The 56,717-nt window shown below is 72.5% G+C and carries 50 protein-coding genes and 1 riboswitch (2 of these 51 cut by a window edge); of the genes, 17 read left to right on the forward strand and 33 right to left on the reverse strand.

What is annotated here, in order from left to right:
• Window positions 1-574: the start of a glycoside hydrolase family 15 protein gene (locus tag AB0D99_RS03330; RefSeq protein ID WP_362356346.1), read on the reverse strand. Its footprint begins 1,250 nt before the window's first position; 574 of the gene's 1,824 nt are visible here — the first part of the coding sequence; the start codon lies at window positions 572-574; its stop codon lies off the left edge, out of view.
• A 199-nt stretch (window positions 575-773) separates the two neighbouring features.
• Here AB0D99_RS03330 and AB0D99_RS03335 point away from each other — a divergent pair, with 199 nt between their 5' ends.
• Entirely contained in the window at window positions 774-2,000 is a 1,227-nt protein-coding gene (locus AB0D99_RS03335; protein ID WP_362356348.1) for a serine hydrolase domain-containing protein, read from the forward strand.
• A gap of 650 nt (window positions 2,001-2,650) precedes the next feature.
• Window positions 2,651-3,568 carry a S1 family peptidase gene (locus AB0D99_RS03340; protein ID WP_362356350.1) on the forward strand — a complete coding sequence of 306 codons (918 nt, stop codon included), beginning with the start codon at window positions 2,651-2,653 and terminating at the stop codon, window positions 3,566-3,568.
• A gap of 215 nt (window positions 3,569-3,783) precedes the next feature.
• On the opposite strand, the gene AB0D99_RS03345 is transcribed toward AB0D99_RS03340, so the two are convergent.
• The 3 genes from AB0D99_RS03345 to AB0D99_RS03355 form a co-directional block, all read right to left on the reverse strand.
• Window positions 3,784-4,950: an NAD(P)/FAD-dependent oxidoreductase gene (locus AB0D99_RS03345; RefSeq protein ID WP_362356352.1), complete on the reverse strand. Its 1,167-nt coding sequence runs from the start codon at window positions 4,948-4,950 to the stop codon at window positions 3,784-3,786.
• Between the two features lie 33 nt (window positions 4,951-4,983).
• Window positions 4,984-5,829: an SDR family NAD(P)-dependent oxidoreductase gene (locus AB0D99_RS03350; protein WP_362356354.1), complete on the reverse strand. Its 846-nt coding sequence runs from the start codon at window positions 5,827-5,829 to the stop codon at window positions 4,984-4,986.
• A 183-nt stretch (window positions 5,830-6,012) separates the two neighbouring features.
• A complete protein-coding gene (locus AB0D99_RS03355; RefSeq protein WP_362356356.1) occupies window positions 6,013-6,687 on the reverse strand; it encodes a beta-glucanase in 675 nt (224 codons plus the stop codon).
• Between the two features lie 166 nt (window positions 6,688-6,853).
• On the opposite strand from AB0D99_RS03355, the gene thpR reads away from it, so the two are divergent.
• Both thpR and AB0D99_RS03365 read left to right on the forward strand, forming a co-directional pair.
• Entirely contained in the window at window positions 6,854-7,438 is a 585-nt protein-coding gene (gene thpR, locus AB0D99_RS03360) for an RNA 2',3'-cyclic phosphodiesterase (RefSeq protein ID WP_362356358.1), read from the forward strand.
• Between the two features lie 84 nt (window positions 7,439-7,522).
• Complete coding sequence (locus AB0D99_RS03365) at window positions 7,523-8,041, forward strand: hypothetical protein (RefSeq protein ID WP_362356360.1); 519 nt, start codon at window positions 7,523-7,525, stop codon at window positions 8,039-8,041.
• A 101-nt stretch (window positions 8,042-8,142) separates the two neighbouring features.
• Here AB0D99_RS03365 and AB0D99_RS03370 read toward each other — a convergent pair whose 3' ends face one another.
• From AB0D99_RS03370 to AB0D99_RS03385, 4 genes are all read right to left on the reverse strand, one after another.
• A complete protein-coding gene (locus AB0D99_RS03370; protein ID WP_362356362.1) occupies window positions 8,143-8,727 on the reverse strand; it encodes a hypothetical protein in 585 nt (194 codons plus the stop codon).
• Between the two features lie 124 nt (window positions 8,728-8,851).
• The gene (locus AB0D99_RS03375) at window positions 8,852-9,268 is read right to left on the reverse strand and encodes a hypothetical protein (RefSeq protein WP_362356364.1); all 417 of its coding nucleotides are present in this window, start codon (window positions 9,266-9,268) and stop codon (window positions 8,852-8,854) included.
• A gap of 175 nt (window positions 9,269-9,443) precedes the next feature.
• Window positions 9,444-10,760: an MFS transporter gene (locus AB0D99_RS03380; RefSeq protein WP_362356366.1), complete on the reverse strand. Its 1,317-nt coding sequence runs from the start codon at window positions 10,758-10,760 to the stop codon at window positions 9,444-9,446.
• Between the two features lie 63 nt (window positions 10,761-10,823).
• Window positions 10,824-12,302 carry a glutamate--cysteine ligase gene (locus AB0D99_RS03385; protein ID WP_362356368.1) on the reverse strand — a complete coding sequence of 493 codons (1,479 nt, stop codon included), beginning with the start codon at window positions 12,300-12,302 and terminating at the stop codon, window positions 10,824-10,826.
• A 254-nt stretch (window positions 12,303-12,556) separates the two neighbouring features.
• Between AB0D99_RS03385 and AB0D99_RS03390 the strand changes: the two genes are divergently transcribed.
• The 5 genes from AB0D99_RS03390 (at window position 12,557) to AB0D99_RS03410 (ending at window position 22,561) form a co-directional block, all read left to right on the forward strand.
• Window positions 12,557-14,680, forward strand: a complete 2,124-nt coding sequence (locus AB0D99_RS03390; protein WP_362356370.1) for a DUF4139 domain-containing protein — start codon at window positions 12,557-12,559, stop codon at window positions 14,678-14,680.
• Between the two features lie 8 nt (window positions 14,681-14,688).
• Entirely contained in the window at window positions 14,689-16,275 is a 1,587-nt protein-coding gene (locus tag AB0D99_RS03395) for a mucoidy inhibitor MuiA family protein (protein ID WP_362356372.1), read from the forward strand.
• Between the two features lie 388 nt (window positions 16,276-16,663).
• A complete protein-coding gene (gene katG / locus AB0D99_RS03400; protein ID WP_362356374.1) occupies window positions 16,664-18,853 on the forward strand; it encodes a catalase/peroxidase HPI in 2,190 nt (729 codons plus the stop codon).
• A 181-nt stretch (window positions 18,854-19,034) separates the two neighbouring features.
• Entirely contained in the window at window positions 19,035-21,023 is a 1,989-nt protein-coding gene (locus tag AB0D99_RS03405; RefSeq protein WP_362356376.1) for a hypothetical protein, read from the forward strand.
• Window positions 21,020-22,561: a hypothetical protein gene (locus tag AB0D99_RS03410; protein WP_362356377.1), complete on the forward strand. Its 1,542-nt coding sequence runs from the start codon at window positions 21,020-21,022 to the stop codon at window positions 22,559-22,561. Before AB0D99_RS03405 ends, AB0D99_RS03410 begins: the two co-directional genes overlap by 4 nt.
• Window positions 22,562-22,683: 122 nt before the next feature.
• Here the strand turns inward: AB0D99_RS03410 and AB0D99_RS03415 are convergent, their stop codons facing one another.
• The 20 genes from AB0D99_RS03415 to AB0D99_RS03510 form a co-directional block, all read right to left on the reverse strand.
• Complete coding sequence (locus AB0D99_RS03415) at window positions 22,684-23,466, reverse strand: enoyl-CoA hydratase (RefSeq protein ID WP_362356379.1); 783 nt, start codon at window positions 23,464-23,466, stop codon at window positions 22,684-22,686.
• A complete protein-coding gene (gene mmsB, locus AB0D99_RS03420; RefSeq protein WP_362356381.1) occupies window positions 23,463-24,380 on the reverse strand; it encodes a 3-hydroxyisobutyrate dehydrogenase in 918 nt (305 codons plus the stop codon). Before mmsB ends, AB0D99_RS03415 begins: the two co-directional genes overlap by 4 nt.
• Window positions 24,377-25,453, reverse strand: coding sequence for an enoyl-CoA hydratase/isomerase family protein (locus AB0D99_RS03425; protein WP_362356383.1), 1,077 nt, complete (start codon window positions 25,451-25,453; stop codon window positions 24,377-24,379). Before AB0D99_RS03425 ends, mmsB begins: the two co-directional genes overlap by 4 nt.
• Window positions 25,450-26,601: an acyl-CoA dehydrogenase family protein gene (locus AB0D99_RS03430; protein WP_362356385.1), complete on the reverse strand. Its 1,152-nt coding sequence runs from the start codon at window positions 26,599-26,601 to the stop codon at window positions 25,450-25,452. Before AB0D99_RS03430 ends, AB0D99_RS03425 begins: the two co-directional genes overlap by 4 nt.
• Window positions 26,598-28,097 carry a CoA-acylating methylmalonate-semialdehyde dehydrogenase gene (locus AB0D99_RS03435; RefSeq protein WP_362356387.1) on the reverse strand — a complete coding sequence of 500 codons (1,500 nt, stop codon included), beginning with the start codon at window positions 28,095-28,097 and terminating at the stop codon, window positions 26,598-26,600. Before AB0D99_RS03435 ends, AB0D99_RS03430 begins: the two co-directional genes overlap by 4 nt.
• 230 nt (window positions 28,098-28,327) lie before the next feature.
• A riboswitch (cobalamin riboswitch) is annotated at window positions 28,328-28,507 on the reverse strand.
• Between the two features lie 78 nt (window positions 28,508-28,585).
• The gene (locus AB0D99_RS03440) at window positions 28,586-29,065 is read right to left on the reverse strand and encodes a MarR family winged helix-turn-helix transcriptional regulator (protein WP_362356389.1); all 480 of its coding nucleotides are present in this window, start codon (window positions 29,063-29,065) and stop codon (window positions 28,586-28,588) included.
• A gap of 134 nt (window positions 29,066-29,199) precedes the next feature.
• On the reverse strand, window positions 29,200-30,345 hold the full coding sequence (locus tag AB0D99_RS03445) for an XdhC/CoxI family protein (protein WP_362356391.1): 1,146 nt from the start codon (window positions 30,343-30,345) through the stop codon (window positions 29,200-29,202).
• 43 nt (window positions 30,346-30,388) lie between these two features.
• The gene (locus AB0D99_RS03450; protein ID WP_362356393.1) at window positions 30,389-31,156 is read right to left on the reverse strand and encodes an aspartate/glutamate racemase family protein; all 768 of its coding nucleotides are present in this window, start codon (window positions 31,154-31,156) and stop codon (window positions 30,389-30,391) included.
• Window positions 31,153-31,656 (reverse strand): MarR family winged helix-turn-helix transcriptional regulator, encoded by a 504-nt coding sequence (locus tag AB0D99_RS03455; RefSeq protein ID WP_362356395.1) that lies wholly within the window; start codon window positions 31,654-31,656, stop codon window positions 31,153-31,155. The genes AB0D99_RS03450 and AB0D99_RS03455 overlap by 4 nt, the downstream gene beginning before the upstream one ends.
• A 2-nt stretch (window positions 31,657-31,658) precedes the next feature.
• Window positions 31,659-32,579 carry an alpha/beta hydrolase gene (locus tag AB0D99_RS03460; RefSeq protein WP_362356397.1) on the reverse strand — a complete coding sequence of 307 codons (921 nt, stop codon included), beginning with the start codon at window positions 32,577-32,579 and terminating at the stop codon, window positions 31,659-31,661.
• Window positions 32,576-33,253 (reverse strand): isochorismatase family protein, encoded by a 678-nt coding sequence (locus AB0D99_RS03465; RefSeq protein WP_362356399.1) that lies wholly within the window; start codon window positions 33,251-33,253, stop codon window positions 32,576-32,578. Before AB0D99_RS03465 ends, AB0D99_RS03460 begins: the two co-directional genes overlap by 4 nt.
• Complete coding sequence (locus tag AB0D99_RS03470) at window positions 33,250-33,885, reverse strand: SRPBCC family protein (RefSeq protein WP_362356401.1); 636 nt, start codon at window positions 33,883-33,885, stop codon at window positions 33,250-33,252. Before AB0D99_RS03470 ends, AB0D99_RS03465 begins: the two co-directional genes overlap by 4 nt.
• Window positions 33,876-34,535: a (2Fe-2S)-binding protein gene (locus AB0D99_RS03475; protein ID WP_362356403.1), complete on the reverse strand. Its 660-nt coding sequence runs from the start codon at window positions 34,533-34,535 to the stop codon at window positions 33,876-33,878. Before AB0D99_RS03475 ends, AB0D99_RS03470 begins: the two co-directional genes overlap by 10 nt.
• Window positions 34,532-36,919 (reverse strand): xanthine dehydrogenase family protein molybdopterin-binding subunit, encoded by a 2,388-nt coding sequence (locus tag AB0D99_RS03480; protein ID WP_362356405.1) that lies wholly within the window; start codon window positions 36,917-36,919, stop codon window positions 34,532-34,534. Before AB0D99_RS03480 ends, AB0D99_RS03475 begins: the two co-directional genes overlap by 4 nt.
• Window positions 36,916-37,761 carry a xanthine dehydrogenase family protein subunit M gene (locus AB0D99_RS03485; protein ID WP_362356407.1) on the reverse strand — a complete coding sequence of 282 codons (846 nt, stop codon included), beginning with the start codon at window positions 37,759-37,761 and terminating at the stop codon, window positions 36,916-36,918. Before AB0D99_RS03485 ends, AB0D99_RS03480 begins: the two co-directional genes overlap by 4 nt.
• A 101-nt stretch (window positions 37,762-37,862) precedes the next feature.
• Window positions 37,863-39,296, reverse strand: coding sequence for an MFS transporter (locus AB0D99_RS03490; RefSeq protein WP_362356409.1), 1,434 nt, complete (start codon window positions 39,294-39,296; stop codon window positions 37,863-37,865).
• Window positions 39,297-39,449: 153 nt separating this feature from the next.
• A complete protein-coding gene (locus AB0D99_RS03495; RefSeq protein WP_362356411.1) occupies window positions 39,450-40,721 on the reverse strand; it encodes an FAD-dependent oxidoreductase in 1,272 nt (423 codons plus the stop codon).
• Window positions 40,722-40,753: 32 nt separating this feature from the next.
• Window positions 40,754-41,785, reverse strand: a complete 1,032-nt coding sequence (locus AB0D99_RS03500; RefSeq protein ID WP_362356413.1) for a hypothetical protein — start codon at window positions 41,783-41,785, stop codon at window positions 40,754-40,756.
• Window positions 41,786-42,405: 620 nt separating this feature from the next.
• Window positions 42,406-42,948, reverse strand: coding sequence for a GNAT family protein (locus tag AB0D99_RS03505; RefSeq protein ID WP_362356415.1), 543 nt, complete (start codon window positions 42,946-42,948; stop codon window positions 42,406-42,408).
• Between the two features lie 225 nt (window positions 42,949-43,173).
• Window positions 43,174-43,914, reverse strand: coding sequence for a methyltransferase domain-containing protein (locus AB0D99_RS03510; RefSeq protein ID WP_362356417.1), 741 nt, complete (start codon window positions 43,912-43,914; stop codon window positions 43,174-43,176).
• A 168-nt stretch (window positions 43,915-44,082) separates the two neighbouring features.
• On the opposite strand from AB0D99_RS03510, the gene AB0D99_RS03515 reads away from it, so the two are divergent.
• Both AB0D99_RS03515 and AB0D99_RS03520 read left to right on the forward strand, forming a co-directional pair.
• Entirely contained in the window at window positions 44,083-44,382 is a 300-nt protein-coding gene (locus AB0D99_RS03515; RefSeq protein ID WP_362356419.1) for a DUF6506 family protein, read from the forward strand.
• A 291-nt stretch (window positions 44,383-44,673) separates the two neighbouring features.
• Window positions 44,674-44,937, forward strand: a complete 264-nt coding sequence (locus AB0D99_RS03520) for a hypothetical protein (RefSeq protein WP_362356421.1) — start codon at window positions 44,674-44,676, stop codon at window positions 44,935-44,937.
• Window positions 44,938-44,985: 48 nt separating this feature from the next.
• Here AB0D99_RS03520 and AB0D99_RS03525 read toward each other — a convergent pair whose 3' ends face one another.
• Window positions 44,986-45,726 (reverse strand): VOC family protein, encoded by a 741-nt coding sequence (locus AB0D99_RS03525; RefSeq protein WP_362356423.1) that lies wholly within the window; start codon window positions 45,724-45,726, stop codon window positions 44,986-44,988.
• A gap of 96 nt (window positions 45,727-45,822) precedes the next feature.
• On the opposite strand from AB0D99_RS03525, the gene AB0D99_RS03530 reads away from it, so the two are divergent.
• From AB0D99_RS03530 to AB0D99_RS03540, 3 genes are all read left to right on the forward strand, one after another.
• Entirely contained in the window at window positions 45,823-46,335 is a 513-nt protein-coding gene (locus AB0D99_RS03530; protein ID WP_362356425.1) for a hypothetical protein, read from the forward strand.
• Window positions 46,336-46,435: 100 nt separating this feature from the next.
• The gene (locus AB0D99_RS03535; protein WP_362356427.1) at window positions 46,436-46,978 is read left to right on the forward strand and encodes a DapH/DapD/GlmU-related protein; all 543 of its coding nucleotides are present in this window, start codon (window positions 46,436-46,438) and stop codon (window positions 46,976-46,978) included.
• A 135-nt stretch (window positions 46,979-47,113) separates the two neighbouring features.
• Window positions 47,114-47,674, forward strand: coding sequence for a hypothetical protein (locus AB0D99_RS03540; RefSeq protein ID WP_362356429.1), 561 nt, complete (start codon window positions 47,114-47,116; stop codon window positions 47,672-47,674).
• Here AB0D99_RS03540 and AB0D99_RS03545 read toward each other — a convergent pair.
• Window positions 47,671-48,894 carry an erythromycin esterase family protein gene (locus AB0D99_RS03545; protein ID WP_362356431.1) on the reverse strand — a complete coding sequence of 408 codons (1,224 nt, stop codon included), beginning with the start codon at window positions 48,892-48,894 and terminating at the stop codon, window positions 47,671-47,673. The two genes, AB0D99_RS03540 and AB0D99_RS03545, sit on opposite strands and share 4 nt — an antisense overlap.
• A 58-nt stretch (window positions 48,895-48,952) precedes the next feature.
• Here AB0D99_RS03545 and AB0D99_RS03550 point away from each other — a divergent pair, with 58 nt between their 5' ends.
• Window positions 48,953-49,678: a TioE family transcriptional regulator gene (locus tag AB0D99_RS03550; RefSeq protein WP_362356433.1), complete on the forward strand. Its 726-nt coding sequence runs from the start codon at window positions 48,953-48,955 to the stop codon at window positions 49,676-49,678.
• Window positions 49,679-49,792: 114 nt separating this feature from the next.
• Here AB0D99_RS03550 and AB0D99_RS03555 read toward each other — a convergent pair whose 3' ends face one another.
• Both AB0D99_RS03555 and AB0D99_RS03560 read right to left on the reverse strand, forming a co-directional pair.
• The gene (locus AB0D99_RS03555) at window positions 49,793-51,181 is read right to left on the reverse strand and encodes an FAD-binding protein (protein ID WP_362356435.1); all 1,389 of its coding nucleotides are present in this window, start codon (window positions 51,179-51,181) and stop codon (window positions 49,793-49,795) included.
• 321 nt (window positions 51,182-51,502) lie between these two features.
• Window positions 51,503-52,528, reverse strand: coding sequence for a helix-turn-helix domain-containing protein (locus tag AB0D99_RS03560; protein ID WP_362356437.1), 1,026 nt, complete (start codon window positions 52,526-52,528; stop codon window positions 51,503-51,505).
• A 72-nt stretch (window positions 52,529-52,600) separates the two neighbouring features.
• Here AB0D99_RS03560 and AB0D99_RS03565 point away from each other — a divergent pair, with 72 nt between their 5' ends.
• Window positions 52,601-53,974 carry an MFS transporter gene (locus tag AB0D99_RS03565; RefSeq protein WP_362356439.1) on the forward strand — a complete coding sequence of 458 codons (1,374 nt, stop codon included), beginning with the start codon at window positions 52,601-52,603 and terminating at the stop codon, window positions 53,972-53,974.
• Between the two features lie 101 nt (window positions 53,975-54,075).
• Here AB0D99_RS03565 and AB0D99_RS03570 read toward each other — a convergent pair whose 3' ends face one another.
• Window positions 54,076-54,744: a methyltransferase domain-containing protein gene (locus tag AB0D99_RS03570; RefSeq protein WP_362356441.1), complete on the reverse strand. Its 669-nt coding sequence runs from the start codon at window positions 54,742-54,744 to the stop codon at window positions 54,076-54,078.
• Between the two features lie 462 nt (window positions 54,745-55,206).
• Here AB0D99_RS03570 and AB0D99_RS03575 point away from each other — a divergent pair, with 462 nt between their 5' ends.
• A protein-coding gene (locus AB0D99_RS03575) for a S8 family serine peptidase (RefSeq protein ID WP_362356663.1) crosses the window boundary here: on the forward strand, window positions 55,207-56,717 show its 5' end (the start). Its footprint extends 1,792 nt past the window's final position; 1,511 of the gene's 3,303 nt are visible here — the first part of the coding sequence; its start codon is at window positions 55,207-55,209; its stop codon lies beyond the right edge, outside the window.

Here is a 56,717-nt window from a genome sequence, read left to right on the forward strand (position 1 = left end):
CTCCCGGGGCGGAGGTCTCCAGGAGGATCCCGGCCATCTGCCCCTGCCGGAGGGTGACCGTGGCGTGGACGTCCTGGCCGTCGGCCTCCAGGGGGACGGTGCTCCGCAGATGTACGTCGATGTCGGAGCCGTGGAAGGTGGCGACGTCGCCGTCGAGGGTGAGGGTGTGCCGGGCGCGTCCGTAGTCGAAGCGGGGCCGGCACTGTACGTCGAAGGTGAGGCTTCCGCGCACCACTCGCATCGCCCGCACGATGCGGTGCTGATGGGTGGGGACGTCGGGCCGGTCGTTCACCGGCATGAAGTCGACCACCTCGCCCACGCCCTCGGGGGTGAGGAACCGGGTGATGAGGATGGCCGTGTCGGGCAGGTAGAGCTGGCGGACGGTCACGTCGTCGGAGGTGGGGGCGATCGTGAAGTGGCCGCCGCGCTCCTGGTCGAGCAGGGAGGCGAAGATGCTCGGCGAGTCGAAGCGGGGCGCGCAGAACCAGTCGACCGCACCCTCGGCGGAGACCAGGGCCGCGCTCTGCAGGTCACCGATCAGTCCGTGTTCCGCGATCGGAGGGTAACCGGGCAAGAGGTCCTCGATTCTCCCGCGGCTCCGGGCCTTCGGCGTCACTGCTCGTGTCCACGGAACCCGCCGGTCGCCGCCCCGGCAATCGCGGAGGGCCGACCGGGCGAACGACACGGCCGCGGCTGTGGACGCGCACCGCCTTCCCGCCGATCCGACCAGTCGGTATGTTGCTCGCGACCGCCGAGCACCCCTGGAGGACGCCATGACCGATCCCGAGCCGGCCCGTTCGCCCGATCCCACCCCCGCACCCGCGCCCCAGGTCTCGGCCTCGGCCTCCGTCCTGGTCGAAGGGCACTGCGACCCGCGGTTCACCGCCGTACGGGACGCCTTCGAGGCCAACTTCCGCACGAGGGAGGAGCTCGGGGCCGCCGTGGCCGTCCAGGTGCGCGGCGAGACCGTGGTCGACCTGTGGGGCGGCTGGGCCGACGGAGCCCGTACGCGCCGCTGGGAGCACGACACCGTGGTCAACGTCTGGTCCACGACCAAGGGCGTCACCGCGCTCTGCGCGCACCTCCTGGCGGACCGCGGACTCCTCGACCTGGACGCGCCGGTCGCCTCCTACTGGCCCGAGTTCGCGGCGGCGGGCAAGGAGCGGATCCCCGTGCGCCATCTCCTCTCGCACCGCGCGGGGCTGTCCGGTCCGCGCGAGCCTCTCACGCTCGACGAGTTCTACGACTGGGAGACGACGACGGCCCGGCTCGCGGCGACGGAGCCGTGGTGGGAGCCCGGCACCCGCTCCGGCTACCACGCCATGACGTACGGCTTTCTGGTCGGCGAGGTGATCCGGCGCATCACGGGACGGCTGACCGGCGACTTCCTCCGCGAGGAGATCACCGGACCGCTCGGTGTCGACTTCACCATCGGCCTCCCCGAGAAGGAGGCGGCCCGGGCGGCCGAGCTCGTGCACCCGCGGACCTCCTCCGCGAGCGAACAGGCGGCGATCTTCGCCCAGTTGGAGCCCGCCGCGCAGGCCGCCCTGGCCAACCCGCTCGTCGGCGCCGCCCAGGCCAACAGCCCCGAGTGGCGTGCGGCCGAGCTGCCCGCGGCCAACGGCCACGGAACGGCCCGAGCCGTCGCCGAGCTGTACGGCGTCTTCGCCGGGCGCGGCCGGTCCGGCAAGCACCGGATCCTGTCCGCAGCGGCCGCCGAACGCGCCCGCGAGGGGCAGGGCTCCTGCCGGGACCTGGTTCTCGGCGCGGGATTCGCCCACGACACGGAGTGCGGTCTCGGGCTCTGGCTCAGCGGCGCCAACGGCTCCTACGGACCCAACCCCCGGGCCTTCGGCCACGACGGCTTCGGCGGCTCCTGCGGCCTCGCGGACCCGGAGGCGGGGGTCTCCCTGGGATACGTCATGAACCGTATGGGACCGAACATCGCCGACGACCCCCGCAAGATGGCGCTGGTCGAGGCGGTGTACGCGTCGCTCTAGGGTCGATACCGCCCCCTCGGGCCCTCGCCACGACGGGAACCGGACACCCGGCCGGCCCGGACGGAGGGGAACGATTACGGCATTGAGGGGCGTCCGCACCTGTACCACAGGCCCGCGGCCGCCCTCCCCTCCGCTTCGGCCGGGAACGCTCACCCTCGCGGACCGCCTGGCGGTCGCGGCCGGATCTGTGCGTCCGCTACCGCCGCGGCGAAGGGCGGGGGCAGGCCGGCGGCCGCGCCGACGGCACCGGCGCCCGCCGCCCGGGATCCAGGGCGCCGCCCTGGTTGAACTGGAGAAACGGTATCCCTCCCTCCGCTTTCCCCACGTCGCAGCTCACCAGCAACTCCACCCCCAATGAGCTCTCCTGAAAAGACGTCAGCAAATCGCCGCAAGCGTTTGCGCACCCCTCCCCCACCCACCCGCCGCGGCGATCCGTCGAGGCCCACGCGGCACCGGCGGGCCTTTGGACCACCTGAACGCGCGTAGATCGGCCGAAAGGCGTTCTTGCCGCCGAGGCCGTCCGGATTCGAGGATTCCCCCTGTCGAGATTGACAGGTCCATGCCGGAGAGATCCTCCGGTCCGGACCCGCCGCTCGGCGAAAGGGATCGCCCACCCAGCGACTCCCCCCACTCCCCCACCGGAGGATCCTGTGAACCTCAAGCGCCTGTCCCCCCTCGGCGGCGTCGCCAAGGGCGCACGGCTCGTCGCCGTGGCCTCCGCGCTGCTCGCCGCCTCAGCGCTTGCCGTCCCCACCTCGTCCGCGGCCACCACCGACACCGGCCGCGCGACCGCCGCCCAACTCGCCGTCGCCGACCAGGCCGTACGCGGAGCCGACGTGCCGGGCACCGCCTGGTACACCGACCAGGCGACCGGGAAGATCGTCGTCACGGCCGACTCCACCGTCTCCGCCGCCGAGATCGCCACGATCAAGCAGGCGGCCGGTGACCGCGCCGGCGCCCTGGAGATCAAGCGGACTCCCGGTACGTTCAGCAAGCTCATCGCCGGCGGCCAGGCCATCTACGCCGGCGGAGGACGCTGCTCGCTCGGCTTCAACGTGCGCAGCGGCTCGACCTACTACGCGCTGACCGCCGGCCACTGCACCAACATCGGCAGCACCTGGTACACCAACTCGGCCAACACCACGGTGCTCGGCACCCGCGCGGGCTCCAGCTTCCCGACCAACGACTACGGCATCATCCGCCACTCCAACGCCTCGGCGGCCGACGGCCGGGTCTACCTCTACAACGGCAGCTACCGCGACATCACCGGCGCGGGCAACGCCTCCGTGGGCCAGTCGGTGCAGCGCAGCGGCAGCACCACCGGTCTGCACGGTGGCACGGTCACCGGTCTCAACGCGACCGTCAACTACGGCGGTGGCGACATCGTCTACGGCCTGATCCAGACCAACGTCTGCGCCGAGCCGGGTGACAGCGGCGGCGCGCTCTTCTCCGGCACCACCGCGCTGGGTCTCACCTCCGGCGGCAGCGGCAACTGCTCCAGCGGCGGAACCACGTTCTTCCAGCCGGTGACGGAGGCGCTGAGCGCGTACGGCGTGAGCGTCTTCTAGCCGGCCGCCGGGGGTCCGCGAACGCGGCGGCCTCCGTGGATCCCTCGCTCGGCACCCTGGCCGGCGGTCCCCTCCGGGGCCGCCGGTCTCGCCGTGCGCCGGGCATCACCCCTGCGGCGGAGGGCGGTTCGGGCGCGGGACCGTGACGGAGGCCGGTTCAGGCGCGGGACCGTGACGGAGGGCGGTTCGGGCGACGGACCGTGACGGAGGCCGGTTCAGGCGCGGGATCGTGGCGGTCGCGGGCCCGCGACGGCCTCGGCGAGCAGCCGGCGGCCCGCCGGGGCGGCGAGGATGCCGCGCAGGGCCGTGTCGCGGACAGCTCGGGCGGGGGCCGCGCGCAGGGTCCACGCGCGCGTGGCGAGATCGGTGCGGGCCAGCACGCTCAAGGCGTCGGCACGGCGGGCGCGGTGCCAGGCCGTGAGCGCGTCGGGGCCGCCCCCACGGGCGGTGGCGCCCGGCAGGACGGCCGCGAGAGAGACGGCGTCCCGCAGACCGAGGTTGAGTCCCTGCCCGCCGATCGGGCTGCACACGTGGGCGGCGTCACCGATCAGCACCACCCGCCGGTCGGTGTGGTGCGCGGCGAGGCGCCGCTGGGTCCGGAACGTGCTCGTCCAGCGGCATTCGCGGACGGTCGCCCTCCAGCCCCTGGCCGCCGCCTCGGCGGCCAGGCCCGCGGGGCCGTCCGCACCTCCCCGGGCGGGGCCGTGCGGCAGGTGCAGCACCACGCGGGCCCAGCCGTCGAGATGCATCGGGAGCACCACGAGCAGGCCGCGCGGTCCGCCGACCATGTGGACGCGCGTCGGGTCCAGAGAGGGGTCCTCGACCCGCAGGTCCGCGAGCTGCCACAGGCCCGCGTAGGTCCGGCCGCGAAACGCCGTGCCGGCCAGGGCGCGCAGCGTGCTCGACGCGCCGTCGGCCGCCACCACCCAGCGGGCCCGTAGCGGGTCCAGGGCGTCCGCCCGTACGGTCACGCCGTCGGCGTCCTCGTCGATCGAGCGGACGGGCACCGAGCGGTGGACACGGACACCCGCGCGCTCGGCCTCAGCGGCGAGCAGCCCCTCGGTCGCGCACTGCGGGACCGTCAGGATGTACGGGTACGGGGACGGCAGCCCCGACAGGTCGAAGCCCCCGAGCCTGCGCCCCCGCGCCCACATGTCCACCGTGTCCACGCGCCGGCCGAGCGGCTGGAGCGCGTCGGCCAGACCGCTGGGGGCCAGGGCCTCCAGCGTCCGTGCGTGCAGGTCCGTCGCGCGGGACTCGGTGACGGGGCCGGGACGGCGTTCCAGCACCACGACCCCGAGCCCCGCCCGCGCGAGCAGCAGGGCAGCGCTCAGGCCGACCGGCCCCGCCCCCACGACCGCCACATCCGTGTCGACCCCCATGTCCGGAACTGTAGCCGGGACCGGCGCGTCGCATCACTCCGTATTCGGGCCCGTGGAGCCGCCCACGAGCGCGTCCGTCAGGGCGACGAGGCGGCCGCGGGCGGCCGTGTCGTACGCCTGCTCGTGGGCGCGGGCGTCCGTGAAGCGGTCGAAGTAGCGGCCGGTGGTGTGTGCCAGCTCGGGGTCGACGACGAGCCGTACCGTCGGGCGCACCCCTTCCTCGATGCCGGTCACGGGCGTGAGGCCGTACTCGCGCACTCCACGGGTGTCCATGAGATGGGCGGGGTGGAGGGTGTTGACGGTGACTCCGGTGCCGTCGAGCTCGGCCGCCAGCTCGAAGGTCGCCATGATCATCGCCAGCTTGCTGCGGCAGTAGGCCCGCAGTCCTTCGTACCCCTCCTCGAACATGACGTCGTCGAAGTCGATGGGCTCCTGCCCGATGGAGGCGACGTTGACGACGCGGGCCGGTGCCGAGGCAGTGAGCAGGGGCAGGAGCGCCCGGGTGAGGGCATGGGGCGCCAAGTGGTTGACCGCGAAGCGCAGTTCGTGTCCCTGCGCGCTGACCTCCCGCCGGAGCGGCTCGGCGCCGCCACCGGCGACCGCGTTGTTCACGAGCGCGTCGAGCCGCGGCTCGGCTGCCAGTATCCGGTCGGTCATCGTCCGGACCTGGTCCAGGTCCGCGAGGTCGGCGAGGTAGGTCCGGACGGTGGCGCGCGGGACGGCGGACCGGACCTCCCCGGCCACCGCCGCGAGCCGGGCGGGGTCCCTGCCGTGGAGCAGGACGGCATGTCCCTTGGCGGCGAGATCCAGCGCGATCCCTCGGCCCAGGCCCTGGGTCGCGCCGGTGATCAGAACAGTGGGTGCGGTACGTGGGTTCATGGCGACCACCCTGGACGCGCCCGGGGCACCCTGGGGAGCGGGAGCTGATCCTGGTGTTGTCACCACCAGCCGCGACACGTGACCGTGCCGCGGCCGGTCGGGAGGGGCGCTCCTCACCCACTCGGCGGTCCCGCCGCCTTCCTCGGCGGACGCCGGGCCGCCGTCCGCCGGCCGGCGCTCCCCTCAGGACCCCGGCCGGAAGACTCGCAAGTCCCGCACCTCGTAGGAGAGTTCCGTCGCGTCGGCGTCGGGCGCGGGATGGTAGCGGCCGGCGCAGACCGAGAGGTTGACGATCAGATAGGCGTGCCACGACCGGCCGACGCCCCGTCCGTCGGAGAAGACCTGGACGCCGTCGACCCACCACACCACCGACCGGGCGCCGAACTGGGTGCGCAGCCGCACCCAGCCGCCGGGCCGGATGCCGGGGTCCTGGTAGTAGAGGTGTCCGCCTCGGACCCGGTTCGACAATTCCAGGAGATCCGGGTTGTCGGGGTGGTACTCGAAGACGTCGATCTCCTGGCCGCCGTCCCGCCAGGTCCAGATCGCCGGCCAGGCGCCGTTGCCCTCGGGGAGCCGGACGCGCGCCTCCAGGATGTCACCGGCGCGGACCTCGAAGCCCTCGGGGCTGCCCTCCGTCGTCAGGAGCCCCGCGTCCCACAGGCCGTCGCGGCGCCGGGTCGCCCGGAAGACGCCCGAGCGGCTGTAGGCGGGGTCCGCCACCAGGTGGTCCAGCTTGTTGTCACGCGGGTTCACGGGGCCGCCGTCGGGATAGGCCCAGGATCGGCCCGCCGTCCACTGTTCCGTCGAGGTGAAGTCGGCGGTGAAGACGGGTTCGGCGGCCGGAGGCGGTGTCGGCATGGTGGCTCCCTGTCGTGCGGCGGTGCATGCGTCCTCCGGGAATCTGCCCGCGCGCACCCCCGATATCCGGAACACCTCACTCACTGTCGTGAAGTCGTCACACGCGGCGAGGGGTGGTCGCCCACGGGGTCCCACCCGGTGGCACGACGTGGTGTACGAAGTGTCTGTGAACGAAACGATCCAGACCTCGACCGTCCGCGTCTTCATAGCGCTCGCACCGCCCGACGAGGCGAAGGACGAACTGGCCGAGGCGCTGCGCCCCGCCTACGACGCGTACCCGGCCATGCGGTGGAACCGCATCGAGGACTGGCACATCACCCTGGCGTTCCTCGGCGAGGTGTCGACCGCGGCGATCCCGCTCCTGAGGGAGCCGCTGGCCCGCCTCGCGGCGGCGCGTCCGCCCCTGCGCCTGGCGCTGCGCGGCGCGGGATGCTTCGACGAACGGGTGCTGTGGAGCGGGATCGACGGCGACGTCGAGGGACTGCACCTGCTCGCCGCCGACGTCCGTGCCGTCGTCAAGGAATGCGGCATCCCCTTCGAGGACCGGCCGCTGCGCCCCCATCTGACGCTGGCCCGCTCCCGCCGGGACGACACCGTCGGCGTGGTGCGGGTGGCCTCCGGACTCACCGGCTTCACCGGCCGTCCCTGGCACGCCGAGCGCCTGCACCTGGTCGGCAGCAACTTCGGCCGCGGCCCTGGGCCGATCCGCTACCGGGACGTCGAGGCGTGGCGCTTCGGCGGCGACCGGTGACCCCTCGCGAGAGGACGCGACCCCGTCGGTAGGGTTCGCTTGATCGACGGCCGGGGCGCACGCGCCCCCGGGAAGGGGTGGGGCATGAGCGACACGGCTCGCGACAGCGGTTCCTGGGACATCGACGACACGGAGGGCGGGGTGCTGGCGGCCCGCTGGTGGCAGTGGGCGCTGTCGGCCCCCGACGACGTCAGCCCGGTCGCCGACAGGACCGGTCGGCACGCGGCCTGGCGGCAGCCGGAGGACCTGTGGTTCCTGGCGGGCACCTACGGTGGCCGCGTGGTGCGCACCTGTGACGTGCCCTCCGACCGCCCGCTGTTCTTTCCCGTACTCAACATCCACCACACGAAGCACCACTCGCGGAAGCCGCTGACCCTGGACGTGGCGGAGGCGAAGGCCTTCCTCAACGGGGTGCCGCTTCCGCTGAGGGAGTTCACCGCGCCGCTGTTCCGAGTGGGCCTGCGGATGCATCTCGCGTGGGGCATATGGGCGGGCATCGCCCCTCTGACGCCGGGGCAGTACGTCCTGGAGATCCAGGGCAACACGACCGGCGGCTTCTGGATCGACACGACGTACCACCTCACCGCCGTACGCGGTTACTGAGGTCCAACTCGCGCTTCCGCAGGGGCTGACGACCGGAGGACCGCTGCGGGCGTCCCTGAGGGCACGCGCCGTCCACGAGGGGGCGGGCCGACCGCCGTGGCTCAGGTGTTGGCGGCGCCACGGTGCAGGACGCCGCCTTGTGGAAGCAGGTATCCGATGTCACGCGTCTGCGGCATCTTTCCCGCCAGCGTCGACGCGTCGGTGCATCCGGAGACCGCGAAACCGATGACCCCCAGGCTGAAGGGAACGCTCGTGAAGACTTCGGCCCCGATGGCGGCCAGCCATTCGTCCATCACCTCGGACCTGAAGAACGGCCGACCGTCCCAGTAGGCGATGCCCGCTTTGTCCAGTGCGCCGAGGGGGACGTAGAAGTCCAGCCAGTCGCTACTCCCATCGCCTCCGCGGATCGCCGTACAGCCGCAGGCGACCAGTTGCCCCGTCGGTAGGCGGACCTGGCCGTGGAGGTGCCCGAACTCCGCCAGCGATCCGACAGTGCACGGCACGGGATCCTGCTCCTCCGGTTCACGGTCTCTCCGCCCGAAGCACCCGTGGACGTCCGCGGCGGACCACAGAGCGCTGAGGACGGCTTGAATCCGGGCATCATCACTCGAACCGACCTCCAGGGCCAGCTCGTAGTAGCCGTCGGACCAGTTGGTCTGGTCCCGGAAGGCGGCAGGACTCGTCATGGCGTGATCATGCGGCAAAGCCCTCCCGCGATGCCACCCGTGTTCCACGCACGGCCGCGCCGATCGAACGGCCTCTCCAGGCCGGCCGACCTCACCGCGGGACGGCCACCGACCGCGCCTGCGATCAGCGCAGGCGGGAAAGTCGCGACAGGGCCTCGTCGCGGACCTCCGGGTCGGCGTCCGACGTCAGCGTGCGGAGTTGCGTGATCAGCTCGACGCCGTCCTCGCCGGTCGCCCAGCGTGGGTCGCAGTCGAGTTCCGCGGCGAGCTGATCCGCCGTCCCTTCGTCGGACGCCACCGCCCGGGCCGCGAGCACGGCACGCAGGCCGGCCAGATCCCTCCGAGCCAGCAGAGCCGCGGCTGTGGCGGAGGTCACTCCGGTGTCCTGAGCGTCCAGGAGGAGCCGGTGCAGGACGCCGGCAACGATCTCGATCCGAGGCGCCGCCGCGAGCCGTCGCCCCGCGGCCGCCCTGATGTGCCAGGCCGGCGCGTCGGCTTCGGCGATCGCGTGGCGGAGTCCTTGCTCCCTGAGGTCTTTCACGGCACCAGGCTCCCAGCCGGACATCCCCGTCGAGCCGCGTCGAGACGACACCGCGGCGGTCCATCGGTGAGAACGGTCCACCCTCACGACACAGGACAGTACGCCACTACGATGCCGACCCGGGCAGGGCGTGTACCACAAGTCCCGCCCGCCCCGCCTGGTACGCCTCCTGATGTCAGCGGTCCAGTTTCCCGTGGGCGGTCTCCGGCAGCCGGAGGTAGACCGCCGAGGAGACCAGGCACAGGGCGGCCACGTACCAGGGGAAAAGGCCGGGCCGGTCCAGCTCCTTGAAGAGGGTTCCGACGTACGGTGCCGTCCCGCCGAAGACCGCGACCGTCAGCGAGTACGGGAAGCCGATCCCCGCGGCCCGCACACGGGCGGGGAACATCTCGGCGTTCACCGCCGCCGAGATCGAGGTGAAGCCCGTCAGCAGCACCATGCCCGCGCACTGCACCAGCAGGAGGTTGAGGAACGAGCCGTCGAGGGCGCGCAGCAGCGGCACGCCGAGCGCCGCGAACCCGAGCCCGAAGAAGAGCAGGGACGGCTTGCGTCCGAAGCGGTCGGAGAGCAGCCCTCCGACCGGTTGCAGCAGGGCGAAGAGCGCGAGGGACAGCGTCCCGGCGAGCAGCGCGTCCGCCTTGTCGATGCCGGTGTTGAGCTCCGCGTACGTCGGCAGGTACGAGGTCCAGGTGTAGTACGCGAGGGTGCCGCCGGCCGTGATGCCGCCGATGAGCAGCGAGGCACGGGGGTGGTGGCGCAGGGCGTCGAGGAGCCCGGGCCGCGGGGCGTCGCGCAGCGCGGCGCTCCGGGTCTCCTCGGCGCCCCGGCGGATCCAGAAGCCGGCGAGGCTGAGCACCGCGCCGAGCAGGAACGGGATCCGCCACCCCCAGCCGTTCATCCGCTCCTCCCCGAGCACGCCGACGAGCAGGGCGGCCGTACCGGAGGCGGCGAGCTGTCCGGCGGAGGTGGAGACGTACTGGAAGGACGAGAAGAGGCCGCGCCGCCCGGGCCCGGCCGACTCGACGAGGAACGTGGTGGAGGCCGCGAACTCCCCTCCCACCGACAGCCCTTGCAGGAGCCGGGCGACGACGAGCACGATCGGGGCGAGGACGCCGGCGGCGGCGTATGTCGGGGTCAGGCCGACCAGGAGACTGCTGCCGCCCATCAGCAGGATGGTGGCGGTGAGCGCGGCCCTCCGGCCGCGCCGGTCCGCGACCGCGCCCATGAGGAGTCCGCCGACCGGGCGCATGAAGAAGCCGACGGCGAAGACGGCGAAGGTGGACAGGAGCGGGACCAGGGAGTTCCCCGAGCCTTGGGGAAAGATCTGATGCGCGATGTACGCGGCCAGGAAGGTGTACGCGTACCAGTCGTACCACTCGACCGCGTTGCCGACGGAGGCCGCCAGCAACTGCCGTAACGGCCGCCGGGGCGGGAGCGGCGGGCCGGCGGGGGCGGAGGGGGCGTCGAGGCTCGTCGGCGGCGTGTCTGTCATGATCACGGCCTGCCCCGGCCCGGGCGTCGGTACGCCTCCTCCCGCGCCGCCGGCGCCTCGGGGTCAGTCGACGGGCCAGGTGTGTGCCGGAGCGTTCAAGTGCATGTACTCGATGTACTGCTGGGTCATCCGGCGCAGCGCCTGGTGCCGGCCGGCATGGTCGATGTCGTGGATGTGGTGGAACATCTCGGACTGCCACACCGCGCCGTTGCGGCCGGTGACGCAGCGCTGCTCGATGACCCCGAGCAGCGGCTCCCGCCGCGCGGCCTCCATGCCCATGCGTTCCAGACCGCGGTCCGCCATCGGCAGCAGGCGCCGCAGCACCAGCTCGGTCACCGGAACCTCGCCCATGCCGGGCCAGTAGACATGGGCGTCGATGCCGTGGCGCGCGGCGGCATGCAGGTTGTCCTCAGCGGCCGAGAACGACATCCGCGACCAGACGGGCCGGTCCTCGTCGACGAGGGACCGGATCAGCCCGTAGTAGAAGGCCCCGTTCGCCAGCACGTCGGCCACCGTGGGCCCCGCGGGCAGCACCCGGTTCTCCACCCGCAGGTGCGGGACGCCGTCGACCACGGCGTAGACGGGGCGGTTCCAGCGGTAGACGGTCCCGTTGTGCAGGGTGAGCTCGGCCAGTCCCGGGGTCCGGCCGGCTGCGAGCGTCTCCGCCGGGTCCTCGTCGTCGCAGACCGGCAGCAGCGCCGGGAAGTAGCGGGCGTTCTCCTCGAAGAGGTCGAAGACGGAGGTGATCCACCTCTCGCCGAACCAGACCCGCGGCCGCACTCCCTGGACCTTCAGTTCGTCGGGCCGGGTGTCGGTCGCCTGCTCGAAGAGCGGGATGCGCGTCTCACGCCACAGCTCCTTGGAGAACAGGAACGGGGAGTTCGCCGCCAGGGCCACCTGCACCCCCGCCACGGCCTGCGCCGCGTTCCAGTACTCGGCGAACTCGTCCGGCGAGACCTGGAGGTGGAACTGGGTGCTGGTGCACGCCGCCTCCGGGGTGATCGTCTCCGCACGGGTCCGCAGCCGCTCCACGCCGTCCACCGCGATCATCAGGTCCTCGCCCCGCGCGGCGAAGATCTGCTCGTTCAGCAGGTGGTACCGCGGGTCCCCGGACAACGAGTCCGGGCCGGCGTCCTCCAGCTCCAGCGTCGGCAGGATGCCGATCATGACCAGATGGGCACCGATCCCCGCGGCTTTCGCCTCGGCGTGGTTGAGCGCCTCGCGGATCTCCTGCTCCCAGGAGTCGGGACCGTCCGCGACCAGCCGCCGCGGCTCGATGTTGATCTCCAGGTTGAACCGGCCCAACTCGGTCGACCAGGTCGGATCCGCGATCGCCTCCAGGACCTCCGTGCTGCGCATGGCCGGCTCGGCGGCGGCGTCCACGAGGTTCAGTTCGAGTTCCAGGCCGACCTGGGGCCGCTCGAAGTCGAACCGCGACTCCCGCAGCATCGTCGCGAAGACGTCGAGGCACGAGTGCACCTTGTTGCGGAACCGGCGACGGTCTTCACGGGTGAACTCCAGCGCCGGGACATCACGTCCCATCGGTCCCTCCCGAGTCTCGTCGGCACGGACCCCCACCTTCAGCGTCCCACTCCCGGGGCCGCCCAACCACCGAAGCCGACGGCGGTGGGCGCCGAAAGGTCCGCGACCTCCCTCGCCGACGCCCGGGTACGACGGTGACCTGGGGGTTTCCCTGTGCGGTCACACGAGGGGGTTTCCCCGGTGTGGTCACACGGCGCGACCGCTCGGGCGTAGGCTTCGCCCAGCATGGACACGGCGGCGCGGGGGCGGGGCGTATGACGGCTGGAACGGCACCGAACTGGGGATCGACCCTCGATTCGGTCGTGGTGTACGCACAGGGTGCTCTCTGCCGCCGCCTGGCCCGGGGCAGCGTGCCGCCGGACGGCCGGGTGCGGGTGACGGGACTGCCCCAGTCGCTGGACCACGGCTCGCTGCGGGCCCGTGTCCTGGGCGCGCCCGGGGTCCGTGTCACCGAGGCCCGGGTGGAGATCGAGGCCGAGCCGCGCGGCACGGACACGAGCACCGGCACGCGCGCCGAGCTGCGGCGTGAGGTCGAGCGGATGCGCGACGCGCACGCGGCGGCGCGGGGCCGCCGGGACCGGCAGCTGAGCCTCATCGAGGAGGTCCGGGGGCTGCACCCGCTGCCGCCGCCCCGCGAGCCCGAGGACCCGCACCGCCGCACCCCGGTCGACGCATGGCTGGAACTGGCCGACTTCGTCGACGAGCGGCTGACGGCTCTGCACGCTCGGCTCGTGGAGCTGGAGCGGACGGTGCTCCGGTTCGAGCACGAACTCGGCGTCGCCTCGGACAGGCTCGCCCGCGCCTCCACCGACGCACCGTCGCCGCACGTGGAGAGCACCGTCTGCGCCGTCCTGACCTTCGACGGCTCCGGCGACGCGCACGAGGTGGAGGTCGAGGTGGAGTACGGAGTGCCGGGCACCGTCTGGGTGCCCGCGTACCGTCTCACCCACCGTCAGGGCGACGGCACCGGCCGTCTGGTGCTGCGTGCCTCGGTCGCCCAGCGCACCGGGGAGGACTGGACGGGGGTGCGTATCGCGCTGGCCACCGCCGACCTGCGGCGCCGTACCGATCTGCCGAAGCTCCGCTCGATCCGGATCGGACGCCGCCAGTCCGCCCCCGCGCCCTCCGGCTGGCGCGAGCCTCCGGCGGGCCTCGCCGACCTGTTCACCGGCTACGAGGCGGCCGGCGCCCGCCCGGCCACGCCCCCCGCTCCGGCGCCCGCCCGGACCGGCGCCGCGTCCGGACCCGTACCGCCGCCTCCACCGCCACCCGCTCCCCAGGGCTTCGGCGCGCCGCCCTCGATGCCCCTGGTGCCGGGCAGCGCGTACGGCTCCTCCTCCGACACCTACGCCGGCGCGGTGGCCGAGCAGGCCCAGCCGGCTCCGGCGCGGCCGGCCTACGGAGGACAGCCGCCGACGGCCCCCGCCCCGCCCGGCGGCATGCCGCGCAGCCGTGGCCTCGCGGGCGCCCCCATGGCCCCCGCCGCGATGGCCCCGCCGGCGCCGGGCGCGGCCGCGCCGCCGCCCCCTCCGCCGGCCGGTCCGCCGCAGCCGAGCGGCGCCGAGCTGGACTACGCCGCCCTCGTCCTGAGCGGCCCCGACGAGCCGGGCGGTCGCCGGGGCCGGCTCTTTCCCGGATCGCGCCCCGACGCGGGGGCGGCCGAGCAACGGCGCCGGGCGGAGGCGGTGGCCTCGCTGCCGCTGCCCGGGCACGCCGTGCGCCCCCGCACCTCCGCGGGCTCGTTCGACCACCGCTTCGACGCCGCCGCCCGCGCCGACGTTCCGTCGGACGGCACCTGGCACACCGTCACCGTCGGGGAGATTCCGGTCGGGCTGCGCACCGAGTACCTCTGCGTGCCGTCGGTCGAGCCGACCGTGTACGCGACGCTGGTGCTCTCCAACGCCACCGACCAGGCTCTGCTGGCCGGCCCGGTGGAGGTCACGGTCGACGACGACTTCCTGCTGACCGCGGCCCTTCCCACGCTCGCCCCGGGTGCTGTCCGCCGGGTGGGCCTCGGACCGGCCGAGGGCATCAGGGTGACCCGCCGTACGAACGTCAACGAGTCGACCGCCGGCCTGCGCAACAACGTCAGCGTGCTCGACCACCGTGTCCACGTGGAGCTGGCCAACGGGCTCGCGCGGCCCGTGACCGTCGAGGTCCGCGAGCGCGTGCCGGTCGCCTCCGAGGCGGACATCCGCATCGAGGAGCGAGCGGGCTGGACGACGCCTCCCGACGGCACCGGAACCGAGCACCTCGCCCCGGGCACCCGCGTCTGGCGGGTGGATCTGCCCGCCGGTGGCACCACCGCCCTCGACGGCGGTTACGAGATCCGTATCCCGGCCGGCAAAGCCCTGGTCGGCGGCAACCGCAGGAGCTGAGACACCCCATGTCCACGGACTCGAAGCCGATCGCCGTGCCCGCCACCGTCCCGGTCCCGGCCCCCGTCACCGCCGTCACCTGCCTGGAGGACCGCGCCCACGTCGAGCGCTCGCTGGTCGTCGACCTGGAGGCCGGTGTCCAGCGGCTGCGTCTCGGCCCGGTCAGCGCGCTCGCGGTCGACCGCACCCTGCACGCCGAGCTGACCGCCGACCACACCGCGACCGTGCTCGACGCCCGGATCGTCCGCACCTGGACGCCGCGAGGACCGGAGCCGTCACCGGACGAGGACTCCGCGCTGCGCCTGCGCGCGCACGCCCTCAAGGAGGAGCGCTTCGCCCTGATGCAGCGGCGCGACCGGCTGTACGCCCGTCTCGACCTGCTCGGACGCCTCGCCGCCGATCTGCTGCGGGAGATCCGTGAGGGCGCCGGGTCCGGCGAGTCCGAAGGGCCGCGCTGGAGCGCCGAGTTGGACCGGGTGGACGCCGAACGTGACGCGCGCGGCGAGGAACTCCGCACCGCGGAGGCCCGGCTGACCGCGATCGCCACGGAACTCACCGCCACCCAGCGGGCCATGGACGTCTCGGAGGACGAGCCGGCGGAGCTCGTCGGCCATGTCGAGCTGACGGTCGAGGCCGCGGTCGCGGGGCCGGTCGGGCTGCGTCTGACCCATCTCGTCCCGTGCGCGCTGTGGCGGCCCGCGTATCGGGCCGTGCTCGACGGGGACTCGGTGACGCTGGAGACCGACGCGATGGTCTGGCAGCGCACGGGCGAGGACTGGTCGGACGTACGGCTGACGTTGTCGACGGCGCGCTCGGCGCTGGCGACCGAACCGCCGACTCTCGGCGAGGACCGGCTGACGCTCAAGGACCGTACGGCCGCCGAACGCCGGACCGTCGAGGTCGAGCTGCGCGAGGAGGAGATCGGGGAGCTCGGGCCGGTACCGGTGCTCGGTCTGCCCGGGGTGGACGACGGCGGTGAGGCGCGGGTCCTGAAGGCCCCCGCCGCGGTCTCCGTGCCCTCGGACGGCCGCGCCCACCGGGTGCCGCTCTCCGTCTTCACCACGCCCGCGACCAGCGAGTACGCCTGCTCCCCCGAGGTCTCTCCGCTGGTCACGCAGGTGGTGCGGTTCGACAACGGGTCCGGCCACGCCCTGCTCGCCGGGCCCGTGGACCTGGTCCGCGGCAGCGGCTTCAGCGGCCGCGGCGCGCTGGAGTTCACCACCCCCGGCGCCCCGGTCGAGCTCGCCTTCGGCAGCCGCGACGACCACCGCGTGGTCCGGGAGACCGAGGAGTCGCGCGACTCGACCGGGATCACGCAGCGGACGGTGGTCACCCGCACGGTCCGGCTGCACCTGTCCCGGTTCTCCGCCCCCGGGGAGCGCGACGAGCGGGTGGTCGTGGTGCGCGAGCGCGTCCCGGTCTCCGAGGTCTCGGCGGTGGAGGTGCGGCTGCGCAAGGAGGGCTGCTCCCCGGCGCCCGACGTGGTCGACGCCGAGGGCATCGCCCGCTGGGACGTCACCCTGCCGCCCGGCGGCCGTCGCACGGTCACCCTGGTCTACGAGCTGGTCGCGAGCGCCAAGGTCGCCGGCATCTGAGCCCGGATCGGCGGTCGGCGGCGCCGACCGCCGGCCCGCTCGGGTCGCGGGTCGCGGGTCGCGGGTCGCCCGAGAATGCCGCGACGACACCACGGCGTGCGCCGATCCACCGCTCGCACCCGCCCGCCACGGGCCACTCATCCGATTTCCCTTTTCCCTTATCAATTCCGTGCGGTGAAGAAGTCGTCGGCGTTTTCGCCAGGTCCGCGACCGCTTCGGACGTCCACCGCTTGTTACGCGGCGCCGCCCTGCGTGTTCTCTTAGCGGTGCGGTCCCTGGTGCGCGACCATACGCACGCCGAGTCGCAGTGCTCGAAACCGTAAAAGCAGACGAGGTCACGAGCGAACGGCCGGCAGACGGAAACACCGCGACAGGAAGAAGGACGGACGTGTCCGGCAGCGAAAGCGAGAACCCGGCAATTTCCTCCCCGGCCCCGACGGAGACTCGCCCCAAGACGAACCGGGACTGGTGGCCGAATCAGCTGGACCTCCAGGTCCTCCACCAGCATTCGCCCCAGTCCAGCCCGATGGACGAGGACTTCGACTACGCGGCGGAGTTCGCGACCCTGGATGTCGACGCGCTGAAGCGGGACGTCATGGAGGTCATGACGACGTCACAGGACTGGTGGCCCGCCGACTACGGCCACTACGGCCCGCTCTTCATCCGGATGAGCTGGCATGCGGCGGGCACGTACCGCATCGAGGACGGGCGGGGCGGCGGCGGCTCCGGTGCCCAGCGTTTCGCCCCGCTCAACAGCTGGCCGGACAACGCCAGCCTCGACAAGGCCCGCCGTCTCCTGTGGCCGGTCAAGAAGAAGTACGGCCGGAAGATCTCCTGGTCCGATCTTCTGGTGTTCGCCGGAAACTGCGCCATGGATTCCATGGGGTTCAAGACGTTCGGATTCGGTTTCGGGCGACCGGACATCTGGGAGCCCGAGGAGATCTTCTGGGGGCCCGAGGACACCTGGCTCGGAGATGAGCGGTACAGCGGCGACCGGGAACTCTCCGGTCCTTTCGGCGCCGTGCAGATGGGCCTGATCTACGTCAACCCCGAGGGTCCGAACGGAAATCCCGACCCGATCGCCGCCGCCCGGGACATTCGTGAGACGTTCGGGCGCATGGCGATGAACGACGAGGAGACGGTCGCGCTCATCGTCGGCGGCCACACGTTCGGCAAGTGCCACGGCGCCGTCGATCCCGAGTACATCGGCCCCGAGCCCGAGGCCGCCCCCATCGAGCAGCAGGCCATCGGCTGGCACAACTCGTACGGCAGCGGCAAGGGCGTCGACACCCTCACCAGCGGCCTCGAGGGCGCGTGGACCTCGGAGCCGACGAAGTGGGACAACGGATACCTGGACAATCTGTTCCGGTACGAGTGGGAGCTGACGACGAGCCCGGCGGGCGCGCAGCAGTGGACCCCCACGGATCCCGCGGCCCAGGGAACGGTCCCCGACGCCCATGATCCGTCGAAGAGGCACGCTCCCATGATGCTGACGACGGACCTCTCGCTGAAGCTGGACCCGGTCTACGGTCCGATCGCGAAGAGCTTCCACGAGAACCCGGACCGGCTCGCGGAGGCGTTCGCCAAGGCGTGGTACAAGCTCCTCCACCGTGACATGGGGCCCCTCTCGCGCTATCTCGGCCCGTGGATTCCCGAGCCCCAGCTCTGGCAGGACCCGGTGCCCGCGGTCGATCACGAGCTGGTCGGGGACGCGGAGGTCGCCGAGCTCAAGCGGCGGATCCTCGCCTCCGACCTGTCCGTGTCCCAGCTGGTCGCGGCCGCCTGGGCGTCGGCGGCGAGCTTCCGCGGCACCGACAAGCGCGGCGGCGCGAACGGCGCGCGGATCCGGCTGGCGCCGCAGAAGGAGTGGGAGGTCAACGATCTGCCCGAGGTGGCCGAGGTGGTGCAGACCCTCGATCGGATCCGGCAGGACTTCGACGACGCGCAGTCCGGCGGCGTGAAGGTCTCGCTCGCCGACCTGATCGTGCTGGGCGGCTGCGCGGCCGTCGAGCAGGCGGCGAAGAACGCCGGGCACGCCGTCACGGTCCCGTTCTCACCGGGGCGTACGGACGCGTCGCAGGAGCAGACCGACGTGGAGTCCTTCGCCGTGCTCGAACCGCGGGCGGACGGCTTCCGCAACTACCTCCGGGCGGGCGAGAAGCTGCCGCCGGAGACACTGCTTCTGGACCGCGCCAACCTGCTGACGCTGACCGCGCCCGAGATGACGGCGCTGATCGGCGGGATGCGGGCCCTGAACGCCGGCTTCAAGCAGTCCCCGCACGGCGTGTTCACCGACCGGCCCGAGGCGCTGACCAACGACTTCTTCGTGAACCTGCTCGACATGGACACGGAGTGGAAGGCGTCGACGTCGAAGGAGGACGTGTTCGAGGGGCGGAACCGCGCCACGGGCGACGTCAGGTGGACCGCCACCGCCGTCGACCTCGTCTTCGGTTCGAACTCCCAGCTCCGGGCCCTCTCGGAGGTGTACGCGTCGGACGACGCGGGAGAGAAGCTCGTACGTGATTTCGTGGCCGCCTGGGACAAGGTGATGAACCTGGACCGGTTCGACCTCGACTGACTCCGCCGTCCCGGCCGGCCGCTCCGGCGGCCGGCCGGAGGGCACCGGGCACGGGGTGGTCCCGATCGGTCACGGATCGTCGACAACCCCGCTGCCGTCGAGGCCCCTGTCAGGTAAGTTCCTTCTGTGCACGCTGAGTTGATCTCTTGATGCGCAAGTGACAGGGGGAGGCGCGAGCGCCATGGGCGGGAGACTGTACGGTCAGCAGGCCCTGCAGGAGGGATTCGTCCCGCGGCTGGTGGGACTGCATCACAAGGACGGATACCTGGTCCCTTTCGCCTACCCCAAGGGCGCGCCCGTCGTGCGGGTCGTCGGCGGACGGGGCAGCGGCAAGACCGCCCTGCTGGGCGCCGTCCATGACGCGTACAACGGCAGGGTGCCGCTCGCCCGGGTCGACCTCGGGGCTCCGGGCTTCGGCGAGCCCGGTGTGGCCGACGGTGACGACGATGTCCCCAACGCCTCCCGCATCACCCACCTGCTGTATCTCCTCGCGTACAAACTCGGCCTGGAGGTACGGCATTTCGGCAGGCCGATGACGTTTCCCCGGCTGTCGCTCGGCCTCCTCGTCGTCACCGCCTGGCGTCCGCTGAACAGCGGCGAGACCGATGTACGCCCTCCTGACCTGCGTCGGGCGGAAGCGGACCTCCGGACGCTCATCACCGCCGAGGACCCCGATGTGCGGCGCCGCAGGGAGAGCCTCGGCCGCTGGTTCGACCTGGTCACGGACAACCTCCCGCTGGTGCTGTCCGCCGTCCCCGGCCTCGACACGATCGCCGGGATCGTCCTCGACTCCGCCCGGACGCAGCTCCTCAAGAACGAACCCGACAAGGGCGCGCTCGCCTGGTGGGGCGACCGGCTGCACAGCTCCCAGGGCTACCAGGGCGACTCGCTGCAACGGCTCTTCCAGTTCGTCCGCGGGTTCCGCCGGCTCGACGACCGCCGACGCACCGCGGAGGAGCATCTGGTCGCCGCCCTCCTGGACGACATCGACGCCAACTACGGCACACTGCGCCGGCTGAACAGGAAGCCGCGACCGGTCCTGCTGCTCGACAACGCCCACACCGACGTCGGACGGGTCTTCCTCGACCTCCTCGACGCCGGACACGGCGACGCGTCGGGCAGGGCGCGGACACGGCCGGCGGCCATCGCCACGCTGCTCGGCAGGCGCCGGGGGTACCCGCCGCTGAGCGAGGTCGGCGGCGACGCGGTACCGCGGGACCGGCCCCTGGTGCTCAGCGTCCCCGACATCGAACCGGCCCACATCGCGGAGATGCTCAGCCCCGTCGACTACCCCGACCATCTGCCCCGCGTCGTCGCCCGCTACAGCGGGGGCCGGGCGGCGAGCGCCCGGACCCTGGCGGACGCGGCCGTGCGCCGGGTCGAGGACGTGGGCACGATACGCGGCGGGGAGCTGCTCGACGAGGCGGCGCCCGCGCTCCTCGCCAAGCTGCTGCCCGATCCCGTGATGCGCGAGCGCCTGGTCCTGCTCTCCGCCGCGGCCGACGCGGGCACCCGGCGCGGGCTGTGGACCTTCGCCCATCCCGAGGACCACTCCGAGGAGATGGTCGCCGTCCGGGTCCGCGAGGCCGACGACTACCGGACCCGCTCCTGTCTCGACGGCGACCGGGCACTCGATCTGCTGCTGCGGCACCGGCTCGCCAGCACCCTCACCCACGAGCGCTGGCGCGACACCCAGCTCCGGCTGCGCTCACTGTGCGATCCGCGCGGTGACACGTATCTGCACCACACGCTGGCCCTGGGCCGGGTCGAGGAGGTGGTCAGCGTGCTCCACCATCGGTTCACCGTCACCCCGCCCGCCGCCTGGCTGACCTCCCTCAACCGGATCTGCGCCGCACCTCATCCGCGCGAGGGGTACGAACCCCCGGCCGGGAGCCCCACCCTGTCGTGCACGGCCTGCGGCAGCGACGCACCCGGCCCGCACCACGATGCCGTCGCCTCCCTCGTACCCCTGCTGTGGCGGCTGTCCGACCCGCTCACCCTCGCCCCGCGCGAGGACGAACTGACCACCGTCCGCATCGCGCTGGAGACGCTGTACGGCAACAAGGCCGCGCACGCCGCCTACCGCGAGGCGTCCGCCGCCTGGCCGGTCCGCCTGCGGGCCGGAGCACAGGCTCCCGACCTGCCCGTCCAGGAAGGTGCCGCGTCATGACGTCGTTCATCGCACGACTGCCCGGCGGACCGCTCACCAAAGCGGCCGCGCTCGTCGTCGCCCTGGCCGTGCTCGGCGCCGCCGTGTGGGTCGGCGTCGCCGTCCTCGGACCGGATCCCGCCTGCGGCAAGGGGATCGAGGAGCGGGGACCCGAGGGCTCCCGGGAATGCACCGGCGTCACCGACGGCGGTTTCGTCTTCGCGGACAACCTCAGGGAGGTCAGCGCGCGGATCAAGGCGGAGAACGAGCGGATCGAGGGCGAGCCGCACGTCTCCGTCGCCGTGATGCTGCCCATGGCCCCGGCGCAGTCCTTCGAACAGCAGAAGACGCTCCACGAGGTGCAGGGCGCGTATCTCGCGCAGTACCGCGCCAACCACGACTCCAACAGCAAGAAGCCGGCGATACGGCTCCTGCTCGCCAACCCCGGTCGCAGTCACGCGCACTGGCGACCGGTCGCCGAGCAGCTCGGCACCATGGCGGAGTCCTCGTCCGACAACCTGCGGGCCGTGATCGGCTTCGACGTCTCCACCGCCACCACCCAGGCGGCCATCGCCTATCTCACCCGGGAGCGCGGCATTCCCGTCGTCGGCGGGCCGATCACCGCCGACGACTCGGGCAACAGCCGCGAGCGGCCCGACGCCTACCCGGGGCTCGCCCGGGTCGTGCCCACGACCACCGACCAGGCCAGGGCCCTGTCCCACTTCAACAAGGGCATCGACCCCAAGCACACCCTGGTCGTCGAGGACATCCGCACCGGCGACAACTACGTCGACGCGCTCAAGCGGGCCTTCGCCGAGCGGACTCTGGGATCACCTCGGGCGCCGGAGCAGTACCGCGCGCCCGAGGAGTTCCACGAGGAAGGAACCACCGCCAACGCCTTCGACCAGATGGTCGACACGATCTGCACCTCTGCCGCGAAGGTCATCTACTTCGCCGGACGGCCGGTCCAGCTGCGGCAGTTCGTCAACGAACTGGGCAACCGCGGCTGCACCGAGAAGAAGTACACCGTGATCACCGGCTCCGGCGCCTCCACGCTCTCCTCGGACAAGCTCCTCGACTGGGAGGCGTTCCGCAAGGGCGTGACCCTCCAGTACGCCGCCGTCGCCCACCCGGACGCCTGGACCGACGGAAAGGCACCCGCGACCGGGGGTTCGGCCGCGGCGTTCCGTACCCTGTCCGACCTCGCCGGCAGCAAGGAGGTCGGGAACATCGGGCCGGTGGAGCTCACCGACTCGCGGACCATCACGTTCTACGACGCCGGTCTCACCGCGATCACCGCCATCCGGATGCGCGACGACCACGACCCGGTCATTCCCACGCTCGGCCGCATCAGCGACTCGTGGCTGCGACTGCACGGCATGGGCAAGGTCGACGGTGCGAGCGGCTGGATCTGTCTGGACAACTACGGCAACCCGTACAACAAGGCGGTCTCCGTCGTGGAGCTCGCCCCCGACGCGCCCGGCCGCATCCGCTTCGTCGGTCTCGCCTGGCCGACGGGCCGCCCCACCCCTGCCGACTGCACCGCGAGCCGTGACTGAGGCGCGGGCGCAACGGCTTCCTCCCGTAGGAGCGTCAAGGGGAGCGCCCTCGGCGTTCCGCCGAGATCCGGTCCGGCCCGGCCCCTCCTGAGGGGCCGGGCCGGCCGGCCACGTGGGCGAGGTCAGCGGTGGGTGAAGTCCGGGGACCGCTTCTCCACGAAGGCGGCCATTCCCTCCTTCTGGTCGGCTGTGGCGAACACCGCGTGGAACAGCCGTCGTTCGAAACGGACGCCCTCCGCGAGAGAGGATTCGAAGGCGCGGTTGACGGCCTCCTTGGCCATCATCGCCACCGGTTTCGACATCTCCGCGATGGTCGCCGCGACCGCGAGCGCCTCGGGGAGGAGGTCTTCGGCCGGGACGATCCGGGAGACCAGGCCCGCTCGTTCCGCCTCGACGGCGTCCATCGTCCGGCCGGTCAGGCACAGCTCCATGGCCTTCGCCTTGCCCACGGCCCGGGTGAGTCGCTGCGAGCCGCCGATGCCCGGGATCACGCCCAATGTGATCTCCGGCTGTCCGAAGACGGCGGTGTCGGAGGCCAACAGGACGTCGCAGAGCATGGCGAGTTCGCAGCCGCCGCCCAGGGCGTAGCCGGAGACGGCCGCGATCGTGGGCGTGCGGAGGTTGCCGAGCCGGTCCCAGGCGGTGAACCAGTCGGTGAGGTACATGTCCAGGTATCCCTGGGGCTGCATCTCCTTGATGTCCGCGCCGGCGGCGAAGGCCCTCGGAGAGCCGGTGATCACGACGCAGCCGATGTCCGGGTCCCGGTCGAGGGCCTCGGTGGCACTCACGACCTCGTTCATCACCTGAAGGTTGAGCGCGTTCAGGGCTTTCGGCCGGTCGAGGGTGACCAAGGCGGTGCGCCCCTTGCGCTCGACGCGGATGGTCTCGTACGCGGTCTCGTTCACGAGCGGCTTCCCTTCACGGGTTCGGTGTCCGTGTCGCGCAGGACGTGGACGATGGCGGAGAAGTCCTGTGCCGCGCCGTCCCCTTCGGCGAAGGCGGCGAACATCTCGGCGGCGCGCAGGCCGAGTCCGCCGTCGATGCCGCCGGCCCGCAGCGCGGCGGCGGCGAGTCCCAGGTCCTTGGCCATGAGCGGCGCCGCGAATCCAGGGCGGTAGCCGCGGTTGGCCGGGCTGTCCGGAACGGGTCCGGGGACGGGACAGTTGGTGGTCAGTGCCCAGCACTGGCCGGAGGCGGTGGAGGCGACGTCGTAGAGCGCCTGGTGGGACAGGCCGAGGCTCTCGCCGAGGACGAACGCCTCGCTGACGGCGATCATCGAGATGCCGAGGATCATGTTGTTGCAGATCTTGGCGGCCTGGCCGGCGCCCGCGCCACCACAGTGCACGGCCCGCTTCCCCATGGCCGCGAGCAGTGGTTGGGCCTCGGTGAACTCCGCCTCTCCGCCGCCCGCCATGAAGGTGAGAGTGGCGGCCTCGGCGCCGACGACACCGCCCGACACGGGGGCGTCCAGGGCCCGGTGCCCGGCGGCCACGGCGGCATCGTGGGCGGCGCGCGCGTCGGCGACGTCGATGGTGGAACAGTCGATGAAGAGGGTGCCCGGCCGCGCGGCCGCGAGGAGGCCCTCGTCCCGGTAGAGGGCGAGGACATGGCGGCCCGCGGGCAGCATGGTGATCACGACGTCCGCTGCGGCGGCGGCCGCCCCTGCCGAGTCCGCCGTCTCGACCCCGGCCGCGGCAGCGGTGTCCAGAGCCTCCGGGACGAGGTCGAACCCGAGCACGCGATGGCCGGCGGCGACGAGGTTGGCGGCCATCGGGCCACCCATGCGGCCGAGGCCGATGAAGGCGATGACATCACTCACCAGGGCACCTCCTGAAGGGGGTCGGTTCCGGCCGCGAGCAGCAGGGATCGGCCCGCGCCCGACGGGGCGAAGTAGCGGGCCACGTCCTCGTCGGTGACCTCGCCGAGGGTCGCGGGCGACCAGCGGGGGGTGCGGTCCTTGTCGACGACCTGGGCTCGGATGCCTTCGACGAGGTCGGGAGAGGAAAGGGCCGCGCACGAGACGCGGTACTCCTGCTCCAGCACCCGCTCCAGCGGGCCGAGCCCGCGGGCCCTCCGCAGTGCGGTCAGGGTGACCTTGAGCGCGGTGGGTGACTTCGCGGCCAGGGTGGCGGCCGCCTCCTGCGCCGCCTCCACCCCGCTCGCGAGGAGCCGGTCCACGATCTCCTCGACCGAGTCGGCCGCGTAGCAGTGGTCGATCCACTCCCGGTGGGCGGCCAGTGCACCGGGTGGTGCCTGGCCGACGTGCGAGGTCAGGGCGTCGTGCACGGCGGTCCGCGAGAGGTCCGCGACCAGCCGGTCGAGCCGCTCGGCCGGTACGTAGTGGTCGGCGAGGCCGCAGAGCAGGGCGTCGGCGGCGCCGACGGGAGCTCCGGTCAGGGCGAGGTGGGTGCCCAGCTCGCCCGGCGCCAGGGCAAGGAGGTAGGTGCCGCCGGCATCGGGGACGAAGCCGATGCCGGTCTCGGGCATGGCGACGCGGGAGCGTTCGGTGACGATCCGTACGGTTCCGTGCGCCGAGACGCCGACCCCGCCGCCCATGACGATGCCGTCCATGAGGGCGATGTACGGCTTGGGGTAGCGGGCGATCAGGGCGTTGAGCCGGTACTCGTCCCGCCAGAAGTCGGCCGATGCCGTGCCGCCCGTACGGGCGTCCTCGTAGATGGCGCGGATGTCGCCGCCCGCGCACAGTCCCCGCTCCCCCGCGCCGGAGATCACCACCGCTTCGACGGCGGGATCGTCCCGCCAGGCGGTGAGCGCGGCCTCGATGCTCAGCACCATGGGGTGGCTGAGCGCGTTGAGCGCCTCGGGCCTGTTGAGGATCAGCCGGCCGGTCCGGCCCTCGGTCCGGATCAGGACGTCCTCGTCGCCGGTCATCGCAGGTGCTCCGTCAGGCCGCGGGCGACGATGACGTTCATGATCTCGTTGGTTCCTTCCAGGATCCGGTGGACGCGCAGGTCGCGGACGATCTTCTCCAGGCCGTACTCGCTGAGGTAGCCGTATCCGCCGTGGAGTTGAAGGGCCCGGTCGGCGACGGAGAAGCCGGTGTCGGTGGCGAACCGCTTCGCCATGGCACACAGTTGGGACGCCTTCGGATCGCCGTCGTCGAGTGCCTCGGCGGCCTGCCGGACCAGCGCGCGGGCGGCGGTGAGTTCGGTCGCCATGTCGGCCAGCCGGAACTGCAGGGCCTGGGCGTCGAGCAGCCGGGCGCCGAAGGCCTCGCGGTCGGCGAGGTGGACGAGACTGCGGTCGAGGGCGCTCCGGGCGCCGCCGAGGGAGCAGGCGGCGATGCCGAGCCGGCCGCCGTCGAGAGCGTGCATGGCGATGCGGAAGCCCTCGCCCTCGGCGCCGAGCCGCCGGTCGGCGGGGATCCGCACGCCGTCGAGGACGACCTGCCGGGTGGGCTGCGCGTTCCAGCCCATCTTGCGCTCGTTCGCGCCGAAGGAGACGCCCGCGTCCCCCCGTTCGACGACGAACGCGGAGATCCCGCGCGGGCCCGCGCCCCCGGTGCGGGCCAGGACGACGTACACGTCGGAGGCGCCGGCGCCGGAGATGAACTGCTTCACTCCGCTCAGGACGTAGTGGCCGCCGTCCCGCTCGGCGCGGGCCCGCAGCGCGGCGGCGTCCGAACCGGCGCCCGGTTCGGTGAGGCAGTAGCTGCCCAGGGCCGCGGCGGAGCAGAGCTCCGGCAGCCAACGGGCTCGCTGGTCGGGGTTGCCGTACCGGTCGATCATCCAGGCGACCATGTTGTGGATGGAGAGGTACCCGGCGATGGAGGGGCAGCCGGTCGCCAGGGTCTCGAAGACGAGGACGCCGTCGGCGCGGGTGAGTCCTGAGCCTCCGTGCTCCTCCCCGACGTAGACGCCGCCGAGGCCGAGCGAGGCGGCTCTGCGGAGGACGTCGACGGGGAAGTGTTTGTCCTGGTCCCAGGCCACGGCGTGCGGGGCGAGCTGCTCCTGCGCGAAGTCCAGGGTGACGTCGGCGAGAGCGAGCTGGTCCTCGGTGAGTGTGGTCATCGCGCTCATCCCATCGTCGGGATGGTGAAGCTCGCGCCTTCCTTGACCCCGGAGGGCCAGCGCGAGGTGACGGTCTTGGTGCGGGTGTAGAAGCGAATGGCGTCCGGCCCGTGCTGGTTCAGGTCGCCGAATCCGGACCGCTTCCAGCCGCCGAAGGTGTGGTAGGCCACGGGCACCGGAATGGGGACGTTGACGCCGACCATGCCGGCGCTGACGCGGCGGGTGAAGTCGCGGGCGGTGTCCCCGTCGCGGGTGAAGACGGCCACGCCGTTCCCGTACGGGTGCTCACTCGGCAGCCGCAGGGCCTCCTCGTAGTCGGCGGCCCGTGCGACGCACAGCACCGGGCCGAAGATCTCCTCCTGGTAGATCCGCATGGCCGGGGTGACGCGGTCGAAGAGCGAGGCTCCCGCGAAGAAGCCGTTCTCGTGCCCGGGAAGGGTGAACCCCCGCCCGTCGACGACGAGTTCCGCTCCCTCGTCGACGCCGATGCCGACGTAGCGATCGACCCGGTCCAGGGCGTCCCGGCTGACGAGGGGACCGAAGTCGGCGTCCGGGTCGTCGGAGGTGCCGATACGCAGGGAGGCGATGCGCTCCTTCAGCTTCGCCACCAGCTTGTCGGCGGTCTCCTCACCGACGGGAACGGCGACGGAGATCGCCATGCAGCGCTCTCCCGCGGAGCCGTAGCCGGCGCCGATCAGCGCGTCGGCGGCCTGGTCGAGGTCGGCGTCCGGCATCACGATCATGTGGTTCTTGGCACCGCCGAAGCACTGGGCGCGCTTGCCGTTCGCGGCCGCGGTGGCGTAGATGTGCGCCGCGATCGGGGTGGAGCCGACGAAGCCGAGGGCCTGGACGCGGGGGTCTTCGAGGAGGGTGTCGACGGCCTCCTTGCCGCCGTTGACCACGTTCAGCACACCGGGCGGCAGTCCGGCCTCCAGGAACAGCTCGGCGAGCCGCAGCGGTACGGAGGGGTCACGCTCGGAGGGCTTGAGGATGAACGCGTTTCCGCAGGCCAGGGCCGGCGCTGCCTTCCACAGCGGGATCATCGCCGGGAAGTTGAAGGGGGTGATCCCGGCGACGACGCCCAGCGGGCTGCGGAGCGAGTGCACGTCGATGCCGGCGCCGGCGTTGTCGGTGAACTCGCCCTTGAGAAGGTGCGGGATCCCGGCGGCGAACTCCACGACCTCCAGGCCGCGTTGCAGATCGCCGTGGGCGTCGGCGACGGTCTTTCCGTGCTCGGCGGAGAGCAGTCGGGCGAGTGATTCCCTTTCGCCCTCGACGAGTTGGAGGAACCGCAGCAGGACGCGGGCGCGTCGCTGCGGGTTCCACCGGCCCCATTCGCGCTGGGCCTCCTCCGCGTCGGCGATCGCCGCCTCGGTGTCGGCGCGCCCGGCCAGGGGCACCCTGGCCTGGACGGCGCCGGTGTTGGGGTCGTACACGTCGGCGAAGAGACCGGACGTGCCGGGGGTGTGCTTTCCGCCGATGAAATGGGTGAGTTCGCGGACCATCGAAGCCTGCTCTCGTCAGGTACGGATCCGAGGAAGGCGCGGCCAGGGCCGCGAGGACGGCACCGATCGGGGTGCGCGCACGCGGGTCCTTCCGCGAGACAGGGGAGGGCGAGGGCGCCCTCGTCGAGTCACGAACGCGGGGACAGGGCCTCGGGGTTCGGGTACTCCGCCGGATCACCAGGGTCGTGGTCACGTACCGGTGCCATGCGTGTCTGCTCCATCCTCGTGGACAACACGGAACACCCCACGGCCGGTATCCTGGCTCCCGGATCAGCGCACGCTCTCCGGCCTTCCCGACGGATGGTTTCCGTCAGTGGCCTGACCTGCTGAAGAGCACGCTCCCCGGTCACAGTGGCGGGACCGCGCCGGATTCACACCGGCTTCCCTGCACCGCGGGCTTGTCACGAACATATAGTTGGACGTCCTAGTAAGTCCACCCCTCCCCCGCGGCGTGGCGCGATCACACCGTCATCGCCCGCCGGCGTGGGTCACGAGCCCTCCGCCAGCCCCTCCCAGTGGTCGGCGAGCGCCTGGAGCGTGGCGACGAGCGGTGCGCGCTCCCCCTCGCCGAAGGACTCCAGGAGGATCTTGTCGAGCGACCGGGTCCGGTCGTTGGCCTCGCGCAGGGTCTCGCGGCCGGCGTCCGTGAGGTACAGCAGCTTGCGACGGCCGTCGGAGGCCGCGGTGTGGCGGGCGAGCAGGCCGCGGTTCTCCAGTCTGCGGGCCACATCGGCCATGGTGGAGGTGTCCAGGGAGACGGCGGCGGCCATGGAACGCTGGTCACGGCCGGGATTGGCTTCCACGGTCTGCAGCACCGCGAACTGGGGCCCCGTCAGCACCGGGTCCACCTCCCGCGCCCACACCGCGAGGTACGCCTGGTAGAGGCGGCGGACCTGATAGCCGGGCGCGGCTGTCAGGGCGGCGGGGATCTCCGGGGTGGTCTCGGCGGGCGGGGTCTGGTCGGCCATGGGCCTACTTAAGCACGCACGGCCGACGCCGAGCGAGAGCGGGTGACGGCCGAGCACGGTGGTCGTCGCGGGCGGGCGCCGTGGTTGTCGCGGGCGGGCCCGGTGGTCGTCGCGGACGGGGCGGCCGGGCGCGGTCAGAGTCCCTGATCGGGATGGATCGCGCCCGGCCGGTCGGTCAGCGGGAGTCCGCTGCCGCCTCCCTTCGTCGCGATGATCTCGGCCACGATGGACACGGCGGTCTCCTCCGGGGTCTGGGCTCCGAGGTCCAGGCCGATCGGGCTGCACAGCCGCTTCAGTTCGGCCTCGGTCAGCCCCGCCGCCGTCAGCCGGTCCCATCGGTCCAGGTGGGTGCGGCGGGAGCCCATCGCCCCGATGTAGCCGACGTCGGGCAGGCGCAGCGCCACCTCCAGCAGGGGGACGTCGAACTTGTGGTCGTGGGTCAGCACACAGAGCGCGGTCCGCCCGTCGATCCGCCCGGCCTCCGCCTCCGCGCGGAGGTACCGGTGCGGCCACTCGACGACCACCTCCCACGCGCCGGGGAACCGCGCAGCGGTGGCGAAGACGGGACGCGCGTCGCACACGGTGACCCGGTGACCGAGGAGCGATCCCGTCCGTGCGAGGGCCGCCGCGAAGTCGACGGCGCCGAACACGATCATCCGGGGCGGCGGCGCGAAGGACTCGACGAAGACCCGGATCCCCGCGCCGGCCGCGTCCGGGTCTCCGTCCCGACAGGCTCCCCGCGCGTCGTAGCGGAGCACGGACGAGCGGCCGGCCTCCAGCAGCGCTCGGGCGTCCTGGCGTACGAGACGGTCCAGCCGCTCCGAGCCGGTGGAGCCCGCCACCCGGTCCGGCAGGAGGACCAGGCGGCGGCCGAGGCGTTCCGGCGGCCCGGCGATCACGGTGGCCACCGCGACCGGCCGTCCGGCCCGTACCGTCTCGGCCACCTCGGCCAACTGCGGGAAGCTCCGGCGGTCGACCTTCTCCACGAAGACATCGAGGGTGCCGCCACAGGTCAGCCCGACCTCGAAGGCGCCACCGTCGGAGACTCCGTACCGCTGGAGCACCGGCGGCGCCCCGGCGAGCGCCTCCCGGCCCAACTCGTAGACGGCGCCCTCGACGCAGCCGCCGGAGACGCTGCCGACCGCCTCGCCCGCGGGTCCCACCAGCATCGCGGCACCGGGGCGCCGGGGCGCGGAGGCGTGGGTGGCCACGACCGTGGCCACCGCCGCCGCCCTGCCCTCGGTCCACCAGGACAGCAGGGGTTCCATCACGTCACGCACGAGCCGGATCCTCTCGTCCCCGCCGGTCCGTCCGCCCCTCGGCTCACGACCGGGCCGCCGGGACCCGCCCGGCGAGCAGACTTCCGGCGTTCGGTACGACGGGAGGCAGGCCGAGCTCCGTCAGGATGCGGAAGGCCGTCGCCGTGGCCGCCGACAGGACGGGGAGCCCCGCCTCGTCCTCGACCGGCTGGATCGACGCGAGGGACGGCATCTGCACGCAGGCCGACAGCACGAGGGCGTCGGCCCGGCTCAGGTCGAGGCGCCGCCAGTGCCGGCGCAGATCGGCCGGGTCGAGCCGGGCGACCGCCAGATTGTCGGGCACTTCGAGGCTGAGGGAGTCGACCACCTCGATGCCGGCGTCCTCGATGTAGTCGACGACCTGCGCCGTGAGCGGCTTCATGTACGGCGTGATGAGGGCGACGCGCCGGGCGCCGAGGGCGCCGATGCCGCTGAGCAGGGCGCCGGCGCTGGAGACCACCGGGGCGTCCGCGCCTTCGCCGCGCAGCACGGTGGTGATCTCTTCCTCCGCCACGCAGTGGTGGCCGGGTCCCTGCGCCATGATGGCGACCAGGCAGGCGGTGGCCACGACGTCCGGCCGGGCGTCGGCCAGTTCGCGTGCGGCGCGCTGGGTCTGCGCGTTCATCCCGCGCAGTTCCTCGGGGGTGACGTGCTTCATGCGCATCCGGCTGCTGTGGAACACGAAGCGGTCGTCGGGCTCGACGGCCTCGCGGGCGCTGAGCATCCGCGGCAGTTCGGTCTCCATGGTCAGGTTGGAGCTGGGCACGATCATGCCGATGTGATGGTCCGTCATGGGTTCTGTCCTCCGGTTGCGGCGTCGGCCAGTCCCACCCAGTGGTCGGCGAGGGACGTGAGCGTGTGCAGAAGGGTCTGGTGTGCGGTGTCGCCGAACGGCTCCATCAGGCGCCGGTCCAGCGCCCGTGCGCGGTGGTCGGCCGCGCGGAGCAGCTGCTCGCCCTCTTCCGTGAGGTGGAGCAGTTTGCGGCGGCCGTCGTCGGCCGCGGTGCGGCGTGTGATGAGACGCCGGTTCTCCAGTCGCCGGGCCACGTCCGCCATCGTCGAGGTGTCCAGCGCCACGGCGGCGGCCAGGGACCGCTGGTCGCGTCCGGGGCACTCCTGGACGGTCTGGAGTACGGCGAACTGCGGACCGGTGAGTACGGGATCCACCTCCCGCAGCCACGCGGCGAGGTACGCCTGGTAGAGCCGGCGCACCTGGTAGCCGGGAGCGGCGGTCAGGGCGGCCGGGGCCTGAGCCGCGGCCTCGACGGCCGGTGCGGTATCGGGCGCGACCACCCTTACGCACTCCGCCGGGAGCCGGAACCGGGGCGGGTGCCGGGCTGCCCGGGACCGGTCTCGGTCGGACCGAGGAGGACGCTCAGGGCCGTCCTCAGGGTGGCGAGGGCGTCCGTCGGGGCGTCCCAGAAGATCATGTGCCCGGCGCCGGGGACGGCGTGCAGGGCGGCTGCCGGGTTCGTGCGGGCGGCTTCCTCGGCCCCGGCGGCGGTGACGACCTGGCTGTCGGCCCCGTACAGCAGGGTGACGGGTGCCGGGACCCGGGGCCACCAGGCGAAGAAGTCCTCGTGCTCGAAGGCGTGGTGCGTGCCGACGACGGCCTGCTCGGCGCAGCTGGACAGCCAGCGCGCCCGCAGTTCCTGCTCCCGTCGGGGCCACGTGGGCCAGGAGGCGGCCACCTCGTCGGCGTCCGTTCCGCGGCGGGCCTCGGACAGCTGTCGCAGGAAGGTCTCCAGGCCGGTGGGGTACGGTCCCCGGCCCGGCCCGCTCATCGGCGGGTCGGCCAGGACCGCGCCGCGCACGGCCGCCTTGGCCCGTACCGCGACGACGGCCGCGATCCGCGCGCCCATGGAGTGCCCGAACAGCAGCGGACGCTCCAGTCCCAGACCGTCGATGAGGGCCTCGGTGTCCTCGGCGTACTCCTCGACTCCGTAGCCCTCGCCGTCGTCCGACAGTCCCCGGCCGCGTACGTCCAGCACCACCGGCCTGACCAGGTCGGTCAGTTCACGGGCGAGGAAGTCCAGGGTGACGGCGGGGCTGGTGATGCCGGGCAGGACGACCAGCGGAGGCAGATCGCCGCCGTAGTCGAGCGCGTGCAGCCGGACGGCGCCGGAACGGACCCACCGGCTGGTGGCCGGAACGTCGGCCAGATCGGCGAGCGCGGCCTGCGGCACGGAGCGCTGGGGCACGGGATCCCTCCTCATGAACGAGCCCGCGTGTCGGGCGTGGACGGGTTGCCGACGTAACGGACGGCGTCCTCGAGGTCGATGACGTCGCCGTACTTGGCCTGGATGTCGAAGAGCGCCGCCTCCGCGGGGCCTTGCGCCCGGTCGCCCACGCACGCGCCGGGCACCAGCACCGAGAAGCCCGACTGGACGGCGTCGACGGCCGTGGCGCGCACGCAGCCGCTGGTCGTGGCCCCGCACACCACGACGGTGTCGCAGCCGCGGGCTGTCAGCGTGCCGGCGAGGCTGGTGCCGAAGAAGGCGGAGGCCCCCTTCTTCACCACCAGCACGTCGTGCTGGGGCCGCATCGGCAGCCGCGGGTCGACGGCCACCGCGTCGCTGCCCTCGACGAGCCCTCGCAGGCCCGGTGCCTTGCGCAGCCAGGCGATCGAGTCGCCGGTCGCCTCGGCCTCGGTGTAGGCGATGGCGGTGAAGACGACCGGCACGTCCGCCGCACGCCCCGCCTCGATCAGACGGGCGGTCGCGGCCACGACCTCGGTGAGGTCCGTGCCCGAGGGGTAGGAGTCCTCGGTGAAGCCCCGGGTCAGGTCCACCACGACGATCGCGGGGCGACCGCCCCGCCGGACCGGGGAGCCGAAACCGGCCGTCCGGTACGTGCGGTCGGTGCGCGCACCGTAGAGTCCGGCATTCATCGGCGCCTGCCCAGGAGCCAGCCCTGGAACAGCCCGAGCAGGAAGGCGGCCCCGACCGGACCGTACTTCCTCAGCGCCGGGCCGGCGATCAACGACAGCCCGTCGAGCTCGGCCGTCGCGGCGGTGGGCGCGACGGCCGCGGCGGTGGACCCGGCCGGAACGGCGGCGGCGGAGCCCGCGGTACCGGCCGGGCCGAGCAGGAGGTCGCCGAGGTTCTGGGCGAACTGCTGGAGGATCCGGTCAGAGACGGTGGCGATGGCGCCCTTGCCGAACTGGGCGATCTTGCCCCGGATCACCAGGTCGGTGGTCAGGTTCAGCTGCGCGCCGTCGGGGGCCGGCAGCACCTCCAGCGAGACCTCGGCCTCGGCATCACCGCTGCCGTGCGTATCGGCGCCCATGGCGTGGACTCGCAGGCGTCGCTTCTCGGCGTCGACCTCCAGGAAGCGCACGGTGCCGGCGTAGGCGGCCGTGATCGGACCGACCTTGACCTTGACGGCGCCGCGCCAGGCGTCGCCCTCACGGCCTTCGAGAGCGGCTCCCGGCATGCAGGAGGCCACCCGTTGGACGTCGCTGACCAGGGCGAACACCGCGTCGGGCGCGGCTTTGACGGGAACGGTGTTGATCAGTTGCACGGGGTCTCCTCGGAGCACGCAGCCCGTTGGGCGCGCCGGGCGGTCGCGCAGGCGTCGATCGCCTCCACGATGGTCTGGTAGCCGGTGCACCGGCACAGGTTGGCGGCGACGACCTCCCTGATCTCCTCCTTGGTCGCCTCCGGCCGCTCGGCGAGGAAGCCCTCGGCGAGCATGAGGAAGCCCGGGGTGCAGAAGCCGCACTGCAGGGCGTGGTGTTCGGTGAAGGCCCGCTGGAGATCGCCGAGTTCACCCGAGCCGGTGGCGGGGGCGGGGGCGGGGCCGGTGGCGGAGGCGGAGGCGGTGGCGGTGGCGGTGGCGGTGGCGGGACCGACTCCGGGGCCGGCTCCGGGGCAGGGGCCGGGGGCGCAGGGGCTGCCCGGGCCGGAGAGGGACTCGACGGTCCTGATCCGCGCTCCCTCCGCCTGGGCGGCGAACATCAGGCAGGCCCGGGCCGGGAGCCCGTCGACGAGCACGGTGCATGCGCCGCAGATGCCGTGCTCGCAGCCGACATGGGTGCCCGTCAGCCGCAGGTCGTGACGGAGCACGTCCACGAGCGTGCGGCGCGGCGCCGTGATCACGTCGTGCGAGGTGCCGTTGACGTCGAGGGTGAGCAGCTGGACGTCGTCGCCCAGGGCGCTGGTGTCGGTCATGGTGTGGGCTCCAGTGCTGCGGGTGCGTGTGCTCGCGCGGTCAGTGCGCGGTGGACGGTCTCCGGGGTGACGGGCGTGTGGTCCAGTTCGACGCCGGTGGGCCGCAGCGCGTCGTTGACGGCGTTGAGCACGGCGGCGGGGGCCCCGATCGTGCCGCCCTCCCCCGCGCCCTTCGCGCCCGTCTCGGTGAACGCGCACGGGGTCTCGATGTGGTGGATCGAGACGTCGGGGATCTCGTGGGCGGTGGGCACCTTGTAGTCCATGAAGCCGGTGGCCGAGGGCTCCCCCTGGTCGTCGTACGTGACCTGCTCGAACAGCGCGCCCGCGATGCCCTGGGCGATGCCGCCCCGGCACTGGCCCTCCACGACCTGCGGGTTGATCGCCACGCCGCAGTCCTCGACGCAGACGTACGCGAGGATCTCCACCTGACCGGTGCCCTCGTGGAGTTCGACGACGACGCCGTGCGTGGCGTTGGAGAAGGTGCCGTCGTCGAAGACGTCGAAGACCGCGGTGGCGGCGAGGCCGGGCTCGATGTCCTTGGGCAGCAGATGGGCCTTGAGGTAGGCGGTGTCCGCCAGCTGTTCGTACGTGAGCGTCGTCTCGGGGTCGTCGAGGCGGCGGACCCGGCCGTGCCCCAGCGCGGTCTCTTCCGGGGAGATGCCCCACGCGGCGGCCGCGATCGCGCGGAGCTTGTCGCCGAGCCTGCCCGCCGCCAGACCGACCGCGCTGCCGCCGACGACGATCGAGCGGCTGGCGAAGCTGCCCCATCCGTAGGTGACACGGTCGGTGTCGCCCTGGTGGAGCTTGACCTTGGCGAGGTCGACGCCGAGCGCGTCGGCGACGATCTGCGCCATGGTGGTCTCGTGGCTCTGCCCGTGGCTCATGGTGCCGGTGGTGACGGTGACCGCCCCGCTGGTGTCCATGCGCACCTCGGAGAAGTCGAAGCCGGGGACGACCTCCATCCTGCGGGCGGCGAAGGCGGCCGAGCCGTATCCCGTGCGCTCGCTGAAGCAGCTGTAGCCGATGCCGATGTGGCGCCCCTCGGCCCGTGCCGCGGCCTGCCGCTCGTACCAGCCGGCCTCCTTCACGGCCCGCTCGCACAGGTCGAGGGATTCCCGGTACGAGCCGGGGTCGTAGGTGATGCCGTTGACTCCCGTGTAGGGGAACTCGGTGATGAGGTTGCGGCGTCGGACCTCCAGGGGATCGAGGCCGAGTTCGCGTGCGGCGCGTTCCATGAGCCGCTCGGCGACCATCACGTACTGCGGCCGGCTGACGCCCCGGTAGGGGGCGGTGGGGGCCTTGTTGGTGGTGATGGCCCGGCCGCGCACGCGGTAGGCGGGGACCTTGTAGACGCCGGGCATCTCCGCGGAGGCCATCAGCGGCTCGATGCCGGCCGTGAACGGGTAGCAGGAGTAGGCCCCCATGTCGCAGACCACGTCCGCGTCGAGGCCGAGGATCCGGCCGTCGGTGTCGAAGGCGGCGCGTGCGGTGTAGTGCTGTTCGCGGGCGAGGAACGAGGCGGACAGGGCGTCCTTGCGGTCCTCGATCCACTTCACGGGGCGCCCGAGCCGCCGCGCCGCCGCGGCGGCGGCGATCTCCTCACGGCCGACCGCGCACTTGAGCCCGAAGCCGCCGCCCATGTCCGGGACGATCACCCGCACCGCGCGCTCGTCGAGCCGGAGGCAGCGCGAGGCGACGGTGCGCACCTGGTGCGGAACCTGGGTGCAGGTGTGCAGGACGAGCTGTTCCTCCCGCTCGTCCCAGTGCGCGACCACGCCTCGGGTCTCCAGCGGCAGCGCGTTCTGCCGGCCGGTTCGCGTCTCCACGCGCACCACGCAGGCCGCGCTGTCGAAGACGTCGTCGATGCCCTCGGTGGCGAACAGGGAGACGTCGACGAGGGTGTTGTGCGCGGCCTCCTCGTGGACCAGGGCGGCGTCGGGAGCGAGAGCCTGCTCCTCGCAGGTGACGGGCGGGAGGGATCGGTAGGTGACCTGTGCCGCTTCCAGGCCGTCCTCGGCCGTGTACGGGTCGCGGGCGACGACCACGGCGACGGGCTCGCCGACGTAGCGGACCCGGTCGCGGGCGAGGACCGGCATGGCGGTGGGGACGAACTCCGAGAGCGGGCGCCCGAGCCGGGCCGTGATGTCGCCCATCTCCAGGTCGGCGGCGGTGAAGGCGGCGACCACGCCCGGCACTCGGCGCACGGCGCTCAGGTCGACGGCGGTGATCACTCCGTGGGCGACCGTGCTGCGGACGAACTGCGCGTGCAGCATTCCGGGCAGCTCGATGTCGTCGACGAAGCGGCCTCGTCCGGTCAGCAGCCGGGGGTCCTCGCGGCGGGGCACCGACCTGCCGACCAGACGCTCGTCCTTGGTGGACGTCATCGGGACATCGCCTCCTCACAGGCGCGTTGGACCAGGGTGCGGATGAGGTGTCTGCGGTACGGGGTGCTGCCGTTGGCGTCGCTCGGCGGCTCCACCGCGGCGGCCGCCGCTTCGGCGCAGTCGCGGAAGGAGCCGCCGGAGGAGAGCACCGCCTCCGCCTCGGGGACCCGCACCGGCATGGCGGCGACCCCGCCGAGGGCCACCCGGCCGCCGCGGACGGAACCCTCGACGTCCAGGTCCACGGCGGCGGCCACGACGGCGAAGTCACCGCGGCGCTCGGCGAACTCGGTGAGCGCCGCACGGGGTGCGGGGCGCGGGAAGACGATTTCGACGAGGATCTCGTCGGGGTCCAGGGCGGTCGTGTAGTAGCCGAAGAAGAACTCCCCGGCCGGGACGCGACGCTGACCGCGCGGGCCGCGGGCCACGATCTCGGCGTCCAGCAGTACGGCGAGCAGGCACCATTCGGCGGTCGAGTCGCCGTGGGCGATGCTGCCGCCGACCGTGCCGCGGGTGCGGATCGGCAGATGGCCGATCCAGGCCATGGCCTCACGGATGACGTCGAAGCCCGGCCCCAGCCCGTCCGGTGGCGCGGTCTCCACCGTGTGGTGGGTGGTGAGTGCCCCGATGCGCAGGCCGCCGTCGGCGTCGACGCCCAGATGGTCGAGCTCACGCAGTCCGGCGATGTCGACCAGATGGGCCGGCCGGGCCAGTCGGAAGTTCATCATCGCGACCAGGCTCTGGCCGCCGGCGATGACCTTGGCCTCGTCGCCCAGCTCGGCGAGGAGCGTCGTGGCGCCCTCGACGTCGCGCGCCCGGTGGTAGCGGAAGGGAGCGGGCTTCATGTCTCTCCTGTCGTACGGGGTCGCACGGAGTACGGGGTCGCACGGAGTCGTACGGGGTCGCACGGAGTCGTACGGGCGGGTGGGCCCGGTCGGGCGAGCCGTCAGAGCACCGCCCGACCGGGGGCCTGCGCCGGGACCTCGACGGGCTCGGGTCCCGGGGCTGGCCCGGTGGCGCGCTCGCGGTCCTCCTCCTCGTCGCCGTCGAGCGCCCGCCCCTTGGTCTCGGGGGCGGCGAGCGCCGTCCAGACGACGGAGCCCACGACGGCCACGGCCAGCACGGCGAAGGTGAGCGGCAGCCCCAGGAGCGGCCACATGACCGAGCCGAACAGCAGCGGGGCGAAGCCGGTCAGGACCCGGCTGAAGGACGATGCCCAGCCGAAGCCGCTGGCCCGCAGCAGGGTCGGGTACAGCTCGGACACGTAGGCGTACATGGCGGGGATCGTCAGCTGCATCAGGAAGCCGAAAACGGCGATGGCGACGACGGAACCCGTCGGCATGTCCAGCATCAGCGCGAACGCCACCAGGGCGAGCGCGGCGAGCGGGGCCGTGACTCCGATGAGCCACTTCCTGCCGACGAGGTCGACCAGGGCGGTGGACACCAGGACGCCGAGGATGCCGACCCCGCTCATCAGCGTCGTGCTCATGAAGGCGGCCGTGTCGCCGAGGCCCTGCTCCTTGAGGATGGACGGCATCCAGCTGAGCGCCGCGTAGTACACGAGCATGACGCTGGCGAAGAGCAGCCAGGCGGCGGAGGTGATCCGGGGGCTGAACCTCCAGACGTCCCGCAGCTGTTCGTAGGCGGCTCGGGGGCCTCTCGACCCGGTCCGCGCCGTCGGGGCGGGGATGACGTACGGCTCGGCCGGCGCTCCGGTGCGGGCGACGAGATCGTCGATGACGGCGCGGGCCTCGGCCTCCCTGCCCTTCTTGCTGAGGTAGACGGGCGACTCCGGAATGCCCCTGCGCACCCAGAAGAGCAGCAGCGCCGGAAGGCTCATCGTGGCGAGCATCCAGCGCCAGTTGTCGTCGAGCGTCAGCATCATCGTCGCCACCAGGCCGCACAGGGTCACGCCGATCGGCCACCACACGTCCAGTGCGGTCAGCACGCGGCCGCGGTACTTCTTCGGCGAGAACTCCGCCACCAGGGCGTAGTCGACGGGGATGCAGCCGCCGAGTCCGACGCCGGCGACGAATCGCAGGGCCAGGAAGACGGCGTAGTTCGGGGCGAAGGCGCCGAGCACGGAGAACAGCGCGAAGATCAGCAGGGTGACGCTGAACGCCTTCTTGCGGCCGATGCGGTCCGCGATCGCGCCCCAGACGACGGCGCCCAGCGCCATGCCGACGAGGTTGGCGGTGGCCACCAGGCCGCGCTGGGAGAGGGTCAGATCGAAGTGCTCGCCCAGCAGCGGCATCAGGAAGCCGTTGAGCGCGATGTCGTACGCGTCGAAGAGGTAGCCGAGGCCGCCGATGATGAAGATCTTGCCCTGGACTCCCCATCTCCACGGGAGGTCCTGGACAATCTGGTCGCCTGTTTTCACGTTCGCTCCACGGGGGTGTTCGAGGGGGACGCGCCCGCGCGGGGCGGACACCGGGGGTGGAAGAGCGGGGCTGGGGGTCGTGGCGAGGGTGACGCGGGGTCGGGGAGGAAGGCCGGGGCGGCCGGGTCGGGGAGGCAGGCCCGGCCGGCCGGGTCAGCGGGCGAAGCGGTAGTCGTACGCGCCCAGATCCGGGTCGTTGAGCGGCGTGCCGCTCCACAGCCAGTCGTAGGAGACGTCCGACTCTCCGTCGAAGCCGCGCCTGAGCAGCTCGTCGCGAGCCTCCTGACGGGCCCCGTCCGGGTAGTGGTAGAAGGTCTTGTTCCGCAGCGAGGCGTCCTGGACCATTCCGGCGTGCTTGGCGCGCCGGTCGACGTAGCGGCGCAGCGCGAGTTCGGTGCCGTCGACGGTGGTTCGACCCAGTTCCTCCGCCAGGACGGCGGCGTCCTCCATGGCCTGGGAGGCGCCCTGTGCCTGGTAGGGCAGCATGGCGTGGCAGGCGTCGCCCAGGAGGGCGACGCGGCCGTCCACCCAGACCGGGTCGCGGCGGCGGTGGTAGAGGGCGAAGCTCATGACGTCGTCCTTGGCCTTGGACAGCATGGCGGCGACGCGGTCGTCCCAGCCGGGGTAGGCGTTCACGAGCTCGTCGGCGCCGGCCCGGGCGGTCCACTTCTCGGCGACGTCGTCGGTGCAGGGGACGCAGCCGACGACGTTGAGGTACTCGCCGCCGCGGATCATGTAGTGGACCAGGTGCCGTTCGGGGCCGTACCAGATCGTGCTCTGGAAGCGGTCCATCAGGAATCGGGTGGCAGGGTCGGCGGCGATGAGGTCGCCGGGGATCAGTGCCCTGAAGGCCATCTCGCCGGAGAACCGGAGCGTGTCCGGGAGGCCCATGAGGTCGCGGACGCGGGAGCGGATGCCGTCGGCTCCGATCAGCACGTCGGCCTCGAACCGCCGGCCGTCCTCGGTCACGGCGGCGGGGCGGCGCGGGTCGCTGCGGTCCAGTGCGGTGACCGTGCTCCCGGTGTGCAGGGTGACGACCGGCCCGGGACCGGCCGGGTCGACGCAGGCGTCGGTGAGGACGCCGTGCAGGTCGGCGCGGTGGTAGTGCCAGTACGGGGCGTTGTAGCGCTGCTTGCAGGTGTCGCCGAGCTGGGTCAGCCCGATGACGCTGCCGTCCTTCCACCTGCGCCGCACCTGGTCCTGGGGCTCGGTGTGGATGGCTTCCAGCTGCGTGCGCAGGCCGAGGCCGAACAGGATCCGACTCGCGTTGGGCGCCGTCTGGATACCGGCGCCGATCTCGCCGAACCGCGGCGCCTGTTCGAGCACGGTGACCGCGAGGCCCCGTTGCCGCAGGGCCAGCGCGGCCGTCATCCCGCCGAGCCCGCCACCGACGATGACGACGTCGAACGATTGGGTGGGTGCCATGTGTTCTCCAGATGCGGGTGCGGCGGGCGAGATCAGAAGTCGACGAGGCGGCCCGCGCTGACGACGTCCTGGTCGTCGACGGACACGGTGCAGCCGCGCATGGCGATGTCGAGGTGCGCGTACGACTCACGGCCGAGTACGGGGTGCGGCCCGGTGGACCATAGGAAATTGCCGGCGAACGCCCGGGCGTCCATGCCCATCAGCTCTTCCTTGCCGTAGAGGGCGGTGGCGAACCAGTCCGCGGTCCGCATGAGCCCCCATCCCATGTGGGAGAGGCTCCGCGCCCATGCGTCGTTCGCGTCGTCGAAGAAGGTGTTGAGCAGATGGGCCTCGGCGCCGCCCGAGACCTTCTCGATGCGCCCCGCGGCGATCTCGAGGGTGACCGGCTGGCGCACGTACTCCTTGAACGGCAGCAGGATGTCGCCCTCGGCCAGCACGATCCGCCCGTCGGAGAACTGCGGCCAGCAGAGCACCATGGTGCTCGGCCAGTGGTCCCAGCGGCCCGGGTCGTCGGCGAATCCGACTTGGAACTCGGGCTTGGAGCCCGGCAGTTCGACCGTGAGATCGGTTCCGGCCTCGGAGGTCACCCTCATGACGGACGCGTTCCTCACCAGCTGGACGCCCCGCAGGACCTCGGCCTTGTCCTCCGGCTTGGGCAGGTTGCGGATGAGGACGTCGGGGGCGTCGCAGACGAAGAGGATGCGGGTGCCGGTGCGCAGGATCTCCTGCTGCAGGGGTGCGTGGATGAAGCCCTCCCGCGTGAGGTCCACGACGAGGTCGGCGGCCTTGAGCAGGTCCTGGGCGGTGCTGTCGTTCAGCACCGCGGTCAGGCCGGGGCCGGCGCCGGTGTGGGTGCTGTCGGTGGGAGAGGGGTTGCCGCCGGGCACGGTGGCGGCGATGACGTGGGCGCCGCAGGCTTTCGCGGCGCCGAAGGCGGCGGCGACGTAGTCACCGCGGCTGCTCGGTTCGGACAGGACGACGACGTGCTCGTCGGGCGTGAGCTTGCACAGCTTCAGCTCGCGGGTGAAGGCGTCGAGCAGATCCACAGAGGTGAGGTCGAACATGTCTCGCTCCTAGGGATGGGAGGTCGGTGAGACGGTGGTCGCCGGTTCGGACAGACGCGTGAAGGCATGGATCAAGCCATGCGAAGGGGGACCGACGTCGGGGAGCGCGGCGCTTCGAAGCGCCGCCGACGGGATTAATCCGAGCACGTACGATCTCGGTCTGGCAAGGGGGTCACCCCGAATTTGTTGCCATCACCCACGTCGGCCGGCACCCCGAAGGAGTGCCAAGTCGGCCTTGACCAGGCGCTTTTCCCGCACCTGACCAGCACCGGCCGACATCGCCGGCCGGTGGACGATGAAGGCGAGCACGTACGAGCCCTTGCGCAGAGGAGTCCGTACGTGCTCGGATCACCTTCATCCGCACCCGGACCATGTGCCCGGCGGGCCTTGCCGCTGGCCGATTCCCGACGGCTCAGGCCGCCCAGAGGAGGGCTCCGATGTCACCCGAGACGATGGTTCGACGCCCGCTCCGGCTCCCGGCAGCACGAAGCCCCGGACCGTCAGTGGTCCGGGGCTCCACCGCGTGGCCGCGGGCGCGCCTGCGGTGAGGACGCGGGAGGTACGGGTGCGGTCCGCCGGGCGCGGGCCGGCCGCAGCCGCCGCCGAGCGGGTGCGGCGGCCTAACCCTTCGGGTCCGGCTTCCATTCGTCGGCCAGGAGCCCGAGCAGGACCTCGTCCAGGAACTCGCCCAGCACCCAGGCCGAGGAGCGCAGAACACCCTCGCGGACGAAGCCGTTGCTCTCGGCGGAGCGCAGCATCGCGGTGTTGTCCGCCAGCGTCTCGATCTGCAGCCGACGCAGGCCGCGAACGACGAAGCCGTAGTGGCACAGCGCCGCGACCACGTCGGTGCCGTATCCCTTGCCGCGGGCGGACGACAGCAGTCCGAGCCCGATGTGCGCGGACCGGCTGTGGTTGTCGATGCCCCACAGCACCGCGGTGCCGACCAGCGCGCCGCCGTCCAGCTCCACCACGGAGAAGGGCACATGCCCCTGTTCGGTGTCGTCCACGATGAGCGGCGAGTGCGCCGAGCCGGGTGTGATCGGCCGCCACGGCCGGCCCTGGGCCCGCGAGTGCGTGACCACGTCGTCGTAGAGCTCGGCCTGCAGAACCGGAATGTCGTCCTCGTGCCGGGCCCGGAGCCCGACCTTGCTACCCCTCAGCATGCAAGATTCCTATCCGACCGGTCGGCCGGGGGCAAACCATTAACGACGACGATCGCGGTCGAGGCGGGGGCCTGTCGGCCCGGCGGGTGGTGGGGGGGCTGACCAGGGCGTGGTCCAGGGGGTGTCCGTTCGAGGGGGTCTGCCCGCACGTCTCGGCGGACGACCAGGGCGTGGTCCAGGCGGCGTCCGGCGGGGCGATGCCTGCACGTCCCGGCGCGGCGGAGCCTACGGTTTGTGGGTGACCCAGAGCAGTTCCGCCGGCCAGCGGTGCGCCCAGTCGGGTGGGTCGGTCACGTTGTAGCCGTTGACCGTTCCGCGTTCGGGCCGCGGCTCGATGAGGTCGTCGACGACGAGACCCGCGCCGCGCAGGACCCTGACCCAGTCGCCGTAGGTGAGCTGATAGCTGGTCGCGCCGTCGCCTTCGGCGATGGTGTTCAGCCCGAAGTAGTCCTGCCGCAGCGTCGTGGTCACACGGCCGGCGGCTTCGTCGTAGCACGCTTCGAACCACGGACTGGCCACGTTGAACACCAGGCGCCCGCCTCGCTCCAGGACGCGCGCGGCCTGCGGGACGGCCAGGTGCGGAGGCGCCCAGCTGAGCCCACCGAAGTCGCAGAACACCAGGTCGAAGCTGTTGTCGGCGAAGGGGAGTCGCTCGGCGGCGCCCTGCACCAGTGAGTAGCGGGCCGCTCCCATCGCACGGGCCGCCGCGGCGAGTTGGGCCTCGGACAGGTCGATCCCGATCACGGTGGCGCCCTCGGCGGCAAGCGCCCTGGACCACTGGCCGGCGCCGCAGCCGAGTTCGAGGACGCGCTTGCCGGTGACGTCGCCCAGGGCGCGCAGGTGCGCGTCGGGGATGGAGTACATGCCCCACAGCCGGGGTGCGGCGCCGATGCGCGGGTCGTGCCGGTGCTGGTAGTCGCCGCTGATCCGGTTCCAGAGCCGCCGGTTGGCGGGGATGCTGTCCACGCGCCGACTCCAGCACGGCCTGCCGGAGACGGTCAACACGACAGGGTTCGGACGGTGCGGGCATCCGGAGTGCGGCGTAGATCACTCACGGCTTGTCCCCGTTCCAGGCCATTCCCGCCCTGGCTCTGCTTGGCTGATGGCTCTGACGATCACAGGAGGTCGATAGGTATGGCGCTCACACACTGGGGGTTCATCTACACGGCGGACGGCAGCGCGGCAGGTGGCGACGTCAGCTTCGTGGACACGGGTACGTGCCGCACTGTGTTCGTCGGGGTGGCGAAGCCCGAGGAGGGCATCGAGGCCGCGCGCCGCCTGGTGGGCGAGGGCGTGCAGCTGATTGAACTGTGCGGGGGATTCGGGCCGGTGTGGGCCGGGCGTGTGATCGAGGCGATCAACGGCGCAGTCCCCGTGGGCACGGTCGGCTACGGCCCCGAAGCGGTCGATCAGGTGCACGCGATCTTCTCGTGACGGGTGCCGGCTCCTTCACACCGACAGGGACCGGAGCCAGAGCCGAATGGCTGCGACGGTGACGGCGCCGTGAATGACGTGGGCCCTCTTGTCGATACGGGAGCCCGTAGGCGCATCGTGTGACGTCATGGCCGCGAGGGTAGGTCGCGGGGCGACCGGGCGCGAGGCAATCGCGCACCAGGTCGTCGGAGCGGGGGCTCAGCGCGCGGACGGGGTCGTTGTCAGACCCCACTCGTACCGTCGTGAGTACCAGGCCGGGTCCTGCCGGCCACTGACGCACGGGAGCGGGTCGTGAGTGAGATCAGCGTGGACCGGCAGCATCTGGATCATCTCCTGGCCGACAGCGCGAGCACGTACGGATCTCCGTATCAGCGCGCGTTCGCCGAGCTGGCGGCGACGCATCGGGGCAGGCCCCCGGGCGAGATCCTGCCCCTGTTGCGCGTGGCCGCCGACCATGCGCTGCTCGGCTTCACCCCGGCCGATCTGCGCGAGCAGGCCGAGGCGATCAGTACGGGCACCCCGTACGTCCTCCGGGTGCGGGTGACCGGCCGCTGACCTGCCCGTCCGTACGGACCCGCGCCTCCGCGCCGACGCCGTACGGCGTCAGTGCAGGGCGAGGACGCAGAACTCATGCTCCTCCGGGTCGGTCAGGCACGTCCACGGCACGTCGCCCTGGCCGAGGTCGAGGTCGGTCGCGCCGAGGGCCCGCAGGCGGGCCACCTCCGCCGCCGCGTCGTCACCGGGGTACGGCAGCAGGTCGAGATGGACGCGGTCCGGTGCGGTCTTCACGTCCGGCGTACGGAGGAATTCGAGATACGGTCCGACTCCCTCGGCGGAGCGGAACGCCGCATGGCCGTCGGCCACCTCGTGCGGCTTCCAGTCCAGAGCCTCACCCCAGAACCGGGCCATGCCCCGCGGATCCGCGCAGTCGACCACGACGGCGGCGATCGGCCCGGTGTCCTGGTAGATCTCCCGCGGCTCCAGCACGCAGAACTCGTTGCCCTCCGGGTCGGCGAGGACCGTCCACGGCACGTCGCCCTGGCCCACGTCGACGGGTGTCGCGCCGAGAGCCCGGAGGCGATCGACCAACTCCGACTGATGGGCCGCGGAGGCGGTGGCGAGATCGAGGTGCATGCGGTTCTTCACCGCGGACTTGCGTTCCGGGACGGGAACGACGTCGATGCCGAGGACGACCGGGTCGGGCCAGACGAACCCGCCGCCGGGTCCGACGTAGGCGGTCACGCCGCGATCGTAGGCACTCCACCCGAGCGCCTCCGCCCAGAACCGTCCCAGTGCCGGGGGATCGACGGCCTTGATGTTGAGGTGAACCGGTCGCAACGCCATCCGGCGATCCTACGCAGCCTGCGGTCGACACCGGGGCGGGCTCGCGTATGCGGTGGCAGATCGGGCCAGGGGCCGGGAGACTCGGGTGCTGTGAACGTGGGCATCTCTGGTTTCCAACCGTCCTTCCTGGTCGGGATCGAGGCGGTTCGGCAGGCGCACGGACCACGTCTGGCGAGGCTCACCGGCCGCCGGCTGACGGGGTTCGCCTTGGTGCGCTTCGCGGAGGACGGAGACTGGTACGCCGACTGCCCGGTGGTGCTGGACTTCGATGGCGTGCGGGTGGAGGTCTGTCACACGAGGTTCGACGAACTCTCGGTCGGCTGGGACTCGATCGACACCACGGCGGCGATCACCGGGTGGGAGTGGTTCGAGCTCACACCCCAGTGGTCTCACCGTGATGAGCGCCTGGAAGCGTTCGTCGGTCGGCAGCTCGACGAGGTCGCGCTGCTCGAGTATCGACCGGCGGGCCGGGACCTGGCGGCCGGGACGGTGGCGGTGGAGTTCGCCTTCGACACCGGCCGCCTGCGGATCGTCAACGGCCTCGACGAGAACCACATCGAGGTCGGTACCGCCCGGCCGGAGTACGTCCGCCACCGGCTGGCCCCGTGAGCCGGGGCACGGCCCCGCGGCTCGTGTTCCGGGCGTGCTTCGGGGAATCGCCGCCTCAGGGGATGTTGTACGGGCACACGTGGCGCGAAAGGATCGCGGCATGTCCAGCGACCGTCTCCTGCGCATCCACAGCGACGAGTTCCAGGCCATGGCCGAGAGGGTCCTGCGGGTCACGGAACTCACCTCACGCCTCAACGTCCTGCCCTTCGAGGACGAGGCGGGCAAGGCCGAGCTGTTCGAACAGATCCTCGGCAGGCCGCTGCCGCCGAGGGTGACCGTCTATCCGCCCTTCTACACGGACCACGGACTCCGCCTCGAACTCGCCGAGCGCGTGTTCATCAATCAGAACTGCACGTTCCTGGACTACGCCGGCATCCGCCTCGCCGAACGCGTGATGGTCGGCCCGAAGGTCACGTTCATCACCAGCGGGCACCCGGTCGATCCCGAGGAGCGACGGCTGTACCTCACCGGCGCTCCCATCGACGTCGCCGAGAACGTGTGGATCGGCGCCGGTGCCACGATCCTGCCCGGCGTCAGCATCGGCCGTGACGCCGTGATCGCCGCCGGCGCGGTCGTGGCGGACGACGTTCCCGCCGCGAGCCTGGTGACCGGCCCGAAGGCCACCGTGAACCGACGGTGGTGACGCGCTCCCGGAGACCCTGCGAGCCGCAGGGCCGGCGGGCACGGTGCCTGTCTCCGGGAGGTGCGCCGGCGGCATGCTCGATGGCCGATCGATATCCGGTGTCGGCCGCGGCCGCGCGGTGCGAGACTCCGGGCCATGGCCTCACCCGAGCTCAGCGACCTGGACTATCTCCGGGAGATCGAGCGCCTCGCCAACCGCGTCAGCGTGGAGGAATCCAACGAAGGATGGCTCTCGTTCCCGTCGGACCCCGAAGCGGCGACACCGCTCCAGCGCAGCGTGAACGCGCTGGCTCGGGCCCTGCGCCATGACCACTTCGCGGGCGACGGCTGCCTGGAGGAGGAGGACCGGCCTCTGGTCCGCCTCGTCGGGGCCTCGGTGTTGAAGCCGGGCGCCATGCCGGCCGGGGTGGACGAGGCGTACGAGGACGTGTGTGGACGGATCGGCGTCGCACCCCGGCCAGAGGGCTGGGCACTGTGGAACACCTGGAGCGACGGGGACCTGAAGGTGACCATGGTGGTGGCGGCCGTCGACACGACCGAGGGGCTGTTCGAGAACTGGGCCCGAGGCAGGGCGATCGACCCGGTGTCGCCGCTGCCCTCCCAGATCGCCGTCGTCCGCCAGGGATGGCTGGGCCCGATGACGTTCTCGCCTCGCGGCCTCCATCGGACGGGTCTCGGCGGTCGGCCGCTGCCCTAGGCTCCCGGCCCACCGCTCGGGCTCCTCGGGACGTGTTTGACGAAGACGATGCCGTCGCTGTCCGCCAGGTGGGTCGGGTCGAGCGGGGAGTAGCCGAACCAGGGGGACACGCGGTGCGCGGGCCGGGTGTCGGCCAAGGCGGCGGCGAGGCGGGGAGCGTCCACGAGGTGACGGTCCTCCGGCTGGGCGTACAGGAGTCCTTCGACGGTGTCCTGCGGCGGGGTGTCGACCCCCTGGTGCGGGATCGTGCCGAGGGCCATGGCCAGGAACGCGTACCGCTCCCCCAGGTGCGCGCTGACGAGCGCGCCGGCGCTCCACCACTCCAGCCGCAGGTCGCCCAGTGTCATCGTGCTCTTGTTCCGCTGGAGGTGGCCGTTGTGGGCGAAGACCAGCACCGGCCCCCGTTCGGCGAGCGCGAGGACGTTGTCGGCCATCATCCGGCCCCGCAGGCCGACGAGCCGCGCCATGCGGCTCGGCGAGGTGTCGGCCATCCAGAAGTGGTAGCGGAGGAGGCCGGTGGCGGTGCGCCCGTACAGGCGCGCCCGGTGCCACTCCTCCCGCGAGGTCAGGGTGATCAGGTGCGGCGTCCGCTCGTCGAGCAGCGCCACCAGATCGTCGGCGAGCAACCGCAGTTCGGTGGCCGCGGCCGACCGGCCGACGGATCGGGTCGGATCCCTCATCGCGGCCGGTTCGGTCCAGCTGCCGTCGGGCCCGAGCAGGCGGTCGAGTGCCTCCGCGGTGCAGGGGAGCAGGTCCGCGTCCACGCCGGCCGCGAGGTAGGCGTGGAGCGCGGTGAGGGCCTGCCGTGGGCTCTCGGCGCCGGTGATCTCCAGCGGGCCGTCGAAACCGGCGAAGCGCAGCTGCTCGGACGCGGGCCGCCCGTCGTTGTACGCCCGCATCCAGCGCACGAGCTCGCGGTTGGCCGCGGAGGCGCCGAAGCCGTGGGTGAAGCCGTGCTCCATGACCTCGTCGAGGCTCCCCTCGCCCGAGGTGATGTGGTCGTCCACGATCAGGCCCGCCAGGCAGCCGCTCTCGATCGCGATCGTCCGGTAGCCCTCCTTCTCGACGAGCTGCCGGAAGAGGTCGTTGCGCACGTCGAGCAGCGTGTCCTCGCCGTGTGTGGGCTCGCCCAGAGCCAGCACCCGCGGCCGGGCCGGGAGCAGCCCCATGACGGCGGCGGCCTCCACGGCATGGGTGGTGTCCTCGATGTCGATTGCCATGCCTTCAACGCTATCGTTGAACACACGGTTGAGACTTTTCGACGATTTCGACGGGATCATGGGGCGAAACCTTCAAAGCGGGGATCGACTGAGGCCGGTCGATCTCGCGCGTCGGCACGGCCTCTCCACGCAGGCGATCAGGAACTACGAGGAGGCCGGCATCCTCCCGGCGGCCGCGCGAACCCCCCACGGCTACCGCACATATACGGCGCTGCACGCGGGGGCTCTGCGCGCGTTCCTCGCGCTGGCGCCCGCCCATGGTCACCGGACCGCGACGTCGATCATGCGGGCGGTGAACGAGGGCGCGAGCGAGGAGGCGTTCCGCCTCATCGACGAGAGCCACGCCCAGTTGCTCGACGACCGCCGGACCCTCCACGCCGTGGAGAACGCCCTGCGGGACCTGGAGGGCGGGGTGGCCGCGCCGGTGGGTTCCGGCGCCGACGAGTTGTTCATCGGGGCGCTGGCGCGGGAGCTGGGAATCCGTCCCGCGACGCTGCGCGCATGGGAACACGCGGGGCTGGTGCGCCCGCGCCGCGATCCGCGGACCGGGTATCGCGTCTACGACGAGGCCGCCGTACGGGACGCCCGACTGGCTCACCAACTCAGGCGGGGCGGCCATCTGCTGGAGCAGATCGCCCCGCTGATCGCCCAGGTGCGCGCCGCGGGCGGGCTGGAGCCGCTGGAGGCGGCACTGCACGACTGGCACGGCCGTCTGTCCGCCCGCGGACGGGCGATGCTGACCGGGGCGGCCGAACTGGACACCTACCTCCGCGAGCGCGGCTGAGCCGGTCCGGTCCCCCGGACCAGCCGGCCGAGCCGGTCCGGCAGGGCCGGCGTGGCGAGGGCGTGCGGTCCCCGACGCTCCGGCCGGCCCCCTGGGGCGGCATCCACGCCCGGGTCAGAAGATGCGCTGACCAGGCGTGAGGATTCCGTCGGGGTCGTACCGGTGTCGTGCGGCCTCCAGTTCGGGCCAGAAAGGGCCGAAGTGGCGCACCCAGTCGTCCCGGGTCAACGGCACCGATCCGATGGGGTACCAGCAGCCGCCCGCGGCGACGGTGGCGTCGTACTGACGCCGGTTCGCGGCGACCATCTCCTCGGCGGAATCCGCGCCCGGGGAGGCGGTCTTCAGAAGGGAGAAGAGGTAGACGAGCTCCTCGTCCGGCATGACCGGGAGCGGGGTGCGGCACCGGGCGGTGGGTACGGGGTACAGCAGGACGACCGCACTCGTGCCGAGCGCACCGGCCTTGAGACCGGCGAGGGTCTCCGTGACGACGGCGTTCACGGTGGAGGCGGGGAGCAGGCTGTCGTACCAGGGGTGCGGCCGGGCCCACTCCCCCATGGACCTGAAGGCTTCCACCGCCGGGGCGAGCCGGTTCACGAAGTCGACGTAGGGAACGTCCTGGACGTCGAGCGAGGTGTGCCGCAGGTCGCCGGTGAGCCGGGCGTCGTCGGCCGGCACCCCGTCGTAGGCGGCGGCCTCGATCATGTACGTCCAGCCGTCCGGGGTGGGCAGGGCCTGACCGACGAGATAGTCGAACCGTCCGTCCTCGATCAGCCCGGCCTGCTGCTCGGTGAGGGCGGCGACGCTCCCGAAGAACATGACGTAGTGCCGCACGGTGCGGGGTGCGGGGACCAGGGAGAGGGTGGCCCGGGTGATGATCCCGCACTGCCCGAGGCCGCCGAGGACGGCCCGGAAGAGGTCCGGGCGTTCGGTGGGTGAGCAGGTCGTGAGCTCGCCCTCGCCGGTGACGACCTGGAGTTCGAGCACGTTGTCGGCCTGTGTGCCGTGGCGACTGATCTGCCCGCCCAGGCCACCGGCGGACAGGGTGCCGCCCACGGAGAGTTCGAGGTAGTCGGTGAACGCCGGCGGGGTGAGCCCCGTGGCGAGGGTGGCCTGGACCAGGGTGCTCCACCGGGCCCCGGCCTGGACCACGGCGGTGTCCTCGCGGATCTCGATGGAGTCCAGCGAACCGAGGTCGACGACGAGCCCGGAGGGCACCTGCGCCTGTCCGTTGGTGGAGTGGCCCTGACCTCTTCCGGCGACCCGCAGCCCGCGTTCCCGGCAGTGGCGGACCATCGTGGCGACGTCCTCCGCCGAGCCGGGTCTGAGAACGGCGGCCGGCGGTCGGCTGACCAGACGGCCGAAGTCGGTGGACGCGGCGTCGAGGGCGGCCCGGTCGAGGCGGAGCTCCCCGTCGAGGTCGGGAACCATGTCGAAGGCGCTGCCGGTGCCGAAGGCGGCCTCGGTCGGGTCCGGTTGCGCGGCAGGAAGGTGCGAAGACGTCACGCCTACTCCAGATCAACTCGACTACAGGACAGCTGACTTCACCCCTCGATACGAGCCGAAGACAGCGCCGTGGCCGGTCCCCGGGGTGACCTGCCACTCCGGACACCGGCACAGTTCCTTCACATTGTGATCACCTTCGTGTCAGAAGGCGGCCAAAACGGCCAAGTTGATGCTGTTCGCCTCCCCACACCCCGCCCTCGCCTCCGTTCTGCCACCGGGCGCGGTCACCGCTCCACGAACGGACCTCTCCGAACCGCCGGAAGGCCACCTCTGCGACCCACCGGAAGGCAACGCCTCCGAACCGCCGGACGGTCAGGGGCCTCAGGCCGGCCGTCGGCCGTCGGCCGTCGGGTCGGCTCCGGCGGCCTGGCCCGCGCGGAAGGCGCGCCGGTACGCGGCGGGTGTGGTGCGCAGTGCCTCGTGGAAGCGTCGGCGCAGGTTGACGGCCGAGGAGAGGCCGACCCGGCGCGCGATGGTCTCGACCGGCAGGTCGGTCTCCTCCAGCAGCGCCCGGGTGGCGGCGATGCGCCGGTCGAGCAGCCAGCGCCCTGGACTGATGCCCAGCTGCTCGGTGAAGCGTCTGGTCAGCGTGCGGGCCGAGACCCGCGAGCGGGCCGCCATGTCGGTGACGGTGACCGGCTGTTCGAGGCGCTCGGTCAGCCAGTCCAGCAGCGGGGCGAGGGAGTCGGCGACCGGTCCGCCGGCGGGCAGTTCGGCGTACTGCAGCTGGCAGCCCTCGCGGTGCGGCGGCATCACCATCCGGCGGGCGATCCGCATGGCGTACGCGGCGCCCTGGTCGACGCCGACCAGGTGCAGGCAGAGGTCCACACCGGCCGCCGATCCGGCACTGGTGGCGACGTCGCCGTGGTCCACGTACAGCACCGCGGGGTCGACCTCGACCTGTGGGAACCGGGTCGCCAGCTCGGCCGCACCGGCCCAATGGGTCGCGGCCCGCCGGCCGTCGAGCAGCCCGGCGGCGGCGAGCACGAACGCGCCCGAGCAGATGCCGACGATCCGAGCGCCGCGCCGGTGCGCCGCGCGGACCGCCGCGACCACCGCGGACGGCACCGAGGTGCCGTCCGGTTGCCGCCAGCCGGGGACGAGCACCGTGTCCGCGCGCTCCAGCGCCTCCAGGCCCGTCGGGACCAGCATGTCGTAGCCGGCCTCGGTGCGCAGCGGGCCGGGGTGTTCGGCGCAGATCTCGAACGCATAGCGGGAGGGGAGCGCCGGGTCGTGGGCGCCGAACACCTCGGCCGCGCAGGCCAGCGGGAACGTCGACTGGGGCGGCTGCAGCAGGGCCACGACCCGGTGGAGCGCGGGGGATCCGGGCAGCGAACGAGGTGTCATGGCGCGAAAGTACCCCTTCATGTCGTTCAGGACACTGGGATGAGCGCATTGGTCTAGTCCAGCATCGGTCCTGTGACCATCGCACAGACGAACACGTCGCCCCGGACCGACCCGCCGACCACGCCGCCGCCCACGCGGTCACCCCTCTGGGACCGGCGCTTCACGCTCTACTTCACCGCCCGCGCGGTGTCGCTGCTCGGCGACGCCATGATGCCGGTGGCCGCCGCGCTCGCGGTCGGCCCGCTGTACGGGATCTCCGGGGTCGGCTTCGTCCTCGGCATCTGGACCGGGACGTTCGTCCTCCTGGTCCTGTTCGGCGGGGTGTTCGCCGACCGGTTCGGCGCGCGCCGGATGATGGTCGGCGCGGACCTCGTCCGGGTCCTCACCCAGGGGGCGCTGGCGGTCGCGTTCTTCGTGGGAACACCACCGTTCTGGCTGCTGGCGACCATGGCCGCGCTGGCGGGCGCGGCCGTCGCGATGTTCCTGCCCGGGGTGAACGGGATGGTCCCGCTGGTCGCGCGCGAGCCGCAGCGCGCGAACGCCACGCTGAAGGTGGCCGACGCGCTCGCCCACCTGCTCGGCCCGGCCCTCGCGGGACTGCTCATCACCCTGACCGGGGCGGCGGCCGTGTACGCCATCGACGCCGGCACCTTCCTGCTCAGCGCCGCGTGCCTCGCGCTGATCCGGCTCTCTCCGGCCGCGACGGCCGAGGCCGGGGCCGGTCCCGAATCCTCCGCGCGTACCGGTGGTTCACTCCGGCGCGACCTGCGCCGGGGCTGGCAGGAGTTCCGCGCGCGCACCTGGATGTGGGCGGTGATCCTGATCTGGGTGGTGTACGGCGTCCTGCTCTTCGGCCCGCTGGTACCGCTCGCTTCGACGCTCATCGGCGGCCGGCTCGGGCCGAACGCCTACGGCCTCGTGGTCTCCTTCCTCGGCGTCGGCACGGTGCTCGGCGGACTGCTGGCACTGCGGCTGCACCCGGCCCGGCCACTGGCCGCCGGCGCGCCGGCGATGGCGCTGTACTCGCTGCTGCCGCTCTCCGTGGGGCTGGGCGCCGACCTGCCGGTGCTGCTGCTCTGCCACGCGCTCGGCGGCGGCGGCCTGGCGTTCTGGTCGGTGATGTGGGCGACGAGCGTGCAGACCCACACCCCGCCCGCGGTGCTCAACCGTGTCACCGCCTACGAGCTGGCCGGCTCGGTGTCGGGGATCGCGCTCGGCCAGATTCTGGCGGGCCCGGCCACCGGGCTGGCCTCCCCGGCACGGCTGCTGCTGGTGTCGGGCGGCACCTGTCTGGCGGGCTGCGTGGCACTGCTCGCCATCCCGGCGATCCGCACGCTGCGCCGCAGCGCCACGGCGGACAGCGGCGGACCGGCGGCGCCGGAGAACCCCGGGGACCGGGACCGCTCGGCCGGTGCGGGCGCACCGGCCGGCCAGGACGCGCGCTGAGCGCACCCACGAACGCGTCGGTGCCCCGGTGACCCGATCCCGGGGGCCGCTCGGTGATGACGCCCGGTCGGGGCCCGGGGCGGTCACCGTCCCGGGCGCCCTCAGGCGGGGCGCTGCGCCATGACGACCACGCCCGGGCCGGTCTGCTCGTCCGCGGGGAGCCGGAGTTCGGCGACCGTGCGCAGTCCGGCCCGCTCGATCAGGTCCACGAGTCGCTCCGGCCGCCATTGGTGGGTGGTCCAGCGCACGGGCACTCCTCCGTACGCCTCGGTGCGCTGGAAGTCGTCGTCGCCGACGTGCGTCGCGGTGATGAAGTGGCCGCCCGGCTTCAGGGCACGCGCGAATCGCGCGAGGACCTGCGGGAGCACGTCACGGGGGAGGTTGAACAGCGACCACCACCCGAGCACGCCGCCCAGGGATGCCTCCTCCAGGTCGAGGTCGGTGGCCGAGGCGACGCTGAAGCGGCACTGCGGGTGGAGGCGGCGCGCGTTCTCGATCATGCGGGGCGAGAGATCGACTCCCGACACGTCGAGTCCGCGTTCCGCGAGGTAGGCGGTCACCGTGCCGGGTCCGCAGCCGACGTCGAGGACGGGCCCGAGCCCGCCCACCGTGTCGGCGAACGCGTCGATCGACGCCTTGAGCCACGGATGCCGACGGATGTCGCCGATTCCTGTCGTCAGCACCATGTGAACGTAGTTGTCGGCCACGCGGTCATAGGACTCGCGGACCACGTCGAGATCTGCCGGACGGTCGATACGGTGTGCGCGCATCGCCCCACCCTAGGGCCTTCCCCTCGGCGGGCGTCGGTCTTGTCGCCCCGGTGGAGGGCCGTTCCCGCGGGGTACGGAAACGGCCAACTGGAAGGACACGCTCCGTCCTTGAGGCCGGGAACACCCGAGAGGCGCCTGGGGACTGCGATCCGGAGAGCCGGCGGGCACCGCTGTCGCGCAAGGATCGCCCGGCTGTCACGGTCCCGTCATGGAGCCGTCGCGGCCCCATCGCACGCGAGGCGATCCGGATGGCCGGAAACCGCGTCCTCGAATCCCTCCCGCCCGCAAGGCCGTTGATCACCTCACATACTGCGCTGACCGGCGACGGGCGCCGTGGCGCGCCCGGCCGGATTCGACCACTCGACCTCATCCCTAGCTCCTGGGGGAGACTTGCGCGCACACGTGCACAGAGCACGCGCCTTCACCATCGCGGCGGCCACATCGGTGGCGCTGGTGGCAGGCATGACCGGCCCCGCGACGGCGAGCGTCGCCGCCGCGGCGGCCGCGCCGGACATCACCCGCGTCGACGGTGGCCAGCGGATCCCGCTGGTCACGGGCGACCACGTGGTGGTGAACGGCAAGGGCCGGATGGTGGGCTTCGAGCCCGCCGAGGGCCGTGAACACATACCCGTACAGGTGCAGCGCCTCAAGGGCCACACCCTCGTGGTTCCCAGCGACGCGCAGCGCCTGATCGCCGACGGAAGACTGGACCAGCGGCTCTTCGACCTCTCCGTGCTCACCGACGCGCGACTGCGCGCGAGCCATCGGGACGGGCTCAAGCTGATCGTTCAGTACGAGGGGGGAGCCGCCACCGCCCGGGCCGAGGTGCGCGCGGCCGGTGACACCCGGCTGCGGCGCTCGTTCCCGACCATCAACGCCGAGGCGATCCGCACCTCCCGGGACGACCTCACCACGGTGTGGGACGCGCTGACGGACCGGCAGCGGAGCGGAGCACGCGCCACCGCCTCCGGCATCGGCAAGGTCTGGCTGGACGGGGTGCGTGCGGCGAGCCTGGACGGCAGCGTCCGGCAGATCGGTGCCGACAAGGCGTGGGCGTCCGGCTACGACGGCACGGGCGTCACGATCGCCGTCCTCGACACGGGCGTCGACAGGACCCATGACGACCTCGCCCGGCAGGTCGTCGGGGAGAAGAACTTCTCCGCCTCCCCCGATGCCGTGGACCGCGTCGGACACGGCACCCACGTCGCGTCGATCGCCGTGGGCACGGGCGCCAGGTCCGGTGGGCGGTACAAGGGAGTCGCCCCCGGCGCCAAGGTGATCAGCGGGAAGGTCCTCGACGACGAGGGCTGCGGCGACGACTCCGCCGTCATCGCGGGCATGGAGTGGGCGGCCGCCGAGGGCGCGGACGTGGTCAACCTCAGTCTCGGCGCCGCCGACAGCCCCGGTGTCGACCCGCTGGAAGCCACGGTCGACAGGCTGTCCGCGGAGAAGGGCATCCTGTTCGCCGTCGCGGCGGGCAACGAGGGCGAGGCCGGCGGGTCGACGGTGGGCTCACCCGGCAGTGCGGACGCCGCGCTGACCGTCGGCGCCGTCGACCGCGACGACCGGCTCGCCCCCTTCTCCAGCACCGGACCACGCGTCGGCGACGGCGCCCTCAAACCGGACGTGACCGCACCCGGCGTGGCCATCACCGCGGCCGCCGCACCCGGCAGCGCCCTCGACACGCGCCCCGGCACACCGCACCCCGCACCGGGCTATCTGCAGCTCGACGGCACCTCCATGGCCACCCCGCACGTCGCGGGAGCGGCCGCGATCCTGAAGCAGCGGCATCCGGAGTGGAAGTCGGCCGAGCTCAAGGGAGCGCTGACCGCGTCCGCCGAGGGCGGTGACCACACCGCCCTCCAGCAGGGCACGGGACGCGTCCAGGTCGACAGGGCGCTGGCCCAGAGCGTCATCGCCGATCCGGTCTCGCTGAACTTCGGCGCGGCGCGCTGGCCGCACGCCGACGACCG

The organism is Streptomyces sp. NPDC047971 (assembly GCF_040653355.1).
Lineage (GTDB): Bacteria > Actinomycetota > Actinomycetes > Streptomycetales > Streptomycetaceae > Streptomyces.

Excerpts from the sequence above, each read along its gene's own strand:
- AB0D99_RS03460 (WP_362356397.1), bottom strand. The coding sequence starts at position 32,579 with ATGAGGAGGGATCCCGTGCCCCAGCGCTCCGTGCCGCAGGCCGCGCTC.
- AB0D99_RS03450 (WP_362356393.1), bottom strand. The coding sequence starts at position 31,156 with ATGACGGACCATCACATCGGCATGATCGTGCCCAGCTCCAACCTGACC.
- AB0D99_RS03335 (WP_362356348.1), top strand. The coding sequence starts at position 774 with ATGACCGATCCCGAGCCGGCCCGTTCGCCCGATCCCACCCCCGCACCC.
- AB0D99_RS03385 (WP_362356368.1), bottom strand. The coding sequence starts at position 12,302 with ATGGGACGTGATGTCCCGGCGCTGGAGTTCACCCGTGAAGACCGTCGC.
- AB0D99_RS03570 (WP_362356441.1), bottom strand. The coding sequence starts at position 54,744 with ATGCGCGCACACCGTATCGACCGTCCGGCAGATCTCGACGTGGTCCGC.
- AB0D99_RS03560 (WP_362356437.1), bottom strand. The coding sequence starts at position 52,528 with ATGACACCTCGTTCGCTGCCCGGATCCCCCGCGCTCCACCGGGTCGTG.
- AB0D99_RS03505 (WP_362356415.1), bottom strand. The coding sequence starts at position 42,948 with ATGCTGAGGGGTAGCAAGGTCGGGCTCCGGGCCCGGCACGAGGACGAC.
- AB0D99_RS03480 (WP_362356405.1), bottom strand. The coding sequence starts at position 36,919 with ATGACGTCCACCAAGGACGAGCGTCTGGTCGGCAGGTCGGTGCCCCGC.
- AB0D99_RS03390 (WP_362356370.1), top strand. The coding sequence starts at position 12,557 with ATGACGGCTGGAACGGCACCGAACTGGGGATCGACCCTCGATTCGGTC.
- AB0D99_RS03540 (WP_362356429.1), top strand. The coding sequence starts at position 47,114 with ATGGCCTCACCCGAGCTCAGCGACCTGGACTATCTCCGGGAGATCGAG.
- AB0D99_RS03370 (WP_362356362.1), bottom strand. The coding sequence starts at position 8,727 with ATGACGAGTCCTGCCGCCTTCCGGGACCAGACCAACTGGTCCGACGGC.
- AB0D99_RS03485 (WP_362356407.1), bottom strand. The coding sequence starts at position 37,761 with ATGAAGCCCGCTCCCTTCCGCTACCACCGGGCGCGCGACGTCGAGGGC.
- AB0D99_RS03495 (WP_362356411.1), bottom strand. The coding sequence starts at position 40,721 with ATGGCACCCACCCAATCGTTCGACGTCGTCATCGTCGGTGGCGGGCTC.
- AB0D99_RS03535 (WP_362356427.1), top strand. The coding sequence starts at position 46,436 with ATGTCCAGCGACCGTCTCCTGCGCATCCACAGCGACGAGTTCCAGGCC.
- AB0D99_RS03395 (WP_362356372.1), top strand. The coding sequence starts at position 14,689 with ATGTCCACGGACTCGAAGCCGATCGCCGTGCCCGCCACCGTCCCGGTC.
- AB0D99_RS03355 (WP_362356356.1), bottom strand. The coding sequence starts at position 6,687 with ATGCCGACACCGCCTCCGGCCGCCGAACCCGTCTTCACCGCCGACTTC.
- AB0D99_RS03550 (WP_362356433.1), top strand. The coding sequence starts at position 48,953 with ATGGGGCGAAACCTTCAAAGCGGGGATCGACTGAGGCCGGTCGATCTC.
- AB0D99_RS03380 (WP_362356366.1), bottom strand. The coding sequence starts at position 10,760 with ATGACAGACACGCCGCCGACGAGCCTCGACGCCCCCTCCGCCCCCGCC.
- AB0D99_RS03525 (WP_362356423.1), bottom strand. The coding sequence starts at position 45,726 with ATGGCGTTGCGACCGGTTCACCTCAACATCAAGGCCGTCGATCCCCCG.
- AB0D99_RS03500 (WP_362356413.1), bottom strand. The coding sequence starts at position 41,785 with ATGTTCGACCTCACCTCTGTGGATCTGCTCGACGCCTTCACCCGCGAG.
- AB0D99_RS03430 (WP_362356385.1), bottom strand. The coding sequence starts at position 26,601 with ATGAGCGCGATGACCACACTCACCGAGGACCAGCTCGCTCTCGCCGAC.
- AB0D99_RS03440 (WP_362356389.1), bottom strand. The coding sequence starts at position 29,065 with ATGGCCGACCAGACCCCGCCCGCCGAGACCACCCCGGAGATCCCCGCC.
- AB0D99_RS03350 (WP_362356354.1), bottom strand. The coding sequence starts at position 5,829 with ATGAACCCACGTACCGCACCCACTGTTCTGATCACCGGCGCGACCCAG.
- AB0D99_RS03475 (WP_362356403.1), bottom strand. The coding sequence starts at position 34,535 with ATGACCGACACCAGCGCCCTGGGCGACGACGTCCAGCTGCTCACCCTC.
- AB0D99_RS03465 (WP_362356399.1), bottom strand. The coding sequence starts at position 33,253 with ATGAATGCCGGACTCTACGGTGCGCGCACCGACCGCACGTACCGGACG.
- AB0D99_RS03410 (WP_362356377.1), top strand. The coding sequence starts at position 21,020 with ATGACGTCGTTCATCGCACGACTGCCCGGCGGACCGCTCACCAAAGCG.
- AB0D99_RS03405 (WP_362356376.1), top strand. The coding sequence starts at position 19,035 with ATGGGCGGGAGACTGTACGGTCAGCAGGCCCTGCAGGAGGGATTCGTC.
- AB0D99_RS03425 (WP_362356383.1), bottom strand. The coding sequence starts at position 25,453 with ATGACCGGCGACGAGGACGTCCTGATCCGGACCGAGGGCCGGACCGGC.
- AB0D99_RS03365 (WP_362356360.1), top strand. The coding sequence starts at position 7,523 with ATGAGCGACACGGCTCGCGACAGCGGTTCCTGGGACATCGACGACACG.
- AB0D99_RS03515 (WP_362356419.1), top strand. The coding sequence starts at position 44,083 with ATGGCGCTCACACACTGGGGGTTCATCTACACGGCGGACGGCAGCGCG.
- AB0D99_RS03345 (WP_362356352.1), bottom strand. The coding sequence starts at position 4,950 with ATGGGGGTCGACACGGATGTGGCGGTCGTGGGGGCGGGGCCGGTCGGC.
- AB0D99_RS03435 (WP_362356387.1), bottom strand. The coding sequence starts at position 28,097 with ATGGTCCGCGAACTCACCCATTTCATCGGCGGAAAGCACACCCCCGGC.
- AB0D99_RS03545 (WP_362356431.1), bottom strand. The coding sequence starts at position 48,894 with ATGGCAATCGACATCGAGGACACCACCCATGCCGTGGAGGCCGCCGCC.